The following is a 57,671-nucleotide window of genomic DNA, read 5'->3' as shown; positions in this document are numbered from 1 at the left end:
CCACGGCCATCAAAATTTGTTAGAATATTGCTAGAGCATCAAGGGAGGACATCACGATGTCAAAGCAACAGGCCAAACTCGGCTTAATTTGTGTGGCCCTATTATGGGGAATTTCGTACTTTTTGGATCAATTAGCAATTAATGCTGGTATGCATTCCAGTATGATTAATGCCTGGCGTGGAGGCTTATGCGCCCTTACCGGTCTAGTCATCTTTCATCGGCAACTCAAACACTTAACGGCCTATGACCTGCGCGTGGGACTTATTTCTGGGATCATCAGTTTTCTCGGTTATTATTTCCAAACTGATGCCCTACGCTATACGACGCCCGCCAAAAACGCCTTTATCACTTCTTTATACGTTATCATTGCTCCCTTTATTATTTGGGCCATCTGGCGTGAACGCCCCCAACGTAAAGAGTGGCTAGCGATGCTAATCGCGATCTTCGGTACGGCCTTTATTTCGGGCTTATCTTTGACAGATCTACATTTGCAAAGTGGTGATCTACTCTCTTTAATCGGAGCCATTTTTTGGGCCGGCCAATTAATTGTCTTTGGTCGTTACGCAGGTAAAGCTTCCAGTCCTTGGGTGGTGATCACCTTAATCGGTCTAGTGGAGTTTTTCGTAGGCACCATTTGTACCTGCCTATTTGAACGAGCTACCTTTCACCAAATCAACTGGCTGGCGGCCATTATTCCTTTAGCGATTTTAGCGATCGGGATTACTTTTATCGCCCAAGGTTTACAAATTATTAGCCAACGGCAGGTCGATCCCGCCACCGCTGGCTTAATCCTAATTACTGAATCACTTTTCGCGGGTATCTTTTCCGTTCTATTCGGCTTTGACAAACTCACTAGCCATTTAATCATCGGCGGAAGCTTGTTAATCTTGGCCAACATCGTGATGCAACTGGATCTGGTTCACTTACGAAAAATAAAACATTAATTATTTAGCAGAAATTAAATAGGATCATGATAAACTAGAACGTATCATGATCCTATTTTGGTAGGTAGAAAGGTTTATTCAAATGTTAATTAGTATTATTGCCCCAGTATATAATGTGGCACCCTATTTTACTGAATTTGTTAACAGTGTCCGTCACCAAACCATTCCTGATTTTGAACTCATCTTGATTGATGATGGTTCGACCGATGGTTCAAGTGAAATGTGCGATCAATTCGCTCAAGAAGATGACCGCATTAAAGTCGTTCACCAATCCAATCGTGGAGCGTCCGCCGCTCGCAATCATGGGCTTAAACTGATGACTGGTGACTATGTCACCTTTGTCGATAGCGATGACGTCTTAGACGAAGATTATTTGCAAATACTTTATGATCACTTAATCAGTCACCACGCTGACATTGCCGTTACCAATTATAAGGTCTTTCATCAAGCTAACGATTGTTTTTACTACTATCTTACGGATGGTGATCTCTATACAAAGGATCTTACCCCGAAAGAAGCTTGTGAATATCAATCGAACTGGGATTCCAACTCCTCGATCTTTATTGTTCCTTTCTGCAAACTCTTCAAGGCTGAATTATTAGAGCACTTCCAGTTTCCAGAGGGCATGATTTTTGAAGATGAGGCCAGCATTCATCGACTTTTTATGAAAGCTCACAAAATCGTCTTAATCAACGAAAATCATTATATCTATCGGCAAGGGATTCCCAGTGTCATGACCAGTCAGATGGACGATAAACGCGTGGAGGACCTGATCAAATGTTTTCAAATTAAGTTGACTGACTTTGTGATGGCCGGCTATGACTATATTCCTACCAGAAACCGATTTGAAAGAATTTTACTAGATTATCAACGGATCTTTGAAGCCAACCATCTAACTGATAGTCACGGTTACCACCTTATTCAAGAAATGCTGCACTTTGGTAGTCAATATCATGGAGCCCGTTAAAAATAAGCTCCCGGCTAATATGCTGGGAGCTTATTTTTAATTAAATTGATTCAACTGTTGTTGAACATAGGTCTGATGATTCAAATCAGCTAGTTGTTGAGCGGTCTTAAAATCAGCTTGAGACTCTTCTTCTTTTTTCAAGGCCCGTTCCACCTGGGCCTTAATTAAGAATAGTCCACTCATCGGATAAAGCGAATCTAATTCACGGGCAGTCTCACAAGCTACCTTGATCATTTCTAAGGCCCGGCCTGGTTTTTGCATTTCTAACATCGATGAAGCTAAACCCGCATACAAGATCACTTTCCAATAACTGGTCCTTAAAGTGACATTCCGCAATGATTGATAAATATTATCAAAGATCCCATCGGCATACCGGTGGTCTTCATTGACTAGATAGGTTAAGCCATTACCGTACATCACTAAAGGAATATAAGTCGAAAAATCGGCTTGATAGGCTTGGCCGAGTAAATTTTGGAATTCAAATGTGGCCTCTTTATTCTTCCCTGCACGCAATTTAGCTAAACCAGAGTAGACTTGATAAACAAATTGTTCTTCTTTACTAGTGAGGTCATCAAAAATAATGTTTCCCATGGCCGTTTCGACTTGGTCAACTTCCCCAACCATTAGTTCTTTGGCTAATTGATCTAAATTCTGTTGCATGGTTTGGTGATCATAAACGATCACTTGCCCAATCGGAATCTGCAAACGATCACAGATCTTAGTAAGGGTCGAGCTCTTAGGGAGTCGATTTTCTTTTTCAATCAAACTAATGGTCGCTTGGGAACAAATTCCGGCTGCTAATTCAATTTGGGAAAGTCCTAATGACTTCCGAATTTTCTTTACTTCTTCACCTTTGATATACATGGTTTAATCTCACTTTATTTAGTCTTTAATTGAATCGAGGAGTGCTGCGGTTTCTTTCAATTCTACTTGATCTTTGAGGACCTTGGCAAAACTATTGGCAATCGTAATATTTTCTCGCGCTAACTGGGAATCGCCTTGTGATAAATTAACTTGCCCCATTACATGGTAGGCTTTGCCTAAGGGAGACAACTGCCGTTTATTTAAGGCCACCTTAATAATTGCTCGACATACTTGTAAAGATTTATCTGGCTGATCCAATTCCAGTTGTAATTGCGCCACGGAAATTGCAAGCCAAAAGCCATAATTCCGGTGACGAGCACCTTCCATGAAGTGGGTCAGATCTTTCATAGATCGATCAACCATTTCTTGCGCCTTGTTATAGTCGCCTTTTCTCGAATAAGCCGCAGCAAAGCCATAATAAACTGCTGGCCAATAATCTTGACGACTGCTGTTAACTGATAATTGAGTTAACACTAGTCCCAAATTATAAATAGCATCATCATAGTGTCCCTGACGTAATTCTTTAAAGCCCACCAGATAATAGTAACGGGTTAAATCATCACCATCTAAGCAATTGGGATCGATCTCATCAATAAGATGATTTACCTCTCCCAATTTATTTTGATAGAGAGAATTAGTAACTTGTTCGAGCAAGCCATTATCCACCCGGTCCACAACTAAAATTGCGTTGAGGGGAACATCTAAGCGATCAACCAACTGATTCAAAATTTCCAATTTCGGAATTCGGTTGCTATTTTCAATTAAACTAATGGTCGCTTGGGTACAAATACCTTCTGATAAATCAATTTGTGATAGTCCCTTCTCACGACGAATCTCCCGAAACTTAGCACCATTCAATTCCATCTCTTTTGCTCCTTACTATTAATCCCTATGGATTATCAAATATATATTAGCATAGCCAATTATATTAGGCAAGCAAATATTAATTACCTTCATAATAATAAAACAAATTCTAACACCTGTCCTTAGGAGATTGCTAGTAATTAATCTGGACATAATAAAAAAACAGTCCGCAGACTGTTTTAGATTTACTAATTGTAGATCTTCTTCCCGACATGTTCCTCGCCCAGAGATTGGAAATCATAGCGAAGTTTATTTTGATGGTTAAATTCTTCAATTCCTAGCTCAATCAGCCGATCGATTAATTCGGAGTAGGAAATCCCTGAAACATTCCACATCTGTGGATATAAGGAAATGTTAGTGAAGCCTGGGAGCGTGTTTGGTTCACTTAGATATGGGACGTCATTTTCATCAACTAAGAAATCCATCCGACACATCCCTTTCATTTCTAGCGCTTGATAAGCATCCAAGGCCATTTGCGTGATTTCTTTTTGTAATGGTTCCGCTACAATAACTGGTAGGTCAAAAACGACCCCACTGGCATCAACGAATTTATTGTTGTAGTCATAGAAATCATCGCCTTCTGGGATCCGTAAACCACCTAGTTTGGAAGCAATTGGATGTTCATTCCCCAAAATCGAAATTTCAATTTCACGTGGATTTGGCACTGCTTCTTCAATCAGGACCTTATAATCATAAGTCAGGGCATCCGCCAGGGCAGCTTGATATTCTTCGGCATTACGTACCTTATGAATTCCAACTGAGGAACCTTGTTTAGCTGGTTTCACAAAAACCAGGTCCCCTAATTCAGCCTTAACTTGGTCCCAGCCATAGTTTGCTTGGTTATCAGGAGTAACCAAAATGTATTTGGTATTCCGAATGCCGGCTTGATTTAAAATCCGTTTAGTTAATTCCTTATCAAAAGCCATGGCACTAGCGGCAATTCCTGAGCCAACATAAGGCTTCTTTAAGAGCCGGAATAAGCCTTGCACAGTCCCATCTTCACCTAAATTCCCGTGAATCACCGGATAGAAAAAGTCAATTTCTGGGACTTCGTTTAAGGCCGCAATTGGCGCTAAAGGTGAAGCTAAATCCATCTTCGCATACGCTTCTTTAACGACCTGATCTTCTGGTTCACCATCAAAAATACGTTGTGATGATTGATGATCGAGTAAAATGCCATCTTTGGTAAACATGAACAGCGAGACATCATACTTGTCCTTATCCATCCCGTCAAAAATATTATGGGCTGACCGTTTGGATACGTCATGTTCTGAGGAGTTACCGCCGAACAACAGAGCAATGTGTAATTTCTTGTCCGTCATGGTTGTACCTTCTTTCAATTTTATTTATTACGCGTTTCCAGAAACTTCATTATAGCATATTTACTCATTTTGGTCATCCTGCTCCAAAATGACCTTACCAATCTGTTCTGGTAAATCATTAACCATCAACAAGCATTGCATTAAGCGCCGATAATTAAAAATCTGATGCCAGTTTCCCGCATTTTGCGGGCGACTGGCTCGTAAACGAAGCCGCCAATTCCGTAATGCTAATAAGAAATAACGCCGATAGACCTGATGTTGATTCATTAAATTAACCAGGTAGTCAGCCAACTGCTCATTTTCGCCCATAATTAAAGGTGTCGTTAAGCGAGAATAATTAGCCAATAGTAATGCCATCAGACAGACTTTATCCCCGCGGACCAATTCTTCGCGTTGGGATAGTTCTCCTAAGACATTGGCTAATTCCGCATACATATGGGCCCAGCCTTGCTCACCAACAAAGCCACGCGTATCTTTTTCCATCACTAAGATCATCGCCACTAAATCAACTAGCCGATCCACTTCATACGCTTGTAAAAAGAAGTAGCCAGCTCGATCAGCATAGAGCAGACTCGCTAAAGCTGACAACGCCGTTGCACGACCAAACACAGCACGATTTTTAGGTTCGTCAATATGCCCTAATAAGATGTCATTTTGTGCCAAATAATGAAAGCTCAAGCGTAATTGATCATTAGTCAAAAGATCATTTGCTAAGAGGGCATTGAAGATCATGAGGCAGCCGTTCAGCCGAATGGCTGGATCATCGACTTTAAAATGATCTAACAAGCTTAATAACCAGACATCACTAACTTGATCCAATTGATCGTCTTGCAATTTTTCATACATTTGCCTTAACTCATCATAAAAGGCCGCATCATCTTCAACCGTCGCAATTGGCGTTCGCGGATGACGTGGAGTTTGCTCGATGAGGTCTCCTGCAAGGCGGTCCAATTGTTTAAAAACTTGCCCCTTTGCCGTCGCATGACGTAATTCCCGAACTTGTTGATTCAAATGTTTAATTTGTTTCCCATCCATTGGCATCCTCCTTTTAATGGAATAAGCCTTCAGAGATCGATTATACGAACTTTGAAGGCTTTTTTATTATGCGTAAGGTTTAATTTGATAAAGCCAAGTTTGCTGGCTAATCTTAGGCTGCCATTGATTTAAAACTTGCTCATTTTTAGCAAGAATCGTCCCACTAACAGGCAAAGTTAAATCTGTATTGGTGCTGCTCGCTTCAACTTGCAAACACGGCCAAGTTGATCGAACTTGTGCACCCACAAGCGGGCCATCGATGAAGTTGATCTTTTTTAAATAGTCCAGAGCTTCTGGTGTTAAACCAATTTCAACTATCTGGTCTCGTTCTCTTTGCCACCATGGATGGGCTAATTTTCTAGTCATGACCGATCCTCATGATAACGCATCGATAAGATAATCCCGATTCCAATCAGGTTTCCTAGCAGCGAGGAGCCCCCTGCACTAACAAATGGTAGTGGAATCCCGGTTAATGGAAGCAAACCAATATTCATCCCGATATTTTCAAAGACGTGGAATAGGATCATCATTACCACTCCCGTAGACAAGTAAGCATAAAACTCATTCCGGGTTTCAAAGATCACTCGAATCATCAAATAGATTAACAGCATGTAAATGGCAACTAAAGCAATACTGCCGATAAAGCCAAAGTTTTCACCAATCACGGTAAAGATCATATCAGATTCACGAACGGGAACGTAGACATTCGAATGATTAAAACCAGTCCCCGTCAAGCCACCGGAACCAACCGCCTTGATACTTTGCCAAAGCTGATAGCCCTGATTAGTGGTGTCTTGTTCTGGATGTAACCAGGTATCAACCCGATCAAATTGATAGGATTGAAAGCCCACCATTGTTAAGATTGAGCGGCCAAAGTTACTAGTCACCATCCAAAGAGCCGCCCCTCCGATCGCCCCCACAATCGTGACACTTGGAATTATAATTCGCCAAGTAATTCCTGATACTAGCACTAACCCAGCAAAAATGGCACAAAAGACTAAACTGGTCCCGAAGTCATTTTGTAAAGTCAGACTCACAATCAATGGTAACAACCAGAGAACCATTTTCCCAATTAATTTCCAATCGGACTTGGCAGTGTGTTTGGGGTACATCGAATTATGGGTGGTAATCACCCGCCCCATCATTAAAACATAAGCTGGTTTAGCAATTTCAGATGGTTGAAAAGTAAAAGGACCGATGGCAAACCAGCTCCGCGCGCCAGTACTGATATAGTAGGAACGACTATAGAAGATAACGACCGCAAACATCAGGAACAAACTCGCTCCATAGACGTAAGGGGCGACTTTCCAGAGCTGTTCGGCATCCATTTGCATTACCAAATAGACAACCACCGCGCCAATTACATACCATACAAATTGGGATATCACTTGCCGATAGACGGCTCCACCTGAGGTGTCATTATCAGCCGCCACATAAATCGACATGATCCCCACGATTGCCAAAATCAAGACACAAAATACAATTCCCCAATCGATTGTGGCTCCCTTACGCCACTTTAAAAAGTCTATTGCACGACGCATTATGACTCCTTTCTCTTAATCGATTATTTATGTAAATGATACTCTTGCAAGATCATTGCTAACCCCTCTTCTTGGGAATGCACAAAGAATTGCGCTTGATTAGTTAGCATGGTTGCCTTGAATTTTTCCTGATCCGGTAAGATTTCACCAATCAACTGTTTCCCTATAAAAACTTGTTGAATCGGCTGATTATTCCGTTCAATATCATTAACCGTTACTTCAATTGTTTTATCTTTCTTTGCCACTATTTCACCTTTTTTGCCTTCGCTGAATTGATTGTAAAATGATCAGGAACCGGATCGTAACCACCGGGAACTCCGGGACGACACCGCAAAATACGGTTTAATCCCATTAAAATTCCCCGGTAACCAAAGCGATCGATGGCCGTTAACATATAATTTGAACATGATGGTTCAAAACGACATACCCGATAAGGCCGTCGCAGGGATCGGTCACGCTGATAAAGTTTAATCAACAATTTAATGATCGTTAACAAGACGGCTAGGCTCCTTCTCACATGTACTCGTCATTATACCATAATATTATACTAACGGATCGTATTCATCATCTGGTATAAGGTTTCAAAGAAACTAATACAAAATTGGGCACAACCATAACCAATCGCAACGGAAATTAATACCATGAAGAGTGGCCAGGATGGTTGCTCTTGACGAAAGAACCGTTCTAGATGAAGTTGGCGAAGGGCTTGGAAAGTTATAAGAACCGCTCCAATCTCCACCATAAATTTAATAAGTGAACTAAGCCAAGTCATTTTTACTCCTTTTAAAAAATAGCCTGCAGCATACTTGCCACAGGCTATTAATTTAATATTAACTTTAAATTGGTCGGTTAGTGGCCTTCAAACGGTTAATTGCCCGTTTCAAGTGAACTTCAGCCCGATCCAATTCACTCTTATTGTGGCTGGCATTAGCTTGATTAAGCATTTTTTCAGCCCGTTCCTTAGCGGATTCGGCCCGATTAATGTCAATATTTTGCGCTAATTCAGCACTATCAGCAGCAATTGTTGCGACATTATTATGGAATTCCATAAAGCCACCATTGACCGCGATAACGTCATCAGCAGCGTCGGTATCGCTATGCTTTACCGTCACCAAATCGATGCCCAAAGCTGCTACCACTGGAACGTGGTTAGCCATGACACCCATTTGGCCGCCGGCCGTCGTTACCACAACCATCGTAGCTGGTTGATCATAAACAACTCCATCAGGAGTAGAAATAGTCACCTGAAATGAATGTTCAGCCATAACTATCCCTCCTATTCTTCAACAGCCGCCTGCATACTCTTAGCCTTTGCTACCACTTCATCAATTGAACCTACCAACCGGAAGGCATCTTCTGGAAGATCATCGTACTTCCCTTCCAGAATTTCCTTAAAGCCTTTGATCGTATCCTTTAATGATACATAGGCCCCTGGTTGACCAGTAAATTGTTCCGCCACACTAAAACTTTGCGACAAGAAGAATTGGATCCGCCGAGCCCGAGCAACGACCGTCTGTTCTTCATCTGACAATTCATCCATCCCTAAGATTGAGATAATGTCTTGGAGTTCACGGTAACGTTGCAAGACGTGTTGGACTTCAGTAGCGACTTCATAGTGTTCTTCTCCAACAATTTCAGGAGTCAATGCCGTTGAAGTCGAAGCCAAAGGATCCACAGCTGGATAGATCCCCATTTGAGTTAAGGACCGTTCCAAGTTAGTCGTGGCATCCAAGTGGGCGAAAGTAGTTGCTGGTGCCGGGTCGGTATAATCATCGGCTGGCACATAAACGGCTTGAATTGAAGTGATCGAACCTTGCTTAGTTGAAGTAATCCGTTCTTGTAATTGACCCATTTCAGTCGCCAAGGTTGGTTGGTAACCAACGGCTGAAGGAATTCGACCAAGTAAGGCTGAAACTTCTGAACCAGCTTGGGTAAACCGGAAGATATTATCAATAAACAAAAGCACATCTTGTCCCTTAACGTCACGGAAGTATTCCGCAATCGTCAAACCGGTCAAGGCCACCCGCATCCGGGCACCAGGAGGTTCGTTCATTTGACCATAAACCATGGCCGTCTTGTCAAGAACTCCTGATTCTTTCATTTCATAATACATATCGTTACCTTCACGGGTTCGTTCACCAACCCCCGTAAAGACAGAAATCCCATTATGCCCTTGGGCAATGTTGTGAATTAGTTCTTGAATCAGAACCGTCTTACCAACACCGGCACCACCGAATAGACCGATCTTACCACCACGAACATATGGAGCTAAGAGATCAATCACCTTGATCCCCGTTTCCAAAATTTCGGTATTGTCATTTAAGTCTTCGTATTTTGGTGCGTCACGGTGAATTGGCATCCGTTGTGCATCTGGTCCAAATTGAGGACCATTGTCAACTGTATCACCTAAGACGTTGAACACCCGACCAAGAACTTCGTCACCAACCGGAACGCTAATTGAGCCTTCGGTGTTTGTAACTTCCATTCCCCGCTTTAATCCATCGGTGGCGTCCATGGCAATTGTCCGAACAACCCCGTCACCTAATTCCAAGGTAACTTCGACAGTCAAAGTTTGATCATCTGCCATTTGAATAACTAAGGCAGTGTTAATTTCAGGTAGTTTTTCATCTAAGGGGAATTCAATATCAACAACTGGTCCAATAACTTGAACAACTTTTCCAGTAGCACTCATATTGTTTCCTCCTAATTATTCTTGGGCAGTCATCCCACCGGTAATTTCAGTAATTTCGGTGGTGATGGCTGCTTGACGTGCTCGGTTATATTGCAACTGTAAGGTTGAAATAATATCATCGGCATTATCCGTCGCAGAACTCATCGCATTTGAACTGGATGAATGTTCGGACGTTTTGGCGTCCAAAATGGCTCCATAAATTAAGCTTTCCGCATATTGTGGAACAACCATCTCAACAAATTCATCTAATGAAGGTTCAATTTCGTATTCTGCGGCTGGAACTGGATTTTCTTCAGTACTCGTTGAAGCTTTCTCGTTCGGATCAACCAAATCATCAGCTGAAATTGGCAAGAACTTCTCCGACTTTACTTCTGTTGAAATCCGGTTAACGTAGTGACTGTATGAAATATACAGTTCATCATACGCGCCATCTTGATATTTTTGTACCGCTGCGTTGACAATATGCCGTACTTCAGCATACTTTGGCACGTCACTGACACCCGTGTATTCATATACGACATCCATGCCGCGTTTTTGGAAGAAATCTAACCCTGTCCGGCCGACCGTTAAGAATTCGGTATTGGCAGCAGTTAAATTCTTTTCCCGCATCAGATCGAGTGTTGCCTTGATGACGTTACTATTGTAACTCCCAACTAAGCCCCGATCTGAAGTGATTACAAGGATCCCAGTCTTTTTCACTTCACGTGGGTGAAAAAGGGAACTCATTCCTTTATTCCCACCCAGTGAATCAATTGCATGTGATTTAACCAGGCTCGCTAAAATTGATTTAACCTTATCGGCATAAACCTGGTAAGTCGTTGTGTGGTGTTGAATTTGGTTAAGCTTGGCAGTTGAAACCATTTGCATGGCCGCCGTAATTTGGCGCGTACTCTTGGTCGATTCAATCCGCCGCTTAACAGCAGCTAGTGAAGCTGGCACTTATCCTCACCGTCCTTTCTTACCGGGTTTTTAATCATTTTGAGCTTGACTTGCTTCAGCTGATGTTTGGAATGATTGCTTAAAGGCCTTGATAGCATCATCTAAGGAATCATCACCAGGCAATTGACCTGATTGGGCGATTTGATCGTAAAGGTCTTGGTGGTTACCATGCATGTAACTTGCCAATTCACTTTCAAACCGCGCAATGTCATCAACTGGCACATCATCAACATAACCATGTGCCAAGGCATAGAGGGTTACAACTTGTTGTTCTACTGGTTGTGGGGCATGCAAACCTTGCTTCAATAATTCAACCGTCCGTTGACCACGTGCTAACTTAGCTTGAGTGGCCGCATCCAGATCTGAACCAAATTGCGCAAATGAGGCTAATTCGTTGTATGAGGCAATATCAAGCCGTAAAGTCCCAGAAACCTTCTTCATCGCTTTGATTTGGGCATCACCACCGACCCGTGAAACAGAAGTCCCGGCATCAATGGCTGGCCGTTGTCCAGCATAGAACGAATCAGCGTTCAAGAAGATTTGTCCATCAGTAATGGAAATAACGTTAGTTGGAATGTAGGCCGAAACGTCCCCAGCTTGGGTTTGAATGACTGGCAAGGCTGTCATCGAACCACCACCAAGGTCGTCAGATAACCGCGCAGCCCGTTCCAACAACCGTGAGTGCGTATAGAAAATATCACCAGGGTAAGCTTCACGACCAGGTGGCCGACGAAGAATCAAGGAAAGTTCACGGTATGCATCGGCTTGTTTAGATAAATCATCATAGATAATCAAAACATCACGACCACCAAACATAAACTCTTCACCCATCGCTGCCCCAGCATAAGGTGCAATCCAAAGCATTGGTGCTGGATTAGAAGCACTGGCTGAAACGACGATCGTGTAATCAAGGGCCCCAAACTGACGTAAAGTTTCTACTTGCGCCCGAACCGTTGATTCCTTTTGCCCAATTGCAACATAAATACAAATCATGTCTTGGTCTTTTTGATTGATGATAGTATCAATGGCAATCGAAGTCTTACCAGTCTTCCGGTCACCAATGATCAATTCACGTTGTCCCCGACCAATTGGAACTAACGCATCAATCACTTTAATCCCAGTTTGTAGTGGAACCGAAACACTCTTCCGTTCCATAACACCTGGAGCTTTATGCTCGATAGGACGAGTCTTTTCAGTCTTGATGTCACCAAGACCGTCAATTGGACGTCCTAATGGGTCAACAACCCGACCTAATAAGGCGTCACCAACGGGAACTTCCATGATCCGACCAGTCCGTTTAACTGTGTCACCTTCACGAATTCCAGTGTATTCCCCTAAAATAACGATACCAACATCGTTACTTTCGAGGTTTTGGGCCATCCCGTAGACACCATTACTAAATTCGAGCAACTCACCGGCCATGGCATTTTCCAAACCATCGGCCCGAGCAACCCCATCCCCAACATAGGTAACGGTCCCTGTTTCTTCAACGGAAATCGTTGCTTCGTAGTTGGCGAGTTGCTTCTTGATGAGTGAACTGATTTCCTCAGTTTTAATGCTCATACAAATCTCACCTCTTCAGTTTCAAATTACTAATTTAAAAGTAAACGACGTACTTGTTCAATTTGAGTGGCAATACTACCGTCCATCGTTTGATTTTCGGTTTGTACAATTACACCACCAATAATTGCTGGATCAACCTTTTCGGATAAAAGGACTTCATTAGCCCCTAATCGTTCAGCTAAATTAGCTTTCAGTTGATTGCGCCGTGTTTCATCTAGTTGCACCGCTGTGACAACGTCAGCATGAACTCGCTTGTACTTCAAATCATACCGCCGTTCAAACTCATTGATAATTGCGACCAAGGTATCCATTCGGCCGTAATCAAACACCATTTGAATCAAGTTTGTAACTGGTTGCGATGCATCCTGTTTCAAAACTTGAAGTAATGATTCCTTTTCTTTCAAACTCAAGTTAACACCAGACAACAGGCTGGCTAAAGTTGGGTTATCGAGAAAGACTTGACGTAAATTGGTAAGTTCTTCATAAGTTTGATCTAGTTGTCCCTGTGCATCGACTAATTCAAACATAGCTCGTGCATAGCGGTTAGCAACTGTCATCTTATTAAGACTCATGTTTTACCAACCCTTCAATATAAGAATCAATTAGTGCTTGTTGATCGTCCGCATTTAATTGTTTTTGAATAAGCTTAGAAGCAATTTCAATAGATAGATTTGCCACATCGTCTTTGGCACTACGCAAGGCGTTTTCACGCGCTTGGTCAGCATCCCGACGGGCTTGTTCTTTCAAGTTTTGGGCATCTTGTTGAGCAGTTTCAACGATTTGGGTCCGTTGACTTTCCCCACTCTTTTTAGCATCGTCAACGATCTTCGCCGCTTCGGCCTTGGTCCCCTTCAACTCTGCTTGACGTTGAGCGGCCAATTTTTCAGCTTCTTCGCGAGATTGTTGGGCTGTGTCGATATCATTAGCAATCTTGTCGGCCCGCTTTTGCATCATCTGCGTAACTGGCTTCCAAGCAAAATGCCATACCAACAATGCCAAAATGATGAATGAAACTAGATAAAAGATTTGATCCCCAACATATAGACTGTTGGATTCTGCTAGAACAAACATCTACTGATACCTCCTTTGCGAAAAGTTATTTTACAATCCTGAATTACTTGTTCATAACAAGGAAAGCAATAACGATCGCTAAGATAGGCAAGGCTTCGATCAAACCAACCCCAATGAACATAAGTGATTGAACCCGTCCAGCCATTTCTGGTTGACGTGTCATCCCATCAATCGCGTGGCCGATAACTTGTCCGTTACCAACACCCGCACCAACAGCCGCTAAACCAGCAGCAATACCTGCAGCAATTGCACCCATAGTACATATCCTCCTTAAGATATAGACAGATTATTCCCCAGAGACCTTCCGAGAAATATAAACCGATGTTAATGTTACAAAGACATAAGCTTGGATGGAGCCAATAAAGACTGAGAACCCTTGCCAAACCACTTCTAGGGCTAGGCCAATTGGCATTGTCCAGACTCCATGCGAGAACGCTACTTGTCCAATCAAGCCTAATAGCAGTTCTCCGGCATAAATATTACCGAAAATCCGCAACCCTAACGTTAAAAAGTTACTGAATTCTTCCACGATTTTGATTGGTAAAAACAATGCAAATGGTGAAACGAATTCCTTTAAATAACCTTTCATCCCGTTTTGCGCAATACCTGCGAAATGTGACAAGGTCACACAAAGCAAGGAGAAGGTCAACGTGATGACTGGGTCAGCCGTTGGACTTTTGAGTAGTTCGTGCCCGTTCCAGCCAAATTGGAAAATCAAACCAAATTGGTTGGCAACAAACAAGAAAACAAACAGGATAAAGATAAAGTAGCTATATTTAGCACTTTCCGTAGAGTTCATTTGACTCCGCGTGATCCCATTCGTGAAATCAACCACCCATTCAATCATGTTCTGGCCTTTAGTTGGCTTCATTTGTAAGTGTCGAGATAAGCCGAAACAAACAAAAAACACGATACAACAAATGATTGTTCCCGAAATGATGTTCGTCCAGTTGAAGGTCAGGCCGAACAACTCAAAGGTAAAAGCATCACCGCCCATTTATATCTCACCTCTTTTCTTTATAACAATAATTTGGTTGTAACGTGGCAGAGATCTTTTTAAATGACATTATCTAGCGTAGTTACGTTCTCTAATATATCATTTTTATAACGAAATTTCAAAGTTATTCCAAAAGCCTTATCCCTTGCTATAAAGGGATTTACTTAATGAAAACGGTTTATTTTATGTGAAATTATTAAAACTATTTTAAGAATTTGTCGCATTTTTTGCGAAAATAAAGCCGATTACGACCAAATATATTTTCAGACTTCTTTTTTGCTGACCGAATGGTGACGATGACGCCACACCATCGTCCAGGTTGCCACCGGCACCGTGAGAATCACCGCTAAAAACGAAATTAAAACCGCAATCATTTCCAGAACAAAAATCTTATTATTCATAATTGTTCCCAACGAATAATCTAAACCGGCAAACCATACGAAAAGTGCTAATAAGCCGCCAAAAAAACCAAAGAACAAGGTATTAAGGGTTGTCCCAATGATTTGGTGACCAATCTGCATCCCACTTTTAACTAATTGTTGATCGGGGGTTTTGGGATGACGATTCAAGATTTCGGCTAATCCGGCCGTAATGGCCATGGCAGCTTCAGCAATCGCACCAAGGGTGCTTAACACGGCGGTTGTGATGGCAACACTTAAAAAACTCGTACCAATTAATAATGACATTCCTTCTAAATCATCACTATCTTCAATTCCAAAGCCTTGCGCCTGGGCCCAATATTCAACCACAATAATCAAGATTAATAATAAGATCATGACAACCACAGAAGCATAAAAAGCCGCCACGGTTGTTTGTAAATCATCTTCTCCCATAAAAATGGTGATGGCTAAGATTATGATCCCGGTGGTTAAAGTAACTAATAGTGGCGGAACGTGAAAGGCAATCAAAACAATCGCCCCGAACAAAAAGCCAAAATTAAGGATCAAGGACCAAAAGGCTATCCAACCCTGCTTACCACCGATTAGCACCATCAAAATAATTAATACTAACCCTAAGGCTGTAATTGTTGACATTTTTTCCCCCGCTTTCCTAACAACAATGCCGCAAAGGCACTTACTAACGGAATTGCCAAGACGATTCCGATTCCACTAACTAAACTTTGAACCGTCCCGAGACTCATATTCATTGCAAAGGTATATCCCCAGTTATTGCCATTTTTGATATATAGTAACGCTGAGGTAAAAGTATCCGCCATAAAAATTAGGAACAAGACGTTAATTAAGGGACCCATAATGGTTTTACCAATATTGCGTCCAGAGATAAAAAGTTGTCCGGCCGTCACCTCTGGATCAATTTCTTTCAATTCAAAGAGAGTGGCGATAATATCAGAAGATTCATCCATCACCGCCCCTAAGGACCCTAAAAGCGTTTCGGCAATAAAAATCGAGCGTGGTACTTGGGTAACGTATTCCATCGACTCAAAATAAATTCCTCGATCATGTGTCATTGCCATCACTAATAAGCTAATCAGCATGGAAACACTGGTGGCAATCACAGTCGCAAAAAAGGTGGCGAGCATCTTCTTATTGGGGCCTAAAACTAGGAGCAGGCTTAAAAAGCAAAATAAAACCGCGAGCACGGAGAAAATTAACAAGGCATTGTCACCCTTAGTGAACTCGTTTAACTTTATGGCAATAATAAAGAGTACAACATTCAAAGCGACACTTAATAGGGCTAAGGAGCCACTGGTAGTCATCATCAACAACAGCAGAGCAATTACCAGCCAAGTGAGAAAAACTAATACGACGTCCCGCTTGTAACCTTTAATATAGGTTGATAATTGACCATGTTGTTTACTAAGCTGGGTTAGAAAAATTTGGTCGCCCACTCGGTAACGTTGATCCATAGCCCCTGATTTAGTAAATTGATTTTTTACGGTTAGGGTCTGACCGCGATAACGACCATTCAGCATGCGAACGGTTAAAGTTTGGTTGGTTTCACTATCCTCATTTTCGAATTGGTCAGTTTGCTTTTGCGGATGACCGTTCTTAACGGCGATTACTTTGGCAATGGGGGTTCGATATAAAGTTTGGTTATGCGTGACAAAAAACATCGCACCTATCCCGATGACAATCATCACGATTAACATCAGGCGATGCGCCTTTATCCAAGATAAAATCATGGGCTTACTCCTCTAAAAAATTCCCTATTGATTGTACCGCAAGAATTATCTAATCGAACCAACTTATCAAAATTTTAAAAAACGATCCGGCAACTAAAAGTTACCGGACCGTTGAAACCGCTATTAATTCTTATTGTAATTTAGCCTTTAAGGCCGCTAAAGAGACATCACTAGTTTGATCGAAGCGAACGACCGCATTCGTTAAGTTCGTCCCGATCCCGATTGACAATTCATCCGCCGCGTTAATCGCATCCACGCCGGCTTGTGCATCTTCAACACCAGCTACTTCGTCTGGACTGAGGCCAAGTTGTTTAGCAGCTTGGATGTAGATATCAGGAGCTGGTTTACTATGTGCTAACTGAGCTGGATCAACAATATCCACAAAGTAATCACTTAGTTCCAAATACTTCAACACCTTTGGAGCGTTCTTAGAAGCCGAAGCTAAAATCAATTGATAATCAGCCGCTTTTAATTCATCTAAGAAATCTTTCATCCCTGGAAGGATATCTTCGGGAGTAAGTGTTTCCACCAAGCGTAAGTAATTATCATTTTTGGCTTTGGCCAGTGCTTCTTTTTCGGCTAACGAGTAATCATTTTCATGACCGCCAGCCTTAAGAATCATTTCCAATGAATCCATCCGACCGACACCTTTTAAGCCATCAGCCAGTTCTTGAGTCCAAGGAGTCCCCACTTGATCGGCTAATTGGTGCCAAGCTTGACCATGAAAGCGGGCAGTATCAGCAATCACCCCATCTAGGTCAAAAGCAAAGCCCTTGATTTGTTCAAAATTCATTTTGACTCCTCTTATTTTAAATCAACCGTTTGACCATCTAGATCAACTGTTAATGGTTCACCAGAGATCAATTCAAGTTTCGTTCCGTTAGCATCCACCGTCACTTCAATGACCCGGCCCCGGAATTGTTGCCGGAATTGGTATGAATCCCACTTCTTTGGCAAGAATGGTGCATAATGCAGTTGATCGTTGCGAATCCGCATTCCCGCAAAACCTTGGACAATTGCTAACCACGATCCAGTCATCGAGGTAATGTGCAGTCCATCTACCGTATCGTTATTGTAATTGTCAAGATCCAAGCGCGAAGTCCGCTCATACATTTCAACCGCTTGATCTTCTTTATGCAAGTCGGCCGCAAGAATGGAGTGAATTGAAGCTGATAAGCTTGATTCATGAACCGTCAATGGTTCATAGAAATCAAAGTTCTTGGCCTTTTGTTCAGGCGTAAAGTCATCAATAAAGTCCCAGATTCCTTGCAGAACATCCCCTTGCTTGATGTATGGCGAACGTAAGATTTTATCCCATGACCAGTTTTGGTTTAATGGTAGGTCACTGTCAGCTAATTCACTAACTGGCTTTAAGTCCTTATTTAAGAAACCATCGTTTTCTACAAAGATTCCTAATTCATGATCTTCTGGCAGATACATTTGATCAACAATTTCTTGCCAGTGGGCCTTTTCTTCATCAGAAACTTGTAAATCTTGAGCAACTTCAGGATCAACTTCTGTTAAGACTTCCAAAGTGTACTTAAGGGTCCATTGAGCAAGCAAATTGGTATACCAGTTATTATCAACATTGTTTTGGTATTCATCAGGTCCGGTCACCCCGGCTAACATATATTTACCAGCCCGTTGGGAGTAATGTACCCGGTCCGCCCAGAAACGAGAGATTTCCGTTAAGACCTTACTACCTTCATGGAGCACATAAGACTTGTCGCCCGTGTAACGAGTATAGTTATAGATAGCAAAAGCAATGTCCCCATTCCGGTGAATTTCTTCAAAAGTAATTTCCCATTCATTATGACATTCAATCCCGTTGAAGGTCACCATTGGGTATAAGGCGCCCTTCAAGCCTTGTTCTTGGGCATTAACGAAGGCACCATCTAATTGGTTGTAACGATACATTAAGAGGTTCCGCGTCACGGCTGGATCAGCAACTCCCAAGTAAACCGGAATGGCAAAGGCTTCGGTATCCCAGTAGGTTGCCCCACCGTATTTTTCACCAGTAAACCCTTTGGGCCCGATATTCAACCGAGAATCATTCCCATAGTAGGTCGAGAATAATTGGAAGAGATTGAAACGAATTCCTTGTTGCGCTTCATCGTCACCAGCAATCTTAACATCGGACTTGGTCCAACGATCCGCCCATTCATCTGTGTGGGCCGCTAAAAGATCATCAAAGTTAGCCTGATCTAATTCACTAGTTAGGCCATGTAACCGATCCACGATCGCTTCTTCATCCGCAAAATCACGTGATGAAACGAAGACAGATCGTTTTTCAAAGGTTAATTCAGCCCCAGCAGACAAGTTTTGCCGGTAAACTAAACCAACTTGTTGTTCTGTCTTGACCGTGTCGACTTGATCCATCGATGTCTTGACCGAACTTTCAAAACCAACTGTGAAGCGTTCCGTCCCAAAGTTATTTTCTTTGGTAATCGCCGTCATTAAAGCGTGGTTGTCTTCTGTGGCAGTATTTAAAACATTCCAGAATTGTTCATCGTAGTTGGCATCTTCGTTGCGCACGTCTGCATCAATCAAGCTAGATACTTCAACTTCTGCTGCTTGATCTCCAAGATTTTTAACCGTTAGTCGTTGGCCAACTAATTCCTTGGTAGCGGCACTAATAAACCGTTCAAAGTTAAATTCAACTTGGGTACCACCAACTTCAGCCGTAAAAGAACGCGTGAGTTTTGCTGCTTGCATATCTAAATCAAGCTTGAAGTCACTTGGCGTTTGCTTGGCTAGATCTAGTTGTTCACCATTGACTTTAATCGGCAATTTAATGAAATTAACGGCGTTAATGACCTTCCCAAAATACTTTGGATAACCGTTCTTCCACCAACCAACCCGGGTTTTGTCTGGATACCAGACACCACCTAGATAAAGTCCTTCCAGGGTATCGCCAGAATAGCCTTCTTCATAAAAGCCACGCATTCCCAGATTTTCATTTCCTAGGCTGGTCATTGATTCTTGTAATCGCTTATTTTCGGGATCCCATTGTGTTGTCGTAACGTGCCAGGGAGCCACTTCAAAAGTTCGCTTCATATGAAATATTCTCCTTTAACTTATGCTTGGTGTGTTTCTTTAATCGTTGCCACTGATAAGGCCCCAATAACCATCACAATCCCGGCTAGCAAGAACATGTTAACTTGTGAACCACCTAACATTGGGAATAGGGCAAAACTAAAGACAGAGGCCACGATCTGTGGAAGACAAATTGATCCGTTGAAGAGACCTAAGTAAGTTCCCATGTGCTTTCCTGATAAGGCGTTGGTAACGATCGTTAATGGGTAAGTGTTCATCCCAGCCCATGCAATTCCGACAAGGGCATAGGAAACGATTAAAGCATATTGGTTATGAATGAAGAAGACAGACAGGAATCCAACCGCTCCTAATAATAAACTACCGGCGTAACCAACCTTGTGGTATTGGTTAGGCACTTTAGCCAAAACATATGACCAAACAACGGCAGCGATAGATTGTACGGCGGCTAATACCCCGTACCAGTTCCCAGCAGCTTGGTAAGCTGCTGACGTGGCATTGGTTGTGTGCCAAACGTTTTGGGCAATTGCCCCGGCTGAATATGTCCATAGGTATTGGAAGGCAAACCAACAGAAGAATTGAACTAAAGTAACCGTCCAGAAGGCTTTTGGTGCCTGCTTTAACAGGGTTAACCAGTTACCACCTTCAGAGTTGTCAGTTTCCGAAATCCCATGATACTTCGCATAAGTAGCTGGATCATATTCCTTAACTCGTAAAATCGTAAAGAGACTGGTAACCACTAATAAGGCTGCCCCCACGTAAAAGGCAATTACCACTGATTGCGGTACAACACCCTTTTTAGCTGTATTGGCCACTCCAAACCAGGTTAGCAAGAATGGGAAGATGGCGGCTAAAACAGCCCCTGTATTAGATAAGAAACTTTGAATCCCATAAGCATAACTCTTTTGCTTATCATTCACCATGTCCCCAACCATCATCTTAAATGGTTGCATCGCAACGTTTGAGGACAGATCCAAGAAGGCAACGGTTACGGCACCAAACCAAAGGGCGGCAAGTGAACCATAACCAAAGCCAAAACTACCCGAATTTGGCAGCAGGATCATGACAATTACGGCCACAATCGTCCCCAGAATTAAGTAAGGTAACCGACGCCCACCCAATTTAGGTGCCCAGGTCCGGTCAGAATAGTAACCAACAATTGGTTGCACAATGATTCCGGCTAATGGTGGCAAAATGAAGAACCATCCCAAATTGTTGGGATCCGCTCCCAAGGTTTGGAAAATCCGTGACATTTGGGAACTTTGTAAGGTAAATGCGGTTTGCACCCCTAGGAAACCGAAGTTAATCATCCAGATCATACTGCGTGATAACATCGGCAACCCAGAAGTTGTTAATTTATTATCCATAAATGTATCTCCTTAGATATCGCTGATCTTTGTAAGCGCTTTACGTACTTTAATATAACAAACCGTCACAGTTTTTGCAAGCGTTTGCGCAAATTTTATGTTATCGATTGCATAAAAAAAGACTGAACAGGGATCCCCTCTTCAGCCCACTATCTTCTGGGTCTACAATTACATTCAAAACCATCAAGCATTCTTACATAATGCCGAATAGTTTTACTGAATATCAAAACCAATCAACTTTTGATGTTGTTGCGGCTTAAATAATAATTTCACTGCTTGTTGCCCGATTAATTTAGGTTGCATATCAACCTTATCAACCTTGAGCCCCGCCATATCAATTAAGCGACTAGAATTAAAACAAACGGTTGGGACTTGATAAATTTCTGAAAGAAAACCAAGGTTATGATAAAAGATCAATAATTCAATATCATCGGCTGCGACAATCCCATCAATCTCTGGATGATCCTCAACAAATTGTCGTAACTGCTGATTAGTTGTCTGTTCACTAATTTGCAGAACTAATTGATCGGCCTCCGGTAATGTTGACCGATAGCCTTCTTCCCGATTTTTTTCATAGTTCCAATGGCCAGTCGAACGAATGAACAAGGGATGGTGCACCTGATACTGCTCCAACAAAAAAATGGTTGCCTTTTTCCCTGCTAATAGGTTGTTATTATCGACAAATCGATCCTTGGGATTATCTGGCGTTCCCACCACCACAAAATTTTGGCCACTCTCGCGTAAGTATTGGGTGACCGGATCATCTTGATAGGAATACAGTACCAAAAAATGGTGAATCTTTGCCTGTTCCACCATCTGTTTAACATTGGTCAGGAGCGCTTCGCTGGTCTGACAGATTGCCACCGATAAAACACGCCCCATCGTTTGGAGTTCAGTATTCATCCCGCGAATCAGATCCAAATGAAAGGGATTGGCTGGCGCATCTTTTTCCGTTACTGGAAAAATTACCCCAACCGCCGTTGATTCTCCACTCGACAATGTTTTCGCACTTTGATTAGGCTGATAGCCTAACTCGTTAGCAATTTTTTCCACCCGATCAATGGTTTTTTGACTGATTCGAGAATTATGGTTCAAGGCTCGCGAAGCCGTCGACACCGAAACTCCGGCGCGTTTTGCAATGTCTTTGATCGTTATCATTAATTTTCTTCCTGTACCCAATCACTAATTACACGAAAACCCCGGAGGTAGTTAGTAACCTTCGAGGTTCAAAATTATTATTTAGTTCCAAATAATCGATCGCCGGCATCCCCTAAGCCTGGCACAATGTAACCATCTTCGTTCAGATGATCATCAAGAGCCGCGGTAAAGATGTCTACATCAGGAAAGGCTTCTTGAATCGCCTTAACCCCTTCAGGAGCTGCCACTAAACTAACGAATTTCATCGCCGTTTCTTTCGCCCCCCGTTTCTTCAAGGCGTCGATTGCCATTACGGCCGATCCCCCTGTAGCCAACATAGGGTCCACAATAAATAACTGCCGTTCGGCAATATCTTCAGGCAATTTCACGAAATATTCATGGGGCTTCAATGTAGTTTCATCACGATACATGCCAATAAACCCAATCTTAGCAGCTGGTATCATTTCCGTAATACCGTCAACCATTCCTAAACCAGCCCGTAAAATCGGAATAATGGCAACCTTTTTCCCCGCTAAAGATTTTTTGGTTGTTTTACAAATCGGAGTTTCAACCTCCACATCTTTTAAGGGCATAGTCCGCGATACTTCATAAGTCATCAAGGTCGAAATTTCCCGAACCGTTTCCCGAAAGACTTTCGTCCCCACGTTTTTATCCCGAATCATTGTTAATTTATGTTGAATTAATGGATGATCCATCACTTCAAATTTTGCCATGGTTATGTTTTCCCTTCATTATTATTACTAGAATCTTAAACCGACTTATTTGTTTTACCCGTAAAATATTGTCCCCCGGCTGATTTATTCAAGCGATTCATATAAGCTTCGCCAACTCCTTGCTTAGCAAAAGTTTGCGCATAAATCGTTTTAATGGTTGGTTGATCATCAAACCAGCGTAAACCGGCAAACAAACGCTGAGCGGCCGAAGCCACATCTTGACCTAAGGAGTATGTCGGAATTTGATCAGCTAAAGCTAATTGCTTTAAATGATCATCCGTTACCAAGACCCCCACGGTGGAATCAGTTAGCCGATCCTTTACAAGCTCCCAATCTTCATCCGCCACCATTAGTACCTGTGCATTGGGGGCATAGTGCTTATACTTCATTCCAGGCGCTTTCGGCGTTTCATTCGCCTTAACTTGATGATGATCAACCCGTAACGGACCGATCACCTGCTCAATTTCGTCTTCGGTCACCACCCCTGGCCGTAAAATAGCAGGTTCATCCGTTGATAAATCAATCACCGTTGATTCGAGGCCAACTTGGGTGGGCCCATCATCCACGATCCCCGCAATTTTGCCCTTTAAATCATGATAAACATGCTGTGCCGTAGTGGGACTAGGTTTCCCGGAAGTATTAGCTGACGGTCCGACAATCGGTACCCCTGCTTGATTAATAAGATCAAGGATTACTTGATTATCCGGCAAACGAAAAGCTACGGTTTGTAAACCACCCGTGACCACTGGATCAAGTACGTTGGGTTTGATTGGCAAAATAATCGTTAACGAACCCGGCCAAAAATGATTCATCAACTTTTGCGCTTTAACGGGAATATCCGCAGCATATTGACCCACCATAGCTGGCGAACTGACGTGAACAATCAAAGGATTATCACTTGGTCGCCCCTTGGCTTGATAGACTTGGCGAACGGCTTGGGGATTAGTTGCATCCGCCCCTAAACCATAAACCGTTTCGGTCGGAAAAGCGACCAATTGCCCTTGCTGAATCAAGTGGGCCGCTTCTGCGATTTGCTGAGGCTGAAAAATTTTAGTTTCCATTTACTTTGCCTGACTTTCTAATAAGTCCCAAACTCTAATCATCCGCATATTACCATTAATATCGTGCCGAGTTTCAATATTCGCTTGAGGCGCAATCCGATTTAATAAAGCTTGAATAGTCACTTCTTGATTAAATCCCGTTTCACCAAAAATTTGGCCACCTACTTTTAGATGCTTTCCAGCTTCTTCAAAAATCCGCCGATAAATCCCCAATCCATGCTCATCCGCATATAAAGCTAAGGGTGGTACATATTCTTTAACCGCTTGGTCCATCAGGCCAACTTCTTGATGATCAATATATGGGGGATTAGTCACAATTAAATCGAATTGATCATCAATTTGCGCAAAGAGGTCACTTTCGATTTGACGCAAATTGGTTTCATGTAATCGCTGGTTAGCCTTGGCTACCCGAAGTGCAGCTGGTGAAATGTCGCTTAAAGTTACTTGCCAGTTAGGCCGTTCCAAAGCTAAGGTAATCCCGATCACTCCACTTCCAGTCCCTAAATCCAGGACATTTAATGGCTGATCATCCGCATAATAATTAAGCACCCACTCAATTAGTTCTTCCGTCTCGCTCTCAGGAATTAACACATCCTGATTAACAATGAAGGTGCGACCAAAAAAAGGGGCCTTCCCAACAACATATTGTGGTGGCACATGATTAGCGATCTGTTGAACCGCCTTTTGATAGCGTACCACCTCATCATCCGGCATCATTTCTCGATTATGACTAATTAATTGGGTGTAAGTCCAATCATGAATCATCGAGAGAATAAAAGCAGGTGATTGTAGATCCATCCCTGTATCCGCCAATTGATTAATCGCCCACTGCTGGGCTTCAAAATAGGTCCACTTACTCATTACGTAATTGCTCTAACTTCTCAGTTTGGTCCGCAATGATTAAAGCTTCGATAATTTCGTCTAAATCGCCTGCTAACACTTTGTCCAATTTATTTAAGGTTAGACCAATCCGATGGTCAGTTACCCGGTTTTGCGGGAAGTTGTAGGTCCGGATCCGTTCTGACCGGTCCCCTGTCCCAATAGCTTTTTTCCGGTTAGCGTCATATTCACTTTGTTCTTGTTGTTGATAATAATCATAGACCCGGGACTTTAAAATCCGCATGGCCTTGGCCCGGTTTTGTTGTTGTGACCGTTCATCTTGCATTGCCACCACAATTCCCGTTGGTAAGTGGGTCATACGGACGGCGGAAGAAGTCTTGTTAATGTGTTGACCACCGGCCCCAGATGAACGATAGACATCAACCCGGATATCCTTATCGTCTAAATCAATTTCCACGTCTTCAGCTTCTGGCATCACTCCGACGGTCGCAGTTGACGTGTGGACCCGGCCGGCTGATTCGGTTACTGGCACCCGTTGGACCCGGTGTGCCCCATTTTCGAATTTTAGCTTGGAATATACATTATCGCCCGTAATCATCAAGACGATTTCTTTAAAACCGCCCACTTCAGTAGCCGTTTGATCAACTACTTCGACTTGCCAACCTTGATTTTCCGCATACCGAACGTACATGTTATAAAGGTCCCCAGCAAAGAGACTGGCTTCATTCCCACCGGCAGCTCCCCGGATTTCCATGATGATGTTTTTATCGTCATTGGGGTCTTTCGGAATTAATAATACTTCGAGTTCATCTTGTAATTGACTTTGTTCCAGTTTAGCGTCGGATAATTCTTCCTTGGTTAACTCCAACAACTCAGGGTCATTCGTTTCCCGTAATAATTCTTCGTCATCATCAATGGTTTGCGTAACTTCTTTATAGCGATTGTACTTTTCAACCGTTTCGCGCAAACTTCCTTCTTCTTTGGATAATTTCATGAACCGTTGGGTATCCGCAATGACTTCCGGATCACTAATCAATTCATTCAATTCTTCATAACGATCGACGACCGCTTGTAATTTATCAAAGACTTCAGAAATTTCCATTAATCTTTTTCCTCCGTTTCACATGGTAAGTCCGGATGAAAGTAGTGTTTCCGACAAACTGGATAGTAGCTTTCATTGCCTCCAATTTGAATCTGCTCACCTTCATAGACTGGTTTACCATTATTAATCCGTAAGTTCATTAAAGCTTTGTGAGAACAGAACCAACAAATGGTTTTGATTTCTTCAATTTTATCGGCATAAATCAAGAGGTACTTGGAACCTTCAAACAATTCATTCCGAAAATCATTTTTCAAACCATAAGCCATGACGGGAATATTTAACTCATCCACCACTTTGGCTAATTGCACAATGTGTTCACGCTTCAAAAATTGCGCTTCATCAACCAGGACACAATAAATCTGTTGGTCAGTTTGTTTGATTAAATCAAACACGTTCGTTTCAGCATAAATTGGTGTTACTTCGCGTTCCAAACCAACCCGACTGGCAATCATCCCTTGACCGGACCGGTCATCCACGCCGCTGGTCATTAACAGGACCGGTTTGCCTTGTTCTTCATAATTATGAGCCACTTTGAGAATATCCATTGATTTTCCCGAATTCATTGCCCCATATTTAAAAAATAATTGTGCCATTAGTCCTCACCCATCTTTACTTGAACATTTGCATAGCGATTTAATTATAGCCGATTAAGATCAACTTTCATAGCGCAATCGTTAATTTCGCGAAAAGTGGTGGATTGCTTTCCTTTTTAGTCCGAATCCCTTAAAATTAGTTCGATAATATGTTCAAGTAAAAGGAAAATATCATGTCAATTCGTTCTTCAATTGCTGAAATTGCCGGTCGATCCAGTTACTGGTTTTTACATTCTTTCTTCCATGGTGGCAGCTCCTTACCGGGGAAAATTACTACACGAATCGATCCCAATATTTTAAAGGCCTTTTCTCAAAAATACGATGTCGTGATCGTCACTGGAACCAATGGGAAAACCTTAACCACTGCACTAAGTGTCCGGGTAGCTCAAGAAAAGTATCAACAAGTCCTGACCAACCCAACTGGTTCTAACATGACCCAAGGAATTGTGACCACCTTCATCACCGCTCCTAAGGCTAAGCAAAAAGGGTTAGCCGTGATCGAAGTTGATGAAGCCTATGTTGTGCAAATCACTCGACAAATTACGCCGATTGCCTTCGTCTTCACTAACCTTTTTCGAGATCAAATGGATCGTTATGGCGAAATCTACACCACTTATGACAAAATCCTAAAAGGAGTGGCCTTAGCGCCTAAAGCTACGATTATTGCTAACGGTGATGATCAGATTTTTAATACTAAAGAGCTGCCAAATCCAATCATTTATTTTGGTTTTGCCAACAATAGTTCAGCTGACCTTCAAGCTCCTGCAAATACTGATGGCTTGCTTTGTCCTAAATGTCATCATATTTTGCACTATCATAAAATCGTCTATGCCAACTTAGGTGATTACTATTGTCCGCACTGTGGTTTCAAACGTCCGGAATTAACTTATCAAGTGACTGACATCAAGCAATTGACCCCTACCAGTTCCGAAGTTGAAATCGACGGGGATGCATACCACATCGGGATTGGGGGCGTTTATAACATTTATAATGCCTTAGCTGCATACTCCTTAGGACGCTTTTTAGGAGTCCCGGCAGAGCAAATCCAACATGCTTTTGCTTCAGACAAAAAAGTCTTTGGTCGCCAAGAAGTGATCCCAATCGACGATAAAGAAGTTACTTTGATTCTCGTGAAGAATCCGGTTGGCTTAAACCAAGTTCTAGATATGATCTTAACGGATCCCGAACCTTTCAGTTTTGGTTTCTTATTAAACGCTAACTACGCTGATGGGATTGACACCAGTTGGATTTGGGATGGAAACTTTGAAAAACTCCTTGACCACGATATTCCGCAATTTATGACGGGGGGAGAACGCTATAAAGATATCTCGACTCGCTTAACAATGGCGGGAATTGACGAAATGTGGACCTGCCCAGATTTAAACCAGGTGATCGATCAAATTAAACAAATGCCAACCAAACACGTTTATTTACTGGCGACCTATACCGCAGTCCTACAGGTTCGTAAATTGTTGGCAGATGAGCACTATATTCAAGGGGGGATGGATTAATGGCTTCTTATCATTTAAGATTAGCTCATTTGTATGGCGATCTTTTAAATACATATGGGGATGTCGGCAACATCACCGCCTTAAAATATTATGCACAACAAATGGATACTGAAATAGACGTCCAAGTAATTAGTATTGAGAATGATTTTGACCCCGATCAATTCGACCTTGCCTTCTTCGGTGGTGGGCAAGATTATGAACAAATGATTGTTTCTCAAGATATCCAAACCAAAAAAGCCGCCATTGAAAAATTTATCGATGACGAAAAGCCAATGTTAGCGATTTGTGGTGGTTACCAATTACTCGGTCATTACTATATCGGTGCCAACGGAGAGAAAATCCAAGGTATTGGGGTCTTAGATCATTACACCCTCAGCCAGGACAACCACCGTTTTATTGGAGATATTGAAATTAAAAACGAACTTACTGGTGAAATATACCATGGCTTTGAAAACCATAATGGACGAACCTTTATTGATGAAAGTGAACGTCCACTCGGTAAGGTGGTTTCTGGTAACGGCAATAATGGCGAAGACCAAACTGAAGGTGCCATTTACAAACAAACTTATTGTACATATTTCCACGGCCCGATCTTAACGCGAAATGGTCAGCTGGCTAAACGGATCTTACTCCAGGCCCTTCGGAAAAAATATCCGACGGCTGATTTTTCCAAACAAGAAGCTTTGGAAATTAAACCAACTTTTTAAGGAGCATCAATGACTGCTTATACTACTATCATTACTATCTTTATCATTATTTATCTCGCCGAAAGTGTGTATGAAGTTCGCTTGTACACCTTCTTAAACGCCCATAGTCAATCGCCTAGCGTCGCTAATAGCAACCCGCGCCTGGGGCAAGTAATTAAGCTTGAGCGTTGGTGGAACTGGATTTCCTGGCTATTTATTATTGTCATAATTTTTACCTCTGATTTAATCAGCTTTGTCTTAATTGATCTTTTGGTATTAATTGAAACCATCGTCTTAATTCTAATGAATCAAATTCGACACCAGTATAACTAACAAAATGCCCAGCAACTAAGTTTCAGTTGCTGGGCATTTTGTTTATAAAATTGGTGCTAAGAGGCGACAAAAGTATTGTTTCAACTTCAACCACCTAGATTGATTAGCGAAATAATCGGTGGTTAATAGGGTCGACTGCTTTAAATCGGCTTCAAAAATTGCTTTTAAGTGCCCCGCTAATTGATGATCATAAGTAAAGGCGTTCACTTCAAAATTCAACTTGGCACTCCGATAATCTAAATTGGCCGAACCAACTGAGGCAATATTGTTACCCGAGACCATCGTCTTCGCATGTAAAAAGCCATGATTATACTTATAGACTTTGACCCCATTATCAGTCAGATACTTGGCAAAATATTCGGTCGCCCGATAGACAAAGGGGTGATCCGGCATGCAAGGGATCATGATGCGGACATCTACCCCTTCCTTAGCCGCCACAATCAATGATTCCAGAATCGAATCTTCGGGAATCAAATATGGGGTTTGAATATAAACATACTGTCGCGCCTGACTAATAATTCCTTGATAACCCCGACGAATCGCATAGTTCTCATTATCAGGACCCGAAGAAACAATTTGCATTGGCACCCCTTGGGAGCGACTCTCGTATTCGGCCAAACGTTCAAACTGAGTCCGCATATAATCGGCATCAATATCAATCCGCGTCTTCTTTGTCCGCCGACAAGTTGTGTTCCAATCCATCATAAAGCGAATTTGCATCATGGCCGTGGCTGAACCTGTTACCCGCAGATGCGTATCCCGCCAATAACCGAACTTCGGATCTTCGCCAACATATTGGTCACCGATATTAAAGCCCCCAATATAGCCGATATTCCCATCAATAATGACGAGCTTCCGGTGAAGGTGATAATTCAAACGGGGACTTGAAAACAGAGCTTTAGAAGAAGAAATAAAAGCTTGGGCTTCCCCACCCAGTCGTTCTAGATATTGAAAGAATCGATAATTAGTCCCCCGGGAACCACCCAAGTCATAAAGCACTCGGACCTCAACGCCGCGCCGTGCGGCCTCTTCCAGGGCATGTAACACCCGTCTTCCCAAATGATCAGACGAGAAGGTATAGTACTCAATGTGAACCTGGGTCGTTGCTTGATTAATATCCTGAATTAATTGATCAAACTTTTCATTACCATCCGTATACAATTGCACCTGGTTTCCTTGGGTTAAGATGGCCTCGTCCGTTTCTAGTAATAAATTCGATAACAGCAAATCTCGCTCCAGATTTTTCCGCTTGGTTAAGAGCGAGCGACTGCGGATCAGGTTTTGTTGTTGAACTTTGAAATCGTCCATGACGGCCTTTTGTTCGTGCCGAATATTAAAGATTTGGTCCTTACTTAACTTTCGACCGACAAATAAATAGAAAATAAAGCCAATGATTGGCAGGAAGGTTAAAACCATTAACCAAGCCCAAGTGACCGCAATATCGCGCCGATCCCGAAAGACCGTCCAGATCGCCAAGATGGTGTTTGAGATAATTATGATCCATAAAGAATGACTTAATAACAATAAAAACATTAATTTTCCTCTTTTTCCCCTAAATAAGTAGCCATAACTTGATCCCGCAGATCTAAGAATTGATCATTCTGACCATTCGGATAGACCCGATTTGATAAAACGATTAATGCTTGATTTTGTTTGAAATCAACCATCACCCAGGTACCAGTAAAACCGGTATGGGTTACCACAAAATGATGGTCCGGCGCTGTTGCATGCATTAATTTCCACCCTAATCCCCGTAGGTGGTGACCAGGCATCGCTGTTTGATCAGTTTGCATCATTGAAGTTAAAGATGGCTCAATTATTTCTTTTAGATTATTAGCTAACCATAAAGAAAGTAATTGTTGAACCCCATCCAAGGTCCCAAAAAGGCCCGCACTCCCACACTGATTTTTTAAGATCCGAGCTTTCGGATCATGAACAATTCCCTGGAACCGTTCCCCTGCTAGATCGGCTGTGGGGACCGCTAACTGCGAATCAGGATGAAAGGTTAATCCCGCAATCTCGAGTGGTTGGATCAGTCTTTGCTCGATAACGGTTTGAATTGGTTGTCCTAAGATACTCTCAACAATCCATCCTAAATATAAATAATTAGTATCACTATAGCGAATGAGGCGACCTAAATTATCCCCACTCATTTGGGTGCTTAATAGGGCCGTCTTCAATTCCGGGGCCGTTAACTGATTACGATGAGGAATGTAACCATCCATCACTGACGTATGGGTTAACAAGTGCCGAATTGTTAATCGCGAATCTTGAACAATCGGTAGATATTTATTTACCGGATCATTTAAAGACAAAGCATGCTGTCCCAACAAGTTTAAGACCACTGGTAAAGTTCCCAACACCTTCGTTAGCGATGCTAAATCAAAGAAATGTTTAGCGTTTACAGAGTGATTAGCTTTGCCATCCGTCGTACCAAAAAATGCCTGGTGGTCCCCTCGTGGATCAATAATTGCCATTGCTAAAGCCGGCACAATTCCTTGATCGACCATTGTTTTTAAACTTACCTGCGTCTTTTGATACATTCTAAAATCTCCTCTTGGTCATCATTATACAAAAAACGGCGCTGTGAATAAACACAACTCCGTTACTTATCGATAAATATTTAAATATCTGCACCCAAAAATTGACTATTATACAGATCGGCATAAAAACCGTTTTGGTCCATTAGGGAATCATGATTACCCGTTTCGATGATATGACCATGATTCATGACAATAATTCGGTCGGCATTTCGAATCGTTGAAAGCCGGTGAGCAACCACAAAACTGGTCCGGTGCTGTTGAATATCGTTCATCGCATTTTGGATCAAAGTTTCAGTACGAGTATCAACGGAACTAGTCGCTTCATCCAGAATCAATACTTCCGGATTAGCTAAGAACGCCCGGGCAATCGTTAACAATTGTCGCTGTCCTTGCGAAATATTTGATGCTGTTTCGTCTAAGACGGTTTGGTAACCTTCCGGCAACTGCCGAATAAAGCTATCGGCATGGGCCTGGCGAGCTGCTTCATAGACTTCTTCTTCCGTAGCATCTTCGCGACCATACTTAATGTTATCAAAGATCGTCCCGGTGAAAAGCCAGGTATCCTGGAGAACCATCGAAATACGTTGTCGGACCTCTTGCCGCGTCATCGAACGGGTATCTTGACCATCTAAATAAATGTGACCAGCATCAACATCGTAAAAGCGCTCTAACAGATTGATGATCGTGGTTTTACCAGCTCCAGTTGGACCGACGATCGCGACCATATGATCTTTTTCCGCACTCAAATTAAAGTCCTCAATTAGTGGTTCATCCCCATATGAAAAGGCAACATCCTTAAACTCGATCTTAGGTTGTGGAGCCGGTAAGACCGTAGTATCAAGTAATTGGTTATCCATTTCTGCCTCATCTAGCACCGTAAAGATCCGTTCTGCCGAGGCAATCGTTTGTTGAATCGTGCTCGACAAGTTCGCAATTTGGGTGATGGGTTGTGAGAACTGGTTAGTGTATTGGAGAAAAGCTTGCACATTCCCCAAGGTAATTTGCCCATGTGCTACTTCAATCGTTCCCACAATTGCCACCATCAGATAGCCTAAATTACGGACAAAGGCCATCAATGGGTACATGAGGATTGAGAAGAATTGCGCCTTCCAAGCGGCTTGATAGTAGCGTTGGTTGTTTTCCGCAAATTTATCTTCTTCATCCGTTTCTTTATTAAAGGTCCGCACAATGGTATGACCAGCATAAATTTCTTCGACCTGGTCATTAAGTTTCCCTAAAGTAGCTTGTTGATGGGCAAAGAGCCGTTGGGCCGTTGGTGCAACTAAGGCAATTACAATGGCACTTAATGGTAAGGTGATACAAGCAACCAAGGTTAACTTCCAACTTATTGATAGCATCATACCCAAGACCCCAACAAAGGTGATAATACTAGTCACAATTTGAATCAATCCTTATTGTAAAGTCCCCGAAATATTATCCATATCGTTGACCATCCGACTCATTAAATCACCATTTGAATGTTGATCATAGTACTTGATCGGTAACCGACCCATTTTTTCTTTAAAATCTTGTCGGAGATTATAAACGACCTTTTGTGAGATCCAAGTCATCAGAACTTGCTGTCCGAAGGAGAACAAACCAGACAAGATGTAGAGGGCAACAACAATTAAACAAATTTGTCCCACATGATTAAAATCAATCGGATATTTAGTGATATGCAGGCCCAACTTCATTTGTTGAACCCCTTTTAAAATCCCGTCATATATATCAGTCGTGGCTTGACCTAAAATCTTTGGGGAAACGATATTTAAGGCCACCGAAACAATGGCCATTAAAATCGAAAGCAGCACGCCCCATTTCCAAGGTCGGAGATATGAAATTAAGCGTTTCGTGGTTGGCCAGAAATGGCGCGCCTTTTCAACTGGTTTTCCTCGACGATTACCGTTGCGCACGTTCAACATCTCCTTCCTGAATTTGTGAGTCAATAATTTCTTGATAGACCTGATTATGGGCCTTGAGCTCAGCGTGGGTTCCTTGACCGACTACTTTCCCGTCATCTAAGACTAAGATTAAGCCAGCATCAACTACGGTCGATACCCGTTGTGCGACAATCACGTTAATAGCTGACCGCATAGCTGGATCTTCCCGTAAGGCAGCTCGCAATTTAGCATCAGTCTTGAAGTCTAGAGCTGAGAAGGAATCGTCAAAAATATAAATCGAGGCTGGTTTGATTAAAGTTCTAGCGATCGCCAACCGTTGTCGTTGACCACCCGAGAAATTGTCCCCATTTTCTTCCACGATTGCATCCAAGCCCCCCGTTTCTTCAACAAAATCACGGGCTTGGGCGATTTCTAAAACGCGCCACATATCTTCTTCAGTCGCATTTGGATTCCCAAACAAGAGATTGGAGCGGATCGTTCCTGTAAAAAGAATGGCTTTTTGTTGGGTAATGGAAATCAACGAATGTAAATCATGTTGCGACAACTTAGTAATATCTTGATTATTTACCTCAATCCGCCCGCGTTCAATATTAAAGAGATGCGGAATCAGATTAACGAGGGTAGATTTCCCTGACCCCGTCCCACCAATAATGGCTAAGGTCTGTCCAGCCTTGACATCAAAATTCAGATCCGTTAAGGCTAATTCATCTGCGCCTTCATACCGAAAATCAACATGATCAAACTTCAAGTCAGCTGCTTGTTTTGAGTCTAAAGCTACTTCATTCTCCGGATCATCAACCACACTCGAATCGGTATCTAATACTTGATTAATCCGCGCTGCTGATGCAGAAGCCCGTGGTACGAAGACAAAGATCATCGATAACATCATGAATGAAATCATAATTTGGGTCGAATAAGTCATAAAGGAGACTAGGTTCCCAACTTGCATCGACATATTAGCAATATAATGAGCGCCCAACCAAGTAATCCCAACATTCGTCATACTTAAGATCAGGGTCATAATCGGCATCAAAAATGATACTAAGGTGAAAGCCTTGATCCCAGTATTAGTATAATCAGCATTGGCTAGACGGAACCGATCTTGTTCCCGCTGGTCTTGATTAAGGGCCCGTATAACTCGGACCCCCGTTAAACCTTCGCGAAAGACTAAGTTAATCCGATCAGTCTTAGTCTGAATGCTCTTAAATAATGGCACGGCAAAGACCATGATAATGATCATAGCTAAGGCTAAAATAGGTAAAGAAATCAAAAAAATCTTGGTTAGACGTGGCTCTTGGTTATAAGCAATGATGATCGCCCCAACTAGCATAATCGGCGACATCAACATCATCCGTAACATTTGTACCAGGACATTTTGAACTTGGACGACATCGTTCGTGGAACGGGTAATTAAAGAAGAATCCCCAAAGTCACTCATTTCTTTACTGGAAAAGGTTAAAACATGCTTAAAAATATCCTGCCGTAATTTTTGCCCAACTTTCATTGATTGCGTTGAAGCAAAGTAGACATTTACTGCGGAACCAGCCAAGCCCACAAAAGCTACTAAAAGCATAATAGCTCCCTGATGCCATATATAATTAAAATCTTGCTGTAAGACCCCTTTATTAATCAGGTCTGACGTCACGGTTGGTAAATATAAATCTGACGCTACCTGAATACACAAACAGACGACAGCAATGGTTACGGCCAACCAATTAAAATATTTTCTGGCAATCCGAATCATTTTATTTCTGAATGCCCCTTTCTATTAATGCTTGCAAATTAGTATTTAATTTCTGACAAATTTGAATCAAAGTCTGCTTTTCTTCTACTGACAGGGAATTAAGCAGGGCTTGTTGGAAACGTTGATGTTCCTTCGCTAATTGTTGGGAACGTTTTTGCCCTAAAGTCGTTAATTTAACCCGAATAATTCGTCGATCCTGTTGATCCCGCTGGCGCTCAACTAAACCATCACGTTCCATCCGTTCAATCGTTTCCGTCAACGAAGCCGGTTTTAACGCCGCTAACTCGGCCAGTTCGCGTTGGGAAACTCCTGGATGTTGATCGAGCAATCGAATAATCTTGCCTTGACCATACATGACATATTTAGGATGGCGCTGGGATAACATTCTCAAATCATGGACAAACCGAATCACTAATTCGACAATCTCATCATCCATACTATGCCTCCTCATTTAATCGTATGGAACCTAACCTTTAGGTACCTAACTATAGTAATTCTACTCAGATTCATTTGATTGTCAAAGATATTGATTGGCAAAAAAGCACAAAAATAGAGTTTGGAATTTTCCAAACCCTATTTCCATATCAAAATTTATTGATTACTATTTTCACTTACTGAACCCGTCGATGGGTTGTATGTATAAGTACCATTTAAATGTGCAATATTTGGATCGCCATCCGTACTGCGCACATCAACTTGGTAAGTACCATCAGAATTTTGCACGGCCACTAAACTCTGATCTTGATTCAAACTTACTCCACTGTCTTTAACAAAGGAATTATAAACATCTGAACTAACATTACTGTTAGCAACACTGGAAGAATCATTATTTACCGTTGCTGAACTATTTACTGAAGTGGCGGTCGTGCTTTGACTGGTTGTACTACTCGTTGAACTAACTTGACTTTGTGAGCTGGCTTGTTTAGCCGTTTTCGCCTTAGTTGATGAACTAATAACACTTGACGTTTTGACATTACTATCATGACTAGTTACGGCTTGATTGGTGGTTGCACAGCCGGCAAGGCCAATTGTTAAAGCTAATACCAACAGACTAGTTATAGTTTTTTTAGTGGTTTTCATGAGTCCTTACCCCCATCCCCCTCTTTTATTATCTTTATTGTAACATTTATGTAACAAAAACGTAACAATATTTACAAAATAAACAAAAAAAGATGTGACCCTTAAGTCACATCTTGAAAAGATTGGGCATACTGGATTCGAACCAGTGCATTATGGATTCAGAGTCCACTGCCTTACCACCTTGGCGAATGCCCAATAAATTGAACATTACATAGTATAAACATTTGCCAAGTAATAATCAATCTTTTTTTAAGTTACCCCGCTAAAAAGTTCCTGCTCTGAAGTCGGGGATTATACTTCCCGAGATAATACTCGTTTCCGGCCATAGGCAAAGTGAACTAATAAACCTAATACTAAACCAATTAGGTCTGGAACTAACCACGACATCCCTAAATCGGATAATGGTAACATGGAACGCCAGGCTGCAACCATTTTACCAAAGGCACTAGCACTAACCACACTTGGGAAGGAAACTACCATATCACCAAGAGCTGGAACAACCGTAAAGACTACTACAAATAAGTAAACCCATGGGTCGCGGTGGAATAATGGTGAACACACTGATAACAAGATCAAGACTAGTACTAATGGGTATAAGAACATTAGCATTGGGGTCGACCATGCTAATAATGTATCGAGACCAAAGTTAGCGAATAAGAATGAAGCTAAGGTCGTTAAGAATAACCACATATGGTAAGAAATTTGTGGGAAATGCTTATGGAAATCTTGAGCAAAAGCTGCCACTAATCCGACTGCCGTCGTCAAACAAGTAACAGCGATTAAGACGGCTAAAACTGCTTGACCAAAAGCACCACCGTAGTAATTAACGATTTGCGTAAAAGCTACCCCACCATCAGCTGACAACTTAAACTTACCTAAAGACATTGCCCCGGCAACGATCAACAGGAGATAGATAACGGCAACTCCAGCCATCCCTAGGGCACCAGACTTGGCAACCACTCGGGCAACATCATTATCACGTTTTTGTCCCATTTGCCGGACGGCGTGCACCACGGTTACCCCGAAGGCTAAGCCCGCTGGCGCATCCATCGTGTTGTAGCCTTGCAAGAATCCATTCACGAACGCCCCATGCACATAATCTGACGTGGCTTGGGCTGTCATCGGATTACCCAGTGGCCGTAAAAAGGCGACCAAAAACATAATGAAGAGCAAAGCTAAGAACATTGGATTTAGAACCCGCCCAACATTACTTAAAATGCTATTTTCACGATAAGCAAAGAAAAAGGCTAAGGCAAAGAAAACCGCGGAGTAGATTAGAAGGGCCATCCCTTCGTTCCCTTTGGAAACAAATGGCGCAATCCCCACGGTAAAGGAGACTGAAGCGGTCCGGGGCGTCCCAAACAAAGGACCAATTGTCGCGTGAATCAAAACCATAAAGACGATTGCAAAACCAGCACCTAATGGCTTCCCAATATCATAAACCCCTTCGGCCCGGGTAACCGCGATGGCTAAAACTGACAACAAGGGCAATACCACCCCCGTTACCAAGAAACCAACCGTCGCTGAGACCCAATAACCCCCAGCTAATTGACCTAAGTGGAGTGGGAAAATTAAATTCCCGGCTCCAAAGAATAAACCGAATAAAAGCGAAGCAACCACTAAATATTCTTTCCAGGTTAACTTACGCGATGTGAGATCATTCATAATAATCTACTCCTTCAAAAATATATTATTATTTATTCTTGGCACAAAAAAGACGCCCCCTAATCAGTCTATCCTGATTAAGGGGCGTCAATCCGCGGTACCACCCTTAGGTCCAGGTACCATCACTAGTACCTACTTACTGTGTACGGCAAAAATGCGATACACGCACACGATAATGGGTGTTCCCACCGGGCCTTGGTTGGCGCGGACTCAAAAGTGATTTTCAGTTCATGAAGATCTGATTCCCTCTCACCTAACGGAACTCGCTGACAGATTCATCAACCTACTCTTCTTTCTCATTGTGCTCGAATAATTAATCTATGGTAAGTACCATAATCTAACTATCATTAAATGTCAATAAAATTTAATGATTTTCTTAAAATAATTAAGTAACGAAGTTGTTTTACTTGCTATTCTCCCGTATTTATCACTGGTTGGGTCCCCCGTTCGGAGATTATCGCAACCATGATATTGTTAATAACTTGTAATTTTTGTTCATCAGTTAAGGATAAATTGGTCTCTTTAGCCAGGCGATCAATAGCGTCTTCAGTAATTTTAACCGCCCCTTCAACGATAATTTTCCGCGCTGAAAGAATCGCTGTTGATTGTTGTTTTTGGAGCATAGCTGCCGCGATTTCCGTTGCATAGGCCAGGTGCGTTAATCGCGTTTCGACGACTTCGACTCCGGCGACCCGTAAGCGTTCTTGTAATTCTTGAGTTAAACGTTGCGAAACCTCCGTCGGATTTCCCCGTAAGGTTAGTTGATCATCGCCCTCCAATGTGTCATAGGGATATTCGCTGGCCACGTGTCGCACCGCCGATTCACTTTGAATTTCCACGAATTGTCCATAATCTTCCACTGCAAAGCGAGCTTGAGCTGTATCGACAACCTTATAAACCACAACGGCCGCAATTTCGACTGGATTCCCCATCATGTCGTTAACTTTAATCACGGCACTGTTGAAGTTATCAATCCGTAAGGAGACCTTTTGGTGCATCGTAAAAGGGAAGGTCATAAATAACCCTGGCTCGCGAATCGTCCCCAAATAAGAGCCAAAAAAGGTTAAGACAACTGCTTCATTGGGCTGTACAATCACCAAGCCGGACGAAAAGATTAACGACAGGATGAATAAGATCACAGCCAAAACGACCGAACTAAAGAAGGTCCAAATCGACAAAGCCAATAAAGCCAAGGCAATTAATAAGCCTGCATAACCGTTAATATGAAAGACATTCTTTTCCTTAATCATCATGAATTTCCTCCCAGTAATTCAAAATATTTTTGTATATTATACCAGAACCGCCTAACAAGCAGCACGGTGGAAACGGTTGTCCAATGTGCGAAATTGACAGCTGGTGGTGTTATATTCTCATAAGATACCAGTTGGCCTAAAATTTCGATTTAGCGTGCCGAATTTTGATTAATCGCTCGTGATAAGATTGCTTGCTGGATATTTTTATCCATTACTGTCTACTCCATATCTCAAGTAATACAAAAAGCCACCATGATACGTTGTCAATTAACGTATATGATGACTTTTAATACCAGCTATTTTCCCCGCCAAGGCGTCCGATAAGCAAACCACCGATTAGCGGAATGGTTAGCAAGTTTCGACCATGGATAAACAGCTCGCCCAGACTGGACTAACATATCTTCAAGATAATCCCGAACCTGCCAAACGTCCCCCGGTTGTGGGTGATCCATCGTAAGAACTGCTTGGATTGCCGCTTTAGATAATTCAGCTTCTTGACTAACTCGATCCAAATCATATCCCAGGCGACGGAAGTTTTCTTGAAGTTCCTGGCGGGTATTTTGAACTTCACGTGGTGTTAACATACAATCTCCTTCAAATAAAAAATCGGGAATACAAGATTCGAACTTGCGACCTCGTCGTCCCGAACGACGCGCTCTACCAAGCTGAGCTAATTCCCGATCAATAAAATTACAATTACTATTGTACGCTATTTTTTCTGTAATGGTCATAAAAATTTTTACACATCCCCATTTTATCCCAGTATCATATAGGTAAAAAGATTGGAGGATCAATTAATGAATAAGATTAACACAATTGCCTGTTTTGGTACCGGAACCATGGGAAGTGCCATCGCTGGTCAATTTGCAGCCGCCGGTTTTACCACGAACATCTTTTTATATCATCCTGATCAAAAAGCTCAAATCCACCAAAGGATCAGTGCGATCGTCAAATTATTAGTTGAACATCAACTAAGCGCAGGTTCTTATGACGAGGTAATTTCTAATCTTCATTATTATGATAATTATGCTGACACCCTTAAGCAGGCCGATTTTGTCACCGAATCCATTAGTGAAGATTTAGTTTTAAAACAAGAGCTTTGGCAAAAGATCGAAGCGGTCGCTGAAAACACAACCATTTTTTCTACTAATACGTCCGGCCTAAATCCGGATGACATCGCTAATAAGTTACAAAATCCGACGCGCTTTGTCGTCGCCCACTTTTGGAATCCAGCTCATTTAATGCCCTTGGTCGAAGTGGTACCTTCCTCGAATACTACTGAAGATACCGTTACAGCTACCGTTGATTTAATGAGCCGTATTAACAAACACCCCGTAGCCTTAAAGAAGGCCTCTCTAGGTTTCGTTGGCAATCGAATCCAAGCGGCCGTCTTACGCGAAGCTTTAAATATTGTGGAACAAGAAATTGCCAGTCCCCAGGCCGTCGATGAAATCGTCAAGTACAGTTTAGGACGTCGCTGGAATTTAGTGGGACCGATTGCTAGCGTTGATCTTGGCGGACTCGATGTCTTTGATAACATTTCTAAGTATCTCTACGCTGATTTAGATAATCAAACTGGTGAAGATCCCCGCTTAAAAGCTAAAGTTGATCAACATGCCTTAGGTCTAAAGACTGGTCATGGCTTTTACGATTGGCAAGGTGATACCGGTCAACAATTGATTAAAAATCGCGATCAAGGCTTAATTAACGAACTCAAGCAAGATTAAGAATGAAGCTGGGAAAAAAGCAAACAGGCGTCCTATAGGGCTAATCTAGAACGAATGTGATCAAAAGCAATGAGGGTGTGAAGAAATGTTAATTAGCATTTCTTCACACCCATTTTTTAATCTTTGATTTGTCCCCTTGCATCAAACAAGGGTAGTGAGGATAGATAGATAATATCATTGCGATGGGCCGCAGCACCTTCCGCTAAAATAGCCACTTTTGCTACCACCTGACAGCTTACTCGAGCTAGTAGTTCTTCAGCTGCTTTTAATGAACCCCCAGTCGAAATTACATCATCCAACAGTACAACCCGTTTACCACTTAACGTCGCCGCATCCATTCCATCTAGAACCAATTGTTGCGGTTCACTAGTGGTGATAGATTCTACCGTAGTCACTACCGGTTCAGTCATGTAGGACTTGATACTTTTTCGAATTACCACGTAATGATCACGGTTTGTTTTCCGGGTCAATTCATGAGCTAAGGGAATCCCTTTACTTTCCAAGGTCACTACAAAATCAAAATCCAAGGTTAATTGATCCTTCAACTGTCGGGCAGCTTCGATCGTTAATTCAGTATCACCTAATAAAACAAACGAGGCAATTTGCGTATTTTCACCAATTTTGACCAAAGGTAAATTGCGCTTAAGTTTACCAATCGATATTTGATAGTCCATAATAATGACTCCCTAATTGGATGGATGACTAGTTGCATCTATATCGGCTTGATGACGTTTCACGTCTGCAGGTGTCTCTACAAAATCAGGTCGTTGCGCCTGCTCATCGGGGACCATTTTCAGACCATTCGTCCGACAATAGTATTCAGCTAATGGCTTGAGGTCAACCACCCATTCAGCGATCCCTCGGAAATTACCCGCTTCGTCTTCAATTCGCTTATAACGATTATAATGCATGATTGGCTCACCATGCCCTCTGGAAACCGGCGTCCATACTTCATCGCGACCATCCGCTTTGGCCCGTAGCCCATACCAAACTTGCTTAGCATATTTTCGCACATTACCAACATCGGGATGAACATCATCCATATTGTCACCGACTTGTTCTGGACGGCGCCGCCCCATCATTTGATTGGGATCATCGTATTGTCGGTTATACCACATTAATTGGTGGTTATCGTCACAGTAAGTTAACTCCCCATAAACTTCTTTTAATAGCCAGTTCAATTGATTGACGGTTAACAAACCACGATCGAGGAGCACATAATCATCCCCTTGAGCAGCATGTACTTTCTGACTAGCTTCTTCCAGCCAGTTATCGTCATGGGGATTAAGACCATTCACCGTATATTTTCCTTGCCCTTTAGCCGCAAAGTCTTCCTTCTCCACTTCTGCTTGGTCAAGCTCGCCCAGCCACCTTAATCCATCATTTTCAGCCATTTAAATCACTCCTTTTTCTTTTATTGTAACTAAAATTCCTTCATCATCGCTAGTCATAAATCGCTTGTGAAGAAATCCTTCGATTATGGTATGATGGTCAAAATATCAAAGATCATCAAATTTTTTACTATCACCCTATCCATAATTATCAGATATGAGACACTTTGGTCCAATTTGATAATTGTGTCGAGCTAAAATATCTATAAAATTAAAGATAACCTAGCTTCATCGACCGATGATTGCAAAACCAGAGGAATTGAAATGTTTGAATCAAGTTATCAAGTTATTGAAAATATTCACCAGGCTGTTTTAGACCAAGACTTCCATGCCAAGGTTCAAGACAACGACGCTAGTCTCTCCAGTCAGGAAAGTAGCGACTTAATTGCAAACTATTGGAAATACAAGCAGACTCGGCGAGCCAAAATCCGAAACCATAACGTTCGGAAATTTATGGATCGCTACGCCATGAAACTTGTTCCCGCTGAAAATATTGTGGGTCTGGAGAAAATTACCGATCTTCATACCGGGGCTATTGTAACCAGCAATCACTTCAGTCCACTCGAAAATTTGGCGGTCCGTTCGGCAGTCCGTTATGCCGGCTACCAGAATCTTTCCATTGTCAGCCAAGAAACGAATTTAATGGCCGCTTACCCGCTTCATTTCATCTTTTGGAATTATGATCTGATCCCAATCGCCTCCCAAGGGGGCGGCATGGAATATATGGGACGCGAACTTCCCCATCGACTCGAAACGACTTTAAGCCAAGGAAATCCGATCCTGATCTATCCTGAACAAGAAATGTGGTATAACTATCGGAAACCTCGCCCATTACAACGAGGTGCTTATTACTATGCGGCTCGCTTTAATGTCCCGATCATTTCCTTGTTTGTTGAAATTATTCAAGATGACGAATTATCCAATGATGATTTTTATAAAACCCATTATCGGGTACATGTCTTAGAGCCAATTTTCCCAGACCCAGATCAATCTATTAAAGCTAACTCCGTTCGAATGCAGGAATTGGACTACCAACAAAAATGTCAGGCCTACGAAAAAGCCTATCATCGTCCGCTCTCCTATCGCTGGGAAGATACGGATATTGCTGGTTTACGACCTCGGCATCAGTCAGATATTTCAACACCCGTTCCCGAACCTGATCGTTCCTTATCATAATAACTATTACATAGAGAGATCCCATTAGGTGGTCGCTCTTTTAATTTACAAAAAGCTGGAAAGAAACGTCATTGTCTCTTCCCAGCTTTATAATTCCTTAATGGTATGCACCTAGCAGGAGTCGAACCCGCAGCCTTCTGATTCGAAGTCAGACGCTCTATCCAGTTGCGCTATAGGTGCAAAATAAAAAGCGGAAGACGGGATTCGAACGCGCGACCCCCACCATGGCAAGGTGATGTTCTACCACTGAACTACTTCCGCATTTGACTATACTTAGTATTCTATCATGATAACTAAGTTTGTCAATCCAGTTGACGACGATTAATTTGATCCGACCATCGGTCAATCTGGTCTTCCAAATAGGAAATTTCTTTGCTAAGTGCTGTTTTCGTGGCCCGAGGATTTTCTGAAATTTGCTGAGCTTTTTCGAGCCAGCGGCGTTGCTTTTCTAAAGGCATGAGGCCAACTTCTTCAGCGCGCCCTAGTAAGGCCTGATAATTCGCAATTAGACCTTTTAGTTGCTGATGGAGCGAATCAAGTTCAGCCTGACTTACTTTTTTACTCGTTTGACGCTTTTTGCTCGGTTTGACTATCAGAGGATCGATGCTTTGATGATTGGCTAGCGCGCTTAACACTTTTATATCATCATTGGTTAAGGGCCAATTCTGCTGACGACTTTCAATCAAACGGATCTTAAATTCATAAGGAGCATCGGGAATCTGATCATAAGCCAATTGAAACAGTCTTTCTGGGAAAACCATCCATTGACGTTGTTTTCGGCGAATTTCAACTTGTTGTCCTTTGGTTAATTCCATCGTTTCTCCTTACTAGTCTGCCTTAAAATAGCGATTTAAAGCCAAAGAAAATTAACATCAAAGCGAGGATTACTCGCAAAATTTGCTCACTAATCGGGTAACGGTCAAGGTATTCTACAATGGTTGGCGCAAACAAGCCACCAATCACCGCCCCGATCATCAAAGGGATCCCTAAGGACCAATCGACCATTCCTGAGGCTGCATGCACTAATGCCCCTAAACTACACATCCCGGCTAAAACGTAGGATGAAGTGGCCGTAGCATCAAAAAGTGATTCACCCATCAGTAATAAACCAGCAATGATTGGTCCACCACCACTGGATCCCGAAATACCAACCATCAGTCCCCCGAGTGAACCATAGGTCAAGGCCGCAATTTGCGGGTGTTGTGGTGATCGCTGCTGAGTCCGTCTCATTAGCATCTTAATCCCAAAATAAATCAAGAGTAGGGCAATGATCCATGTGTATATTTTTTCAGGAATCCAAGGTGATAATAGTAAGCCTAAGACGACTCCTGGAATGGCGGCAATCAACATTTGATTCCCAATTTTAAAGTTAATCCGATGATGACGCCAATAGCCAATCACTCCTACATAAATTGATGGTAAAGCCGTAACCAGAGAAGTAGCAGCCGCCGTTACTGGCGAAAGGCCAAACAGTGCTGTCAAAACACCCAGATAAAAGGCGCCACCGCCACCGCCCATGGCAATGACGAAAGTACCAATTAATATTCCGATAATCACTAATCCAAACACTTGCATTTAACCGCCCTCCCTGATGACTTTCGGAGAAATAAAAAAACTTGAGATAACCAAGGTTAAATCAAGCTTCTTAAACTATAAATGCGGATAAAGGGATTCGAACCCCCACGCCACAAGGACACAAGAACCTAAATCTTGCGCGTCTGCCAGTTCCGCCATATCCGCATGAATCGATGGAGGATACAGGGCTCGAACCTGTGACCCTCTGCTTGTAAGGCAGACGCTCTCCCAACTGAGCTAATCCTCCATATCGATAACTATTTTAGTTTATTATAGTTACCGATAATTGTCAATTAGTGATTTTGCTTTTCTCCAGTCGGCTCATCGGCTGGTTCAAAAGCTTCCCCTTTCGTACGCCGTGATAGATCGACCTTCTTTAAAGGAATCAATTTACTACCATATTTAACCTTGTAATAAATGTACAAGATGATAAAAATCGGCACCGTCATATAGGTAATGGCGATGTTGGACCAATCCATATTGATGAAAGCATCAATATTCTGTCCACAAATGACGACTAAACACAAAACAAAAGCTAGAATTGGCCCCAAGGGGAATAATGCCGCGTGATACTTTAATTCACTCAACTGGTGACCTTGGGCTACAAAGGCTCTTCGGAATCGCCAATGAGAAACGGCAATCCCGACCCAAGCAATAAAGCCGGACAATCCTGAAGCGCCAATTAAGTAGTTATAGGCTTCCGGACCGATAAATTGGGTTAACCAGACAAGAATTCCAATCACTAAGGTGGATAATAACCCATAAATTGGAATCCCGCGTTTATCAATATAACCAAGAATCTTCCAAGCATAGCCTTCCCGTGCTTGGGAATAAAGCATCCGCGAAGAAGCATACATCCACGAATTAGCTGATGAAAGCACTGCTACAAGAATCACAGCATTCATCACACTCGCTGCTGCTGCTAAACCGGCGCGCTTAAAGACCAGCGTAAAGGGACTAGTCACAATATCCTTAACGTCCGAACTCAACAGATTAGGATTCGTGTATGGTAGGATACAGGCAATGACAAAAATCGTACAAATGTAGAATAAAAGAATTCGCCAGAAAGTGGAGTGAATGGCCCGTGGCACACTCTTTTCAGGATCAGCTGATTCCCCAGCGGCAATCCCAACCATTTCGGTTCCTTGAAAAGAAAATCCGGCTACTAGGAAAACACTCAAAATTCCCGAAAAACCATTCACAAACGGAGCTTTCTTATAAGTAAAATTCTCTAACCCAACCGGTCCTTGACCACCCATAATCCCCAAGATAACTAGCACCCCGACGATTAAGAAAACAATTACCGTAACCACCTTCACCAAGGCTAACCAAAATTCGGTCTCCCCATATGACTTCACCGACAACACGTTGATTAAGAAAATCAAAGCGAAGACGACCGCACTAAAAATCCACGATGGAATATGGGGGAACCAAAAGTTCATGACTAACCCCGCCGTGGTGACTTCCACCGGGACGGTAATAGCACAATTAAGCCAATAGTTCCAACCAAGAGCAAAACCCATGGCGGGACTCACAAATTTAGTGGCATAAGCCGCAAAAGAGCCACTTAACGGAATATAGGTGGCCATTTCGGCAAGGGAAGTCATCAAAAAGTAAACCATAATTCCCATCACGGCATAGGCCACCAAAGCGCCCCCCGGTCCAGCCGTCGTAATTGCGGACCCACTGGCAATAAAAAGCCCGGTCCCAATTGATCCTCCCAAAGCGATCATTGATAAATGTCGCGATTGCAAAGATCGCTTAATTTCGCCACCCTGTTGGTGGCTCATATCTGTTGCCATCAGATTTCCTCCTTGTTTTCAATACAAAAAAGTTCTTCCCGGGCAACCAGAAAGAACCTATCTTATCTAGAAGCGCTCCGTGTTTCCACGACAGTGAATCGCTTTTTAAACGATCCCCCAACGCCACTGGGGCAAACCAGTTTTGTTTCGGCATGGCACCCTTTCATCAATGATCCAGCTTTTGCCAGCCTAACAATGATTACTGATGAGACATGCACCTCTTCGTTAAATATTTACTTTAATACATTAGTGATTATACACGCTTACTCACATTTTACAAGTCGACCACTTGATGATCCCGGCTTCTTTAGCTAGCGGTTGAAAGCCATTCACTTGCAAGACCGCTTGTGAAGGTAGGTTGTCCTCCCGTGTATAAGCAACGATTAATTGGTCGGCATAATGAACCAGGATTTGCTGCACTGCTTTCGTCATGATCCCTTGATTCCACCAAGGTCTCTGTAATAAATATCCTAATTCACGACCGGCATCGATCGGAAAGAAGGCGATCAAGCCAATCAACTGATCCCCATGGAAAATCCCCCAGAGGACTTGTTGATTCAGCCAATTTTGAATTGCCCATCGCCGGGCGCCCGGATGCTCACTCAAGTTTAGTCCGGCGGCTAGGGCAAGCTGCTGATCGGCCAACAAGGCTTCAACCTGATCAAGCTCACGGGCCTCTAATTGATGAATTTGAACTTGAGAACTTTCGTCCACTTGCATTATAATGCTCCTATTTAAACCACGTGAGGTGACTGTATGGAAATTAAAAATTACTCGATTAATGAACACGCCCAATTAACGGCTTATTTGCAAAGTACTTATCCTGACCAAGAACTACCAGCGATCCTAATCGTCCCGGGCGGATCAATGACTCATATTCCCATTGAGTCATCCGAAAAAACTGCTTTACGTTTTAACGCGCTGGGCTTTCAAGCCTTTGTCCTCCGCTACACTTTTCTGAATGAGCAACAGCCCTTATTACCTCAACCAATCTTAGACTTAGCGGCGGCGGTAATCATGGTTAAAATGCATCGCGAAGAGTGGCGTTTAAATAACCAATTAACCCTTCTCGGTTTCTCGGCGGGTGGGCTAATCGTCTCATTATATAATGATTATTGGGACAGTACTTGGCTCACTAATCAGCTAGGTACTCATAGTGCTATCTTAAAGCCGTCCAATGTCATTCTTGGTTATCCGGTGATTGACCTTGATCTAGGTTTCCCTAATGATGTTGACACTCTTCATCAATGGACAAATGATCCTGAATTTTACAGTGCCAGCCATCACGTCACCGATACCAACGTCCCCACTTTTTTGTGGGCGACAATGGATGATCCTTTGATTACCGTCCAAAACACGATCAATTACAGTTTAGCCCTTCACGCCCATCAAATTCCCCATGAGGTTCATCTTTTTCAGCATGGTCCTCATGGAATGACGATCGCTAATTCATTAGCCGCCAAGCCAACTGAGCCTGATCATGCCGATCCTCACGTAGCTCATTGGATCGATCTTGCCAGCGAGTGGTTGCAATTCTTAACGTAATAGATAGCCCCCATCAACTGGTAACATCACTCCAGTCACATAATCAGAAGCCGAACTGGCCAAAAAGATCATTGGGCCCATCAAATTTTCCGGAACGCCCCAATCGCCTGATGGAATATGAGCTTGAATCTCCGGACCGCGAACGGGATCATCTTGTAAGGCTTTGGTCATATCAGTTTTAATGTAGCCCGGCGCCAAGCCGTTGACTTGAATATGATATGGGGCTAAGGCATCCGCATAGGCCTTTGTTAATCCTAATACCCCATGTTTAGAAGCGGTGTAAGGGAAAATATACTTCCCCGCCCGATATGATTGCATCGACCCAATGTTAATAATTTTCCCCGAGGATTGTTTAACCATAACTTTAGCGGCGGCATGCGACAAATGATAAAGTGCATTCAGATTGAGATTAATCACTTTATCCCAATCCGTATCTTTAAAAGCTAAAACATCGTTACGGATTTGGATTCCGGCATTATTAACCAATATATCTAATTGACCATACTGGTGCATAACCGCTTCGACTATCTGATCAGCACAGCCAGGTTGACTAATGTCTTCTTGCAGAAAATAAACTTCTGACCCTAACTCGCTTACTTTACTTCTCAACTCAGCCCAACCATCTTTTGATCGGGAAACCACAAAAATTTTCGCCCCATACATGGCAAGGGCAATTGAATAATACTTTCCTAAACCTTTGGCACCACCAGTAACCAAGGCTACCCGCCCATCAAGACGAAAACTGGTTGAATTAAAGGCTTCCATTAGCTCCACCTCCTAATTGATCTTACGACCTGATTGTATCACGAAATGAAAGCTAACAAAAAACCGCCATTTTGGCGGTTTTTTTAGATCCGTGAATTGTGGGTAAAATTCCAGTGCTGTAAAGTCGGTGCATATTTCACATAGGCCATTTCCATCACTTGGACCCAAGTGTAGGCTAATAACATGGCCCCAATCGTATCAGTTGGGTAGTGCGCATATAAGTAAACCCGCGAAATAGCTAACAGAATCACGAAAATTAAAGTTAAGGCAATGGTTAGATTTCGTTTTAACCGATTTTGAATCAAAGGAACGAGGATCAAAAGAATAATAGCGGCCACAATGAAAGTTCCTAAAACATGGCCACTTGGGAAACTATAACCATCGTCGGAAGCCAGGTGTTGCGATGGTCGTGCCCGTTGGATAATGTGTTTAACAATCCAGCCCAGGACATCTGCACCGAACAAGGTGACGACTGACCATACCGCCGGCACCTTAAACTTGAATCCCCATAACAGAAAAGCAATGACTAAGGTCCACAGAATGGTCATTTTCGGGCTACCGATAAAGCTGATGAATTTCATGATGAAAGTCATGAAACCCGATGCGTGGTTGCTGGTGAACAAAGTTTGCAAGGCTGCATCGACGGTGCTAGGTAATAAGGTGCTCTTCCAAACCATTAGAGCAATGATGATGAAAAGAATTCCGGAAACATAAAAACGTAGTTTCCGTCCATGATCTTGTTGGATTAACATTAAGTTTCTCTCTCGCTTTCTTGTCTATTGGGAAAATTATACCATATCAGCCCTTTTTCGGTGGGCGTTTTTTCGGTAATAGCACCTGACTAAAGGGTCGCGGTCCCCGAATCCGCCGGCCAAAAATTGCGGCGTTCAGCAAATCGCCAATCCCAAAACCTAGCGATAAAGCTCCGGCAATAACAATGACTTGATAAAAATAAGTCATCGCTAAAGCATTATGACCCAAGACAAAATTACTGATCATTCGGTAGGATTGGCCCCCAGGCACAAAGTTAACTAGCGCCGGCACATTATAAATAATCATGGGTAATTTTTGCCGGCGGGCCAACAACATACTAGTAACCGAAATTAAAATGGCCCCAATCATGTTACTCATGGCTAGACCTAAATGAAGTTGGAAATACAGAATAACGTAGACTGCCCAGGATAAACAACCAATCAAGCCCGAAGGCAGATATGCTTTGACAGGGATATTTAACATCATCCCAAAGCAAATTGCTGCGATGAAGGCCATTGAACATTGAATTAATAAATTAGTTTGCATTAGCCACTCCTAAAAATAACGCAAAACGATGACAATCGCACAACCAATCGATGCTGCCGTCAATAAAGCTTCTAAGGCACGTGAAGGACCACTGATCAAATTTCCAGAGACAAAATCGCGGGCCGCATTCGTTAATGGCACCCCTGGTACCAGTGGCATAATGGAACCAACAATGGTGGCACTGGTATCATGAACCAAGCCTAACTTGCCTAATAAAACGGTACAGATCCCGATTACCAAAGCGGAACAAAATTCGCTAATATACTTAATTTGGAAACGACCAAACAGCCGAAGAAAAGTCCAATAACCTAAGCCACCAATCACAAATCCATAGGCGATATCGCGAACATCTTCGGTAAAAATCACCATCAAAACAGCGCTTAAAATCGCCGCTGCTAAACATTGGAGCCATTCTGGTAAATTAGTTTGGTCCCGATCAACTTCACTCAGTCGTTGATAGGTTTCCTGAAGACTTAACTCTCCGGCCGAGAACTGCCGAGACACACTATTCACTTGGGCAATTTTGCGCAAATTATTTTTTCGTACCCGAATATCGACGGCCTGAGCATTCGGCTGATGATCAGACGAGGCTACGATCCCGGTAACCGTTGTAAAAACCTGAAAGGATTTTAAACCTGCCGCACTTCCCATACGATACATGGTGTCATTCACGCGATCCATATTCGATCCATTTTCAATCAAAATCTGGCCCGCTAGGATACAGGTCGTAATTGCAAGGTTTCGTTCTTGATCTTCCATACGCTCCTCCCTCATATTCAATGAGTTAATTATCTGTAAAAGCAACTGAAATAACAAGTCCTTTCAGTGATTTAACTATTTTTTCTTTTAAGGTCGCGTTTCCTTATCAGATCTGTTATTGTACAATATTTTCAAAAGCAAGATAAAGGAGATTTTTATGCATCAACATCAGGTTTCAGGGAAGCGCTTTGGCGGTGTCACCCTCCTTAATGCGGTCATTACAGTAGTAGAAATTTTAGGTGGCATCTTTTCCGGCAGCCTTTCGCTACTATCCGATGCGATGCATAACCTTAGTGATACCATATCAATTGCGATAGGTTATGGCGCACAAATCATTAGTCAACGACCGGAAAATTCTAAGCGCACTTATGGCTACCAGCGGGCCCAAATTTTGGCCGCCCTTTTTAATGCCGCTTTATTAGTTTTGATCGCAGTCGTATTAATCATTGAAGCCATTCAACGTTTCCAGCATCCCGAAAAAATTGACGGTCCATTAATGCTGGTGGTTGCCGTAATTGGTTTAATTGCCAATTTTGTGTCAATGTTTCTTTTAAACGCGGGTAAAGACACTAGTTTGAATATCAAGGCTACTTATCTCCATTTACTCAGCGACACCTTATCATCAGTCGCCGTGATTATTGGAGCGCTCGTCCTGACTTTTACTGATGCCGAATGGGTTGATCCCCTTTTAACCATCATTGTCGCCCTTTATATCGCTTATGAAGCCTGGCCGATCATCAAAACCACTTTCAACATTTTGATGCAAACCTCACCCGCTGTAAATTATGATGAAATTGAGCGGGATCTGTTAGCCATTGATGGGATTTGTCACGTCCACCATTTGCATGCTTGGATGATTGATGAACACCACAATTCAATGTCACTTCATATTAATTGTGATGATATCCGTCTAAGCGAAGCTGAACAAATATACCAGCAGGTTGATCAACTCCTAAAAAATAAATATCAGATTGATCACGTTACCATCCAAGCGGAATGCTATCGAGGCCGCCATGAACGGTTATTTAATCCCGATAGCGACCAATTTTAACTCATTAAAAAAGACTGGGGCATCAGCTCCAGTCTTTTAGTAAACCGTATAGGTTCGTTACATTTTTTAGTTACTTACGTTCCCAATTTGCAAATAGGGCAAAGATAATCGGTAAGACCACAAAGCCACCAATCATTCCAGAAATCGCATACCAATTCAGGTGACCGTGGATCGAAAATTCACCGACCCAATCATATTCAAATAGTAAGAAGGCCGTCAATAAGACCCCTAAAAGCGGAATTAAAACATCCGTCCACCAATTTTTCGGGGCATCTAAAATTGTTTGTTGATGCTTATCGTAATAGTACCCAACCACCCCAATCGGAATGACAATAAATTCAAAAAAGCGGACCATGGCACTCATTAAAATTACCAAAGTTGTTTCATATAAGAATGACATTGGAATTAAGATGGCTAAAGCCACGGTGATGATATAAGCCACAATCGGGATTCCCTTGCGATTACGTTTCGCAATCCAATGTGGCATCTGACCTTCATTCGCCATCGCTTCTAAAATACGTGGTGAGTTGAAAGAAGCCGCTACATTGATCCCGAACATGGAGACTAAGGCCCCTAATAAAATAATGGTTTATAAAATTCGATTAGAAAAGACAGCTGCTAGGGCCACGACTTGATTGGTTTTGACGATCGCCACCGGATTGATCATCATTGCCACCGAAATCGTCCCAATATAAATAATAGAAATAATGATAATTGCTAGCGGAATTGCCCGAGGAAGATTCTTTTCCGGCTTAATCATATCTTCTGAACCGCTCGACACACTTTCGAAGCCAGTGAAGGCATAAAAAGCCGCCACCATGGCCATCACAAATGATGAAGTGGTTACTGATGGGATCAAACCACCATTGCCCGTCAAACGATTGATCTGACTAAAATTATTTTGACCAGTTACCAGAAGAATACTAACTCCGGCAATGATCAAAATCACCAAAGCGGTTAACTTACCAATCGTTGATAGATTGTTCACCCAGGTAAAAAATTCTTCGCCCAAGAAGTTCACAATCGTAATAATGATCATCAAAATTACAAAACCAATGGACACGCTCCGAAAATCATTGGGATTTCCGCCAAAAATCGATAAAGTTGACTTTATCACGCTTACTGCCATGACTCCCCAAGCTACTGAAGCCGAGAAATAACGTACCACGCCCATATAAAAGCCAAATCGATCTCCAAAGGAAGCCTTGGCATAAGCATAGGCACCCCCACTTTTCGAAACGTATTTAGCGGCCGATGCAAAGGAAATCGCTAAAACAATTGCAATAATTGCCGCCCCCAAATAGGCCAACGGAGCCTTAGCGCCAACCATCGAAACTACCGATCCCGGGGTTAAAAAGATCCCAGATCCGATAATTGAATTAATGGCAAATAAAACAATGGACCAAAAGCCCAATTTTTTTATAGTTGTCTGTGTCATCTTCTCTCTCCTTGTGCTTGATTAATTAAGGCTTGAAATAAGCGATCCATCGTTTTTTCACGACGATACAACATTTCCGGATGCCACTGCACCCCAATTATCGCCTGTTGAGGACTTTCAAAGCCCTCAATTACCCCATCTTCAGCCCAGGCGGTCGCCTGTAAATGCCGACCTAACCGGTGAATAGCTTGATGATGGAAGGAATTGATCGCTAGTTTGGTCTGGCCAAAAATATGGGCCAGTTTGGACCCGGTATTAATTGAAATGGTTTGAGTAACTTGATCGGGATGATCATGATACAAATGTTGCAGTGATGTATGTTGTCGATACTTTAAATCTTGATATAAAGAACCACCATGAGCAACATTTATAATTTGTGCACCCCGACAGATCCCTAAAATTGGTTTATTCGTCCCGCTCAGCTAATTGAACCACCTGTAAATCAAACCAGTCCCGACTCGGCATTAGATCATCTGATTCCAGTGTCGTATTTTCATGATAATTACGGGGATCAATATCATTCCCACCGGATAAAATCACCGCATCAACGGTGTTAATCTGCGACTTAATCACTGCTTCATCATTCGTCACTGGAATAATTAGCGGAACTCCCCCATTAGCAATGACCGCTTGAACGTAGTCTTCATTAACATAACTCCGGTGATAACCTTGAAAAGGTCCCGCATTCGTTAAGACCCCACCAGTAATGCCAATCATTGGTTTTACCATCTTTTATTTCTCCTTACTTTCAATAAAAAAGACACCACCATTTATGCTGGCAGTGTCAAAGGAATTGGTTTAACTATGAGTTCAGATTTTGATTGAACGCAAATTAACCGACCGCTCTAACACGCCCTGGGTTAATTTCATACACATACTGTTCATGGTAAATCCGTTCATAAGTTTCCTCACAAAAACATAATCTAATTAGTTTTTAATAATAATGAGTTTTAGCCAATCTGTCAATAAAAAAAGCCCAGTTTTTAACTCGGCCCTATTATTAAAATAATTTACCAACCCCATAGTGGATAGCAATGGTAATTAAACCAATGACAATATTACGAATAATGGCAACTTTCGTATCACCATCACCTAATTTCGAGCTAATCAAAGCCGTCAAGGCACTCGATGCCGCCACGGCGGCGATTGTCATCGGCCACTTATAAAATCCATTTACAAAGGTCATTGCCATTAATGGCAAGATCCCGCCTAAAGCTGCCGCAAATAATGATGAAAAAGCGGCCGCCCATGGATCCAAATAATGGCCAAGCTCAATATTGTACTTTACTTTTAAAACCGTTGCTAACGGTTTTTTCTTCATTAAATCCTCGGCAATCTTTAAAGAAAGATCACTGGTCAAGCCTTTGGAATGATAATAAGCTTGCACTGCTTCTAATTCACCTTGAAAGTCAGTTTTCAAAAGATGTTGCTCTTTTGCCACGACCGATTTTTCAGTATCTTTTTGCGTGCTCACCGATGCATATTCACCGACTGCCATCGAAAAAGCACAGGCCAACAAATCTGATAAACCAGCAATAAAGATGGTAAAGGAATTAGAAGTTGCAGCTGCCACCGAAACAAGAACCCCGACCACGGTGAGAATCCCATCATTAGATCCTAAGACCCCAGCACGCAAAGTATTTAATTTTTCTTCCATGGTTTGGTGCTGATGTTTAATCGTTTTAATTTGCATAGTAACTCCTTAGTGGGCAAATAATTGTCCAATGACAAAAGTAATCAACATGGTAATTAAGCCGGCAATTACGTTCCGAAACGCCGACTTCCAACGATCCGATCCCCCCAAAACTGCAGCTGTGTATCCGGTAATAATTAACATGAAGGTGACCGCCAACATGGTCATCCAAATTCGTAAGTGAACTGGTGAAATCGTAACCGCCACAATCGGTAAAACTGAGCCAATTGGGAAGGAAATAAAAGAAGCAATCGCCGCATCGTATGGACTGGTATATTCGCGAGGGTTAAAGCCATACCGTTCTTGAACCACAGTCCCAATTGGATCTTTATCCATCAATTGTTGAGTCGCTGCTTGAGCTAATTCCGGATCGATTGATTGATCAAGGTACTTTTGCTTAACAAAAGAAAACTCGCTAGCGTAATCATTTTTTAAACGCTGACCTTCAACTGCTAAGGCCATCTTTTGGGAATCCTTTTGAGTACTTACCGAAATATATTCACCCGCTGCCATAGAAATCGTGCCTGCCAAACTACCTGCCAGGCCCGAGATTAAAATAGCAAAGGGATTTTGCGTTGCTGCCGCAACCCCAATTACAATCCCCGCTACCGAGATAATGCCATCATTAGCCCCCATCACACTAGCTCGTAAAATATTCACCTTTTGTGCTAACGACATTTTCTGTTTCATTCGCTTCGCCCTCTTTAGTTTATAATCGTTCTAATCACATTTATTATCATAGATTCATCACTATCAGAAGTCAAGCTATTTTAGAATTATTCTAAAATAGAATGTGGCTTCCGTTTGGAATACCACATTCTTCAAGATCTATATTTAGTTTTGCTGATCAGTTCGGATCACCGTAACCGAGACACCAGAATTCTCAACGATATAGGACGCTTGCGATCCAATCGCCTTTCGTGAACCGGTTTTCCCAATCGAGCCGATCACTAAGAGATCTGGGGTAAATTCAGGAATGACATGATTACAGATTCGTTCAGCAGGATGATCACCTTGGTCAACAATTAAGGTGATCTTCTTGGGATCCACCCCATAATCAATCGCTGCTTGAACGTATTCTTGAACCTGTTCTTCTAGTTTTTCGCGACTGTCAATAACATAATCCTTATCCAAGATTTGAAAGACATTGACATTATGAGTTTCATATACGGAGACAATGCCTAATTCGGAGCCATCACGCTTGGCTTTGTCCACCGCATAATCAAAAGCCGCTAAGGCATCTGGAGCATTATCAACCCCAACTAAAATTTTATGAAACGTCTTTGGTTTGATTTCCATTATGAATCTCCTCTCCGCTTGTTTCATGCTACTTCTTTATCATACCGGCATTTGATATACTTGTAAACAACTAATCTTTGGAGGTTTATCCAATGGAATGGAAGCAAAAAAAATTTAATGAGTTAACCACTAAGGAATTATTCCAAATATATCAATTTCGATCTCAAGTCTTTACAGTTGGGCAAAATCGGATCTATCAAGATCCTGATGAAAATGATCTAGTGGCAACCCATGTCTTTGCTATTAACAATGACGACGTGGTTGCCTATGCGCGTATTTTTATTGAAGACAATTTTGTAACTTTTGGACGGGTGGCTACCTCACCTAGTTACCGCGGTCAGGGGCTGGGCCAGCAACTAATGGATACAGTAATGCAAACGATCCAACAAAACTATCCAAAGAAGCTAATTGAAATACATGCCCAAGATTATGTCGAAGGCTTTTATCAAAAATTTGGGTTTACTAGTCAGGGGGCGCCAGTTCAAATTGCGGGTACCCCTCATATTAAAATGACTCATCCAGCTATGTAGCCCTCACCATATTACTTCAAAAAAGGAGATCCTCAAATTTCTGAGGAAGAAGTGAACCCCCTAAGTTGGACAGAT

The 57,671-nt window shown here is 42.3% G+C and carries 59 protein-coding genes, 6 tRNA genes, 3 pseudogenes and 1 riboswitch; of the genes and pseudogenes, 10 read left to right on the top strand and 58 right to left on the bottom strand.

Translation table 11 applies throughout. From position 1 onward, the window contains the following. The first annotated feature begins 56 nt into the window (after positions 1-56). Positions 57-944 carry a DMT family transporter gene (locus FC60_RS00965; protein ID WP_056936650.1) on the top strand — a complete coding sequence of 296 codons (888 nt, stop codon included), beginning with the start codon at positions 57-59 and terminating at the stop codon, positions 942-944. A gap of 82 nt (positions 945-1,026) precedes the next feature. Beyond that, positions 1,027-1,911 (top strand): glycosyltransferase family 2 protein, encoded by an 885-nt coding sequence (locus FC60_RS00960; protein WP_056936649.1) that lies wholly within the window; start codon positions 1,027-1,029, stop codon positions 1,909-1,911. 36 nt (positions 1,912-1,947) lie between these two features. Here the strand turns inward: FC60_RS00960 and FC60_RS00955 are convergent, their stop codons facing one another. The 28 genes from FC60_RS00955 to FC60_RS00820 form a co-directional block, all read right to left on the bottom strand. Next, positions 1,948-2,775 carry a helix-turn-helix domain-containing protein gene (locus tag FC60_RS00955; RefSeq protein WP_056936648.1) on the bottom strand — a complete coding sequence of 276 codons (828 nt, stop codon included), beginning with the start codon at positions 2,773-2,775 and terminating at the stop codon, positions 1,948-1,950. Between the two features lie 18 nt (positions 2,776-2,793). Next, positions 2,794-3,639 carry a helix-turn-helix domain-containing protein gene (locus tag FC60_RS00950; protein ID WP_056936647.1) on the bottom strand — a complete coding sequence of 282 codons (846 nt, stop codon included), beginning with the start codon at positions 3,637-3,639 and terminating at the stop codon, positions 2,794-2,796. Between the two features lie 188 nt (positions 3,640-3,827). Next, a complete protein-coding gene (locus FC60_RS00945; protein WP_056936646.1) occupies positions 3,828-4,961 on the bottom strand; it encodes a D-alanine--D-alanine ligase family protein in 1,134 nt (377 codons plus the stop codon). 60 nt (positions 4,962-5,021) lie between these two features. Continuing rightward, the gene (locus tag FC60_RS00940; RefSeq protein ID WP_056936645.1) at positions 5,022-5,996 is read right to left on the bottom strand and encodes a DUF2785 domain-containing protein; all 975 of its coding nucleotides are present in this window, start codon (positions 5,994-5,996) and stop codon (positions 5,022-5,024) included. A gap of 66 nt (positions 5,997-6,062) precedes the next feature. Then, positions 6,063-6,362 (bottom strand): biotin/lipoyl attachment domain-containing protein, encoded by a 300-nt coding sequence (locus FC60_RS00935; protein ID WP_056936644.1) that lies wholly within the window; start codon positions 6,360-6,362, stop codon positions 6,063-6,065. Continuing rightward, complete coding sequence (locus FC60_RS00930) at positions 6,359-7,537, bottom strand: FtsW/RodA/SpoVE family cell cycle protein (RefSeq protein WP_056936643.1); 1,179 nt, start codon at positions 7,535-7,537, stop codon at positions 6,359-6,361. Before FC60_RS00930 ends, FC60_RS00935 begins: the two co-directional genes overlap by 4 nt. Positions 7,538-7,560: 23 nt before the next feature. After that, positions 7,561-7,782 carry a DUF2969 domain-containing protein gene (locus FC60_RS00925; protein WP_056936642.1) on the bottom strand — a complete coding sequence of 74 codons (222 nt, stop codon included), beginning with the start codon at positions 7,780-7,782 and terminating at the stop codon, positions 7,561-7,563. Further along, positions 7,782-8,033, bottom strand: a complete 252-nt coding sequence (gene yidD, locus FC60_RS00920) for a membrane protein insertion efficiency factor YidD (protein ID WP_056936641.1) — start codon at positions 8,031-8,033, stop codon at positions 7,782-7,784. Before yidD ends, FC60_RS00925 begins: the two co-directional genes overlap by 1 nt. A 51-nt stretch (positions 8,034-8,084) precedes the next feature. Beyond that, the gene (locus FC60_RS00915; RefSeq protein ID WP_040468011.1) at positions 8,085-8,309 is read right to left on the bottom strand and encodes a DUF1146 domain-containing protein; all 225 of its coding nucleotides are present in this window, start codon (positions 8,307-8,309) and stop codon (positions 8,085-8,087) included. A gap of 64 nt (positions 8,310-8,373) precedes the next feature. After that, the gene (locus FC60_RS00910) at positions 8,374-8,802 is read right to left on the bottom strand and encodes a F0F1 ATP synthase subunit epsilon (protein ID WP_056936640.1); all 429 of its coding nucleotides are present in this window, start codon (positions 8,800-8,802) and stop codon (positions 8,374-8,376) included. An 11-nt stretch (positions 8,803-8,813) separates the two neighbouring features. Next, positions 8,814-10,229, bottom strand: a complete 1,416-nt coding sequence (gene atpD / locus FC60_RS00905; RefSeq protein WP_007122063.1) for a F0F1 ATP synthase subunit beta — start codon at positions 10,227-10,229, stop codon at positions 8,814-8,816. Between the two features lie 15 nt (positions 10,230-10,244). Then, positions 10,245-11,168, bottom strand: a complete 924-nt coding sequence (locus FC60_RS00900; protein WP_056936639.1) for a F0F1 ATP synthase subunit gamma — start codon at positions 11,166-11,168, stop codon at positions 10,245-10,247. A 30-nt stretch (positions 11,169-11,198) separates the two neighbouring features. Then, on the bottom strand, positions 11,199-12,731 hold the full coding sequence (gene atpA / locus FC60_RS00895; protein WP_056936638.1) for a F0F1 ATP synthase subunit alpha: 1,533 nt from the start codon (positions 12,729-12,731) through the stop codon (positions 11,199-11,201). Positions 12,732-12,760: 29 nt separating this feature from the next. Next, a complete protein-coding gene (gene atpH, locus FC60_RS00890; RefSeq protein ID WP_007122066.1) occupies positions 12,761-13,303 on the bottom strand; it encodes an ATP synthase F1 subunit delta in 543 nt (180 codons plus the stop codon). Then, the gene (gene atpF, locus FC60_RS00885; RefSeq protein ID WP_056936637.1) at positions 13,293-13,802 is read right to left on the bottom strand and encodes a F0F1 ATP synthase subunit B; all 510 of its coding nucleotides are present in this window, start codon (positions 13,800-13,802) and stop codon (positions 13,293-13,295) included. The genes atpH and atpF overlap by 11 nt, the downstream gene beginning before the upstream one ends. A 43-nt stretch (positions 13,803-13,845) precedes the next feature. Beyond that, positions 13,846-14,058 (bottom strand): F0F1 ATP synthase subunit C, encoded by a 213-nt coding sequence (gene atpE / locus FC60_RS00880; RefSeq protein WP_040468012.1) that lies wholly within the window; start codon positions 14,056-14,058, stop codon positions 13,846-13,848. Between the two features lie 30 nt (positions 14,059-14,088). Next, positions 14,089-14,799: a F0F1 ATP synthase subunit A gene (gene atpB / locus FC60_RS00875; protein WP_007122068.1), complete on the bottom strand. Its 711-nt coding sequence runs from the start codon at positions 14,797-14,799 to the stop codon at positions 14,089-14,091. Between the two features lie 263 nt (positions 14,800-15,062). Next, entirely contained in the window at positions 15,063-15,833 is a 771-nt protein-coding gene (locus tag FC60_RS00870) for a YibE/F family protein (RefSeq protein WP_056936636.1), read from the bottom strand. Continuing rightward, positions 15,812-16,942, bottom strand: a complete 1,131-nt coding sequence (locus tag FC60_RS00865; RefSeq protein WP_056936635.1) for a YibE/F family protein — start codon at positions 16,940-16,942, stop codon at positions 15,812-15,814. The genes FC60_RS00870 and FC60_RS00865 overlap by 22 nt, the downstream gene beginning before the upstream one ends. Positions 16,943-17,072: 130 nt before the next feature. Beyond that, entirely contained in the window at positions 17,073-17,735 is a 663-nt protein-coding gene (gene pgmB / locus FC60_RS00860; protein ID WP_056936634.1) for a beta-phosphoglucomutase, read from the bottom strand. A gap of 11 nt (positions 17,736-17,746) precedes the next feature. Continuing rightward, positions 17,747-19,999 (bottom strand): glycoside hydrolase family 65 protein, encoded by a 2,253-nt coding sequence (locus tag FC60_RS00855; RefSeq protein ID WP_056936633.1) that lies wholly within the window; start codon positions 19,997-19,999, stop codon positions 17,747-17,749. Between the two features lie 20 nt (positions 20,000-20,019). Further along, complete coding sequence (locus FC60_RS00850) at positions 20,020-21,363, bottom strand: SLC45 family MFS transporter (RefSeq protein WP_056936632.1); 1,344 nt, start codon at positions 21,361-21,363, stop codon at positions 20,020-20,022. Positions 21,364-21,576: 213 nt separating this feature from the next. Next, positions 21,577-22,521, bottom strand: coding sequence for a LacI family DNA-binding transcriptional regulator (locus tag FC60_RS00845; RefSeq protein ID WP_056936631.1), 945 nt, complete (start codon positions 22,519-22,521; stop codon positions 21,577-21,579). A 77-nt stretch (positions 22,522-22,598) separates the two neighbouring features. Beyond that, positions 22,599-23,234: a uracil phosphoribosyltransferase gene (upp, locus tag FC60_RS00840; protein ID WP_056936630.1), complete on the bottom strand. Its 636-nt coding sequence runs from the start codon at positions 23,232-23,234 to the stop codon at positions 22,599-22,601. A 35-nt stretch (positions 23,235-23,269) separates the two neighbouring features. Next, positions 23,270-24,295 (bottom strand): L-threonylcarbamoyladenylate synthase, encoded by a 1,026-nt coding sequence (locus tag FC60_RS00835; protein WP_056936629.1) that lies wholly within the window; start codon positions 24,293-24,295, stop codon positions 23,270-23,272. Then, positions 24,296-25,156: a peptide chain release factor N(5)-glutamine methyltransferase gene (prmC, locus tag FC60_RS00830; protein ID WP_056936628.1), complete on the bottom strand. Its 861-nt coding sequence runs from the start codon at positions 25,154-25,156 to the stop codon at positions 24,296-24,298. It lies immediately after the preceding gene. Further along, positions 25,149-26,237 carry a peptide chain release factor 1 gene (prfA, locus tag FC60_RS00825; protein WP_056936627.1) on the bottom strand — a complete coding sequence of 363 codons (1,089 nt, stop codon included), beginning with the start codon at positions 26,235-26,237 and terminating at the stop codon, positions 25,149-25,151. Before prfA ends, prmC begins: the two co-directional genes overlap by 8 nt. After that, a complete protein-coding gene (locus FC60_RS00820) occupies positions 26,237-26,830 on the bottom strand; it encodes a thymidine kinase (protein ID WP_056936626.1) in 594 nt (197 codons plus the stop codon). Before FC60_RS00820 ends, prfA begins: the two co-directional genes overlap by 1 nt. A 173-nt stretch (positions 26,831-27,003) precedes the next feature. On the opposite strand from FC60_RS00820, the gene FC60_RS00815 reads away from it, so the two are divergent. Genes FC60_RS00815 through FC60_RS00805 form a run of 3 tightly spaced genes read left to right on the top strand, consistent with a single transcriptional unit; the run spans position 27,004 to position 29,360 of the window. Continuing rightward, on the top strand, positions 27,004-28,341 hold the full coding sequence (locus FC60_RS00815) for a Mur ligase family protein (RefSeq protein WP_056936625.1): 1,338 nt from the start codon (positions 27,004-27,006) through the stop codon (positions 28,339-28,341). Then, complete coding sequence (locus FC60_RS00810; RefSeq protein ID WP_056936624.1) at positions 28,341-29,048, top strand: type 1 glutamine amidotransferase; 708 nt, start codon at positions 28,341-28,343, stop codon at positions 29,046-29,048. Before FC60_RS00815 ends, FC60_RS00810 begins: the two co-directional genes overlap by 1 nt. A gap of 9 nt (positions 29,049-29,057) precedes the next feature. Continuing rightward, entirely contained in the window at positions 29,058-29,360 is a 303-nt protein-coding gene (locus tag FC60_RS00805; RefSeq protein ID WP_056936623.1) for a hypothetical protein, read from the top strand. 42 nt (positions 29,361-29,402) lie between these two features. On the opposite strand, the gene cls is transcribed toward FC60_RS00805, so the two are convergent. The 11 genes and pseudogenes from cls to FC60_RS00750 all read right to left on the bottom strand — a co-directional run bounded on the left by cls (position 29,403) and on the right by FC60_RS00750 (position 40,226). Beyond that, entirely contained in the window at positions 29,403-30,893 is a 1,491-nt protein-coding gene (gene cls, locus FC60_RS00800) for a cardiolipin synthase (RefSeq protein ID WP_056936622.1), read from the bottom strand. Continuing rightward, the gene (locus FC60_RS00795) at positions 30,893-31,903 is read right to left on the bottom strand and encodes a serine hydrolase domain-containing protein (protein ID WP_056936621.1); all 1,011 of its coding nucleotides are present in this window, start codon (positions 31,901-31,903) and stop codon (positions 30,893-30,895) included. The genes cls and FC60_RS00795 overlap by 1 nt, the downstream gene beginning before the upstream one ends. 80 nt (positions 31,904-31,983) lie before the next feature. Further along, positions 31,984-33,825: pseudogene (locus tag FC60_RS00790) on the bottom strand (ABC transporter ATP-binding protein). Then, positions 33,803-35,548, bottom strand: a complete 1,746-nt coding sequence (locus FC60_RS00785) for an ABC transporter ATP-binding protein (protein WP_056936620.1) — start codon at positions 35,546-35,548, stop codon at positions 33,803-33,805. The pseudogene FC60_RS00790 and the gene FC60_RS00785 overlap by 23 nt, the downstream one beginning before the upstream one ends. 1 nt (position 35,549) lies before the next feature. Then, positions 35,550-35,984 carry a MarR family winged helix-turn-helix transcriptional regulator gene (locus tag FC60_RS00780; protein WP_056936619.1) on the bottom strand — a complete coding sequence of 145 codons (435 nt, stop codon included), beginning with the start codon at positions 35,982-35,984 and terminating at the stop codon, positions 35,550-35,552. A gap of 155 nt (positions 35,985-36,139) precedes the next feature. Beyond that, complete coding sequence (locus tag FC60_RS00775; RefSeq protein WP_056936618.1) at positions 36,140-36,628, bottom strand: hypothetical protein; 489 nt, start codon at positions 36,626-36,628, stop codon at positions 36,140-36,142. A 122-nt stretch (positions 36,629-36,750) separates the two neighbouring features. After that, a tRNA-Gln gene (locus FC60_RS00770) sits at positions 36,751-36,823 on the bottom strand. 96 nt (positions 36,824-36,919) lie between these two features. Continuing rightward, a complete protein-coding gene (gene brnQ / locus FC60_RS00765; RefSeq protein ID WP_056936617.1) occupies positions 36,920-38,293 on the bottom strand; it encodes a branched-chain amino acid transport system II carrier protein in 1,374 nt (457 codons plus the stop codon). 410 nt (positions 38,294-38,703) lie between these two features. Continuing rightward, positions 38,704-39,543, bottom strand: a complete 840-nt coding sequence (locus FC60_RS00760) for an SPFH domain-containing protein (RefSeq protein WP_123383298.1) — start codon at positions 39,541-39,543, stop codon at positions 38,704-38,706. Between the two features lie 299 nt (positions 39,544-39,842). After that, positions 39,843-40,130, bottom strand: a complete 288-nt coding sequence (locus FC60_RS00755) for a DUF2316 family protein (RefSeq protein WP_056936616.1) — start codon at positions 40,128-40,130, stop codon at positions 39,843-39,845. Positions 40,131-40,152: 22 nt separating this feature from the next. Then, positions 40,153-40,226 (bottom strand) — tRNA-Pro (locus FC60_RS00750). A gap of 117 nt (positions 40,227-40,343) precedes the next feature. On the opposite strand from FC60_RS00750, the gene FC60_RS00745 reads away from it, so the two are divergent. Then, positions 40,344-41,273: a 3-hydroxyacyl-CoA dehydrogenase family protein gene (locus FC60_RS00745; RefSeq protein ID WP_056936615.1), complete on the top strand. Its 930-nt coding sequence runs from the start codon at positions 40,344-40,346 to the stop codon at positions 41,271-41,273. A 116-nt stretch (positions 41,274-41,389) separates the two neighbouring features. Here FC60_RS00745 and FC60_RS00740 read toward each other — a convergent pair whose 3' ends face one another. Then, on the bottom strand, positions 41,390-41,947 hold the full coding sequence (locus tag FC60_RS00740) for a phosphoribosyltransferase family protein (protein ID WP_056936614.1): 558 nt from the start codon (positions 41,945-41,947) through the stop codon (positions 41,390-41,392). A gap of 12 nt (positions 41,948-41,959) precedes the next feature. After that, positions 41,960-42,667 carry a PAS domain-containing protein gene (locus tag FC60_RS00735; RefSeq protein WP_235806052.1) on the bottom strand — a complete coding sequence of 236 codons (708 nt, stop codon included), beginning with the start codon at positions 42,665-42,667 and terminating at the stop codon, positions 41,960-41,962. Between the two features lie 261 nt (positions 42,668-42,928). On the opposite strand from FC60_RS00735, the gene FC60_RS00730 reads away from it, so the two are divergent. Continuing rightward, positions 42,929-43,840, top strand: coding sequence for a lysophospholipid acyltransferase family protein (locus FC60_RS00730; RefSeq protein ID WP_056936613.1), 912 nt, complete (start codon positions 42,929-42,931; stop codon positions 43,838-43,840). Positions 43,841-43,946: 106 nt separating this feature from the next. Here the strand turns inward: FC60_RS00730 and FC60_RS00725 are convergent. From FC60_RS00725 to FC60_RS00690, 8 genes are all read right to left on the bottom strand, one after another. Continuing rightward, positions 43,947-44,020 (bottom strand) — tRNA-Arg (locus tag FC60_RS00725). Between the two features lie 9 nt (positions 44,021-44,029). Continuing rightward, positions 44,030-44,101 (bottom strand) — tRNA-Gly (locus tag FC60_RS00720). 41 nt (positions 44,102-44,142) lie between these two features. Continuing rightward, a complete protein-coding gene (locus tag FC60_RS00715; RefSeq protein WP_056936612.1) occupies positions 44,143-44,655 on the bottom strand; it encodes a hypothetical protein in 513 nt (170 codons plus the stop codon). Between the two features lie 22 nt (positions 44,656-44,677). Further along, the gene (locus FC60_RS00710; protein WP_056936611.1) at positions 44,678-45,415 is read right to left on the bottom strand and encodes a sulfite exporter TauE/SafE family protein; all 738 of its coding nucleotides are present in this window, start codon (positions 45,413-45,415) and stop codon (positions 44,678-44,680) included. Positions 45,416-45,497: 82 nt separating this feature from the next. Beyond that, positions 45,498-45,580 (bottom strand) — tRNA-Leu (locus tag FC60_RS00705). 9 nt (positions 45,581-45,589) lie between these two features. Then, positions 45,590-45,662 (bottom strand) — tRNA-Val (locus FC60_RS00700). A 46-nt stretch (positions 45,663-45,708) separates the two neighbouring features. Further along, positions 45,709-47,217, bottom strand: a complete 1,509-nt coding sequence (locus tag FC60_RS00695; protein ID WP_056936610.1) for an amino acid permease — start codon at positions 47,215-47,217, stop codon at positions 45,709-45,711. Between the two features lie 62 nt (positions 47,218-47,279). Further along, a riboswitch (Lysine riboswitch) is annotated at positions 47,280-47,448 on the bottom strand. A 36-nt stretch (positions 47,449-47,484) separates the two neighbouring features. Continuing rightward, positions 47,485-47,937 carry a GNAT family N-acetyltransferase gene (locus tag FC60_RS00690; RefSeq protein ID WP_056936609.1) on the bottom strand — a complete coding sequence of 151 codons (453 nt, stop codon included), beginning with the start codon at positions 47,935-47,937 and terminating at the stop codon, positions 47,485-47,487. 36 nt (positions 47,938-47,973) lie between these two features. On the opposite strand from FC60_RS00690, the gene FC60_RS00685 reads away from it, so the two are divergent. Then, positions 47,974-48,762, top strand: a complete 789-nt coding sequence (locus FC60_RS00685; RefSeq protein WP_056936608.1) for a lp_1002 family arylesterase — start codon at positions 47,974-47,976, stop codon at positions 48,760-48,762. Here the strand turns inward: FC60_RS00685 and FC60_RS00680 are convergent. From FC60_RS00680 to FC60_RS00665, 4 genes are all read right to left on the bottom strand, one after another. Further along, the gene (locus tag FC60_RS00680) at positions 48,754-49,527 is read right to left on the bottom strand and encodes an SDR family NAD(P)-dependent oxidoreductase (RefSeq protein ID WP_056936607.1); all 774 of its coding nucleotides are present in this window, start codon (positions 49,525-49,527) and stop codon (positions 48,754-48,756) included. The two genes, FC60_RS00685 and FC60_RS00680, sit on opposite strands and share 9 nt — an antisense overlap. Before the next feature lie 83 nt (positions 49,528-49,610). Further along, the gene (locus FC60_RS00675) at positions 49,611-50,279 is read right to left on the bottom strand and encodes a phosphatase PAP2 family protein (RefSeq protein WP_007122093.1); all 669 of its coding nucleotides are present in this window, start codon (positions 50,277-50,279) and stop codon (positions 49,611-49,613) included. 46 nt (positions 50,280-50,325) lie between these two features. Then, complete coding sequence (locus FC60_RS00670) at positions 50,326-50,826, bottom strand: threonine/serine exporter family protein (RefSeq protein WP_056936606.1); 501 nt, start codon at positions 50,824-50,826, stop codon at positions 50,326-50,328. A gap of 9 nt (positions 50,827-50,835) precedes the next feature. Continuing rightward, entirely contained in the window at positions 50,836-51,585 is a 750-nt protein-coding gene (locus tag FC60_RS00665; protein ID WP_056936605.1) for a threonine/serine exporter family protein, read from the bottom strand. Between the two features lie 157 nt (positions 51,586-51,742). Here FC60_RS00665 and FC60_RS00660 point away from each other — a divergent pair, with 157 nt between their 5' ends. Continuing rightward, positions 51,743-52,636 carry a cation diffusion facilitator family transporter gene (locus FC60_RS00660; RefSeq protein WP_056936604.1) on the top strand — a complete coding sequence of 298 codons (894 nt, stop codon included), beginning with the start codon at positions 51,743-51,745 and terminating at the stop codon, positions 52,634-52,636. Between the two features lie 70 nt (positions 52,637-52,706). Here the strand turns inward: FC60_RS00660 and FC60_RS00655 are convergent. From FC60_RS00655 to FC60_RS00635, 5 genes and pseudogenes are all read right to left on the bottom strand, one after another. Next, a pseudogene (locus tag FC60_RS00655) lies at positions 52,707-54,074 on the bottom strand (APC family permease). Beyond that, positions 54,071-54,803: pseudogene (locus tag FC60_RS00650) on the bottom strand (gamma-glutamyl-gamma-aminobutyrate hydrolase family protein). Before FC60_RS00650 ends, FC60_RS00655 begins: the two co-directional pseudogenes overlap by 4 nt. Positions 54,804-55,074: 271 nt before the next feature. Beyond that, entirely contained in the window at positions 55,075-55,767 is a 693-nt protein-coding gene (locus FC60_RS00645) for a VIT1/CCC1 transporter family protein (protein ID WP_056936603.1), read from the bottom strand. A gap of 9 nt (positions 55,768-55,776) precedes the next feature. Beyond that, entirely contained in the window at positions 55,777-56,457 is a 681-nt protein-coding gene (locus FC60_RS00640) for a VIT1/CCC1 transporter family protein (protein ID WP_056936602.1), read from the bottom strand. 144 nt (positions 56,458-56,601) lie between these two features. Next, positions 56,602-57,069, bottom strand: coding sequence for a universal stress protein (locus FC60_RS00635; protein ID WP_040468641.1), 468 nt, complete (start codon positions 57,067-57,069; stop codon positions 56,602-56,604). Between the two features lie 89 nt (positions 57,070-57,158). On the opposite strand from FC60_RS00635, the gene FC60_RS00630 reads away from it, so the two are divergent. After that, positions 57,159-57,596, top strand: coding sequence for a GNAT family N-acetyltransferase (locus FC60_RS00630; protein WP_056936601.1), 438 nt, complete (start codon positions 57,159-57,161; stop codon positions 57,594-57,596). Positions 57,597-57,671 lie beyond the last annotated feature (75 nt).

The organism is Limosilactobacillus gastricus DSM 16045, assembly GCF_001434365.1.
GTDB lineage: Bacteria > Bacillota > Bacilli > Lactobacillales > Lactobacillaceae > Limosilactobacillus > Limosilactobacillus gastricus.
Note: the sequence above shows the minus strand (reverse complement) of the source record. Positions and strands in the feature narration are given on the sequence as shown.

Excerpts from the sequence above, each read along its gene's own strand:
- FC60_RS00965 (WP_056936650.1), top strand. The coding sequence starts at position 57 with ATGTCAAAGCAACAGGCCAAACTCGGCTTAATTTGTGTGGCCCTATTA.
- FC60_RS00960 (WP_056936649.1), top strand. The coding sequence starts at position 1,027 with ATGTTAATTAGTATTATTGCCCCAGTATATAATGTGGCACCCTATTTT.
- FC60_RS00955 (WP_056936648.1), bottom strand. The coding sequence starts at position 2,775 with ATGTATATCAAAGGTGAAGAAGTAAAGAAAATTCGGAAGTCATTAGGA.
- FC60_RS00950 (WP_056936647.1), bottom strand. The coding sequence starts at position 3,639 with ATGGAATTGAATGGTGCTAAGTTTCGGGAGATTCGTCGTGAGAAGGGA.
- FC60_RS00945 (WP_056936646.1), bottom strand. The coding sequence starts at position 4,961 with ATGACGGACAAGAAATTACACATTGCTCTGTTGTTCGGCGGTAACTCC.
- FC60_RS00940 (WP_056936645.1), bottom strand. The coding sequence starts at position 5,996 with ATGGATGGGAAACAAATTAAACATTTGAATCAACAAGTTCGGGAATTA.
- FC60_RS00935 (WP_056936644.1), bottom strand. The coding sequence starts at position 6,362 with ATGACTAGAAAATTAGCCCATCCATGGTGGCAAAGAGAACGAGACCAG.
- FC60_RS00930 (WP_056936643.1), bottom strand. The coding sequence starts at position 7,537 with ATGCGTCGTGCAATAGACTTTTTAAAGTGGCGTAAGGGAGCCACAATC.
- FC60_RS00915 (WP_040468011.1), bottom strand. The coding sequence starts at position 8,309 with ATGACTTGGCTTAGTTCACTTATTAAATTTATGGTGGAGATTGGAGCG.
- FC60_RS00910 (WP_056936640.1), bottom strand. The coding sequence starts at position 8,802 with ATGGCTGAACATTCATTTCAGGTGACTATTTCTACTCCTGATGGAGTT.
- atpD (WP_007122063.1), bottom strand. The coding sequence starts at position 10,229 with ATGAGTGCTACTGGAAAAGTTGTTCAAGTTATTGGACCAGTTGTTGAT.
- atpA (WP_056936638.1), bottom strand. The coding sequence starts at position 12,731 with ATGAGCATTAAAACTGAGGAAATCAGTTCACTCATCAAGAAGCAACTC.
- atpH (WP_007122066.1), bottom strand. The coding sequence starts at position 13,303 with ATGAGTCTTAATAAGATGACAGTTGCTAACCGCTATGCACGAGCTATG.
- atpF (WP_056936637.1), bottom strand. The coding sequence starts at position 13,802 with ATGTTTGTTCTAGCAGAATCCAACAGTCTATATGTTGGGGATCAAATC.
- atpE (WP_040468012.1), bottom strand. The coding sequence starts at position 14,058 with ATGGGTGCAATTGCTGCAGGTATTGCTGCTGGTTTAGCGGCTGTTGGT.
- atpB (WP_007122068.1), bottom strand. The coding sequence starts at position 14,799 with ATGGGCGGTGATGCTTTTACCTTTGAGTTGTTCGGCCTGACCTTCAAC.
- FC60_RS00870 (WP_056936636.1), bottom strand. The coding sequence starts at position 15,833 with ATGTCAACAATTACAGCCTTAGGGTTAGTATTAATTATTTTGATGGTG.
- FC60_RS00865 (WP_056936635.1), bottom strand. The coding sequence starts at position 16,942 with ATGATTTTATCTTGGATAAAGGCGCATCGCCTGATGTTAATCGTGATG.
- pgmB (WP_056936634.1), bottom strand. The coding sequence starts at position 17,735 with ATGAATTTTGAACAAATCAAGGGCTTTGCTTTTGACCTAGATGGGGTG.
- FC60_RS00855 (WP_056936633.1), bottom strand. The coding sequence starts at position 19,999 with ATGAAGCGAACTTTTGAAGTGGCTCCCTGGCACGTTACGACAACACAA.
- FC60_RS00850 (WP_056936632.1), bottom strand. The coding sequence starts at position 21,363 with ATGGATAATAAATTAACAACTTCTGGGTTGCCGATGTTATCACGCAGT.
- FC60_RS00845 (WP_056936631.1), bottom strand. The coding sequence starts at position 22,521 with ATGATAACGATCAAAGACATTGCAAAACGCGCCGGAGTTTCGGTGTCG.
- upp (WP_056936630.1), bottom strand. The coding sequence starts at position 23,234 with ATGGCAAAATTTGAAGTGATGGATCATCCATTAATTCAACATAAATTA.
- FC60_RS00835 (WP_056936629.1), bottom strand. The coding sequence starts at position 24,295 with ATGGAAACTAAAATTTTTCAGCCTCAGCAAATCGCAGAAGCGGCCCAC.
- prmC (WP_056936628.1), bottom strand. The coding sequence starts at position 25,156 with ATGAGTAAGTGGACCTATTTTGAAGCCCAGCAGTGGGCGATTAATCAA.
- prfA (WP_056936627.1), bottom strand. The coding sequence starts at position 26,237 with ATGGAAATTTCTGAAGTCTTTGATAAATTACAAGCGGTCGTCGATCGT.
- FC60_RS00820 (WP_056936626.1), bottom strand. The coding sequence starts at position 26,830 with ATGGCACAATTATTTTTTAAATATGGGGCAATGAATTCGGGAAAATCA.
- FC60_RS00815 (WP_056936625.1), top strand. The coding sequence starts at position 27,004 with ATGTCAATTCGTTCTTCAATTGCTGAAATTGCCGGTCGATCCAGTTAC.
- FC60_RS00810 (WP_056936624.1), top strand. The coding sequence starts at position 28,341 with ATGGCTTCTTATCATTTAAGATTAGCTCATTTGTATGGCGATCTTTTA.
- FC60_RS00805 (WP_056936623.1), top strand. The coding sequence starts at position 29,058 with ATGACTGCTTATACTACTATCATTACTATCTTTATCATTATTTATCTC.
- cls (WP_056936622.1), bottom strand. The coding sequence starts at position 30,893 with ATGTTTTTATTGTTATTAAGTCATTCTTTATGGATCATAATTATCTCA.
- FC60_RS00795 (WP_056936621.1), bottom strand. The coding sequence starts at position 31,903 with ATGTATCAAAAGACGCAGGTAAGTTTAAAAACAATGGTCGATCAAGGA.
- FC60_RS00785 (WP_056936620.1), bottom strand. The coding sequence starts at position 35,548 with ATGATTCGGATTGCCAGAAAATATTTTAATTGGTTGGCCGTAACCATT.
- FC60_RS00780 (WP_056936619.1), bottom strand. The coding sequence starts at position 35,984 with ATGGATGATGAGATTGTCGAATTAGTGATTCGGTTTGTCCATGATTTG.
- FC60_RS00775 (WP_056936618.1), bottom strand. The coding sequence starts at position 36,628 with ATGAAAACCACTAAAAAAACTATAACTAGTCTGTTGGTATTAGCTTTA.
- brnQ (WP_056936617.1), bottom strand. The coding sequence starts at position 38,293 with ATGAATGATCTCACATCGCGTAAGTTAACCTGGAAAGAATATTTAGTG.
- FC60_RS00760 (WP_123383298.1), bottom strand. The coding sequence starts at position 39,543 with ATGATTAAGGAAAAGAATGTCTTTCATATTAACGGTTATGCAGGCTTA.
- FC60_RS00755 (WP_056936616.1), bottom strand. The coding sequence starts at position 40,130 with ATGTTAACACCACGTGAAGTTCAAAATACCCGCCAGGAACTTCAAGAA.
- FC60_RS00745 (WP_056936615.1), top strand. The coding sequence starts at position 40,344 with ATGAATAAGATTAACACAATTGCCTGTTTTGGTACCGGAACCATGGGA.
- FC60_RS00740 (WP_056936614.1), bottom strand. The coding sequence starts at position 41,947 with ATGGACTATCAAATATCGATTGGTAAACTTAAGCGCAATTTACCTTTG.
- FC60_RS00735 (WP_235806052.1), bottom strand. The coding sequence starts at position 42,667 with ATGGCTGAAAATGATGGATTAAGGTGGCTGGGCGAGCTTGACCAAGCA.
- FC60_RS00730 (WP_056936613.1), top strand. The coding sequence starts at position 42,929 with ATGTTTGAATCAAGTTATCAAGTTATTGAAAATATTCACCAGGCTGTT.
- FC60_RS00715 (WP_056936612.1), bottom strand. The coding sequence starts at position 44,655 with ATGGAATTAACCAAAGGACAACAAGTTGAAATTCGCCGAAAACAACGT.
- FC60_RS00710 (WP_056936611.1), bottom strand. The coding sequence starts at position 45,415 with ATGCAAGTGTTTGGATTAGTGATTATCGGAATATTAATTGGTACTTTC.
- FC60_RS00695 (WP_056936610.1), bottom strand. The coding sequence starts at position 47,217 with ATGGCAACAGATATGAGCCACCAACAGGGTGGCGAAATTAAGCGATCT.
- FC60_RS00690 (WP_056936609.1), bottom strand. The coding sequence starts at position 47,937 with ATGCAAGTGGACGAAAGTTCTCAAGTTCAAATTCATCAATTAGAGGCC.
- FC60_RS00685 (WP_056936608.1), top strand. The coding sequence starts at position 47,974 with ATGGAAATTAAAAATTACTCGATTAATGAACACGCCCAATTAACGGCT.
- FC60_RS00680 (WP_056936607.1), bottom strand. The coding sequence starts at position 49,527 with ATGGAAGCCTTTAATTCAACCAGTTTTCGTCTTGATGGGCGGGTAGCC.
- FC60_RS00675 (WP_007122093.1), bottom strand. The coding sequence starts at position 50,279 with ATGTTAATCCAACAAGATCATGGACGGAAACTACGTTTTTATGTTTCC.
- FC60_RS00670 (WP_056936606.1), bottom strand. The coding sequence starts at position 50,826 with ATGCAAACTAATTTATTAATTCAATGTTCAATGGCCTTCATCGCAGCA.
- FC60_RS00665 (WP_056936605.1), bottom strand. The coding sequence starts at position 51,585 with ATGGAAGATCAAGAACGAAACCTTGCAATTACGACCTGTATCCTAGCG.
- FC60_RS00660 (WP_056936604.1), top strand. The coding sequence starts at position 51,743 with ATGCATCAACATCAGGTTTCAGGGAAGCGCTTTGGCGGTGTCACCCTC.
- FC60_RS00645 (WP_056936603.1), bottom strand. The coding sequence starts at position 55,767 with ATGCAAATTAAAACGATTAAACATCAGCACCAAACCATGGAAGAAAAA.
- FC60_RS00640 (WP_056936602.1), bottom strand. The coding sequence starts at position 56,457 with ATGAAACAGAAAATGTCGTTAGCACAAAAGGTGAATATTTTACGAGCT.
- FC60_RS00630 (WP_056936601.1), top strand. The coding sequence starts at position 57,159 with ATGGAATGGAAGCAAAAAAAATTTAATGAGTTAACCACTAAGGAATTA.